We start from the raw sequence: 57174 nt of genomic DNA, 5'->3' as shown, positions 1-57174 counted from the left end.
GGTGATCGCCTACCGCGACGAGGCCGTCACGAAATACGGATTACGCCTGCTCGTGGGCCGGGTCCAGGACGATATCGACGCCGGGCGGGTCACCGAGGACACCGGCCCTCGCGGCAGCCGCAACCGGCTGCAGACCACCACTCTGCTGCGCAGTGTGCGCGAAGGCCGGTTCGACGCCGTATTCGGCGGCGCCCGCCGCGACGAGGAGAAGGCCCGCGCCAAGGAACGCGTCTTCAGTTTCCGGGACGAATACGGCCAATGGGATCCGCGCCGGCAGCGCCCGGAACTGTGGAATCTTTACAACGGCAAACACCGTCCGGGCGAACATATGCGGGTTTTCCCGCTGTCCAACTGGACCGAGCTGGATATCTGGAGCTATATCGCGGCCGAAGGTATCGAGTTGCCGCCCCTGTACTACGCCCATCGCCGGCCGGTGGTCCAGCGCGACGGGATGTTGCTGGCGCACACCCGGTTCCTGACCCTGCTCGACGGTGAGGAACCGCGAGAGGCGCTGGTCCGGTTCCGCACCGTGGGCGATGCCACCTGCACCGGCTGTGTGGAATCCACCGCGGCCACACCGGCCGAGGTGGTGGACGAGGTCGCCGCCGCCCGGGTCACCGAACGCGGCGCCACCCGCGCCGACGACCGGATCTCCGAGGCCGGTATGGAAGATCGCAAACGAGAGGGTTACTTCTGATGGGCTCCCTGCTGCGCCTGGCCACGGCAGGCAGTGTCGACGACGGGAAATCGACCCTCATCGGCCGGCTGCTGTTCGATTCCAAAACCCTGTTCACCGATCAGCTCGACGCGGTGGAACGCACCAGCCGCGATCGCGGCGAGGACTATCCGAATCTGGCACTACTCACCGACGGGTTGCGCGCGGAACGGGAACAGGGCATCACCATCGATGTCGCGCACCGCTATTTCGCCACCCCGCGCCGCAAGTTCATCATCGCCGACACTCCGGGACATGTGCAGTACACCCGCAACATGGTGACCGGCGCCTCGACCGCCGATCTGGCGCTGATCCTGGTGGATGCCCGGCACGGCGTGGTGGAACAGACCCGCCGGCACGCCTTCCTGGCCTCGCTGCTCGGCGTACCACATCTGGTGCTGTGCGTGAACAAGATGGATCTGGTGGGCTGGTCGGCCGAGCGCTTCACCGAGATCCGGGAGGAATTCGCGGGGTTCGCATCCCGGCTCAATATCGCCGACCTCACCTTCATCCCGATGTCGGCCCTGCACGGCGACAATATCGTGCACCGCAGCGCCACCATGGACTGGTACGAAGGCACCCCGCTGCTGCATCATCTCGAAGAGGTGCATATCGCCTCCGACCGCAACCTCATCGACGCCCGGCTGCCGGTGCAGTACGTGATCCGCAGCCACACACCGGATTTCCGCGGATACGCGGGCACCATCGCCAGCGGCGTGTGGTCACCCGGCGACGAGATCACCGTCCTGCCCTCGGGACTGTCCACCACGGTGACCGGGATCTGGGGACCGGGCGGCGCCCCGCTCACCGAAGCCTTCCCCCCGCAGGCGGTGACGGTCGCGCTGGCCGATCAGCTCGATATCGGCCGCGGGGATATGCTGTGCCGCCCGGCCAACCGGCCGCAGACCAGCCGCGATCTGGACACGATGGTCTGCTGGTTCAGCGAAGACGCCGAACTGCGCCCCGGTGCCTCGTACACACTGCGGCACACCACCCGCAGCGTCGCGGCGGAGATCCGCTCCCTGGACTACCGGCTCGACGTGAACACCCTGCATCGCGACGAGAACGCGAACGCATTGGCGCTCAACCAGATCGGCCGCGTGCAGCTACGGACTCGCCAATCGCTGCAGTTCGACCCGTATCGCCGTAACCGCACCACCGGTAGCTTCCTGCTGATCGACGACACCACCGGCGATACCGTCGGCGCCGGAATGATCACCGGGCCCAGCCTGCCCGCCTCCCGGGTGGTGTGGCATTCGAGCGCGGTCGGTCGCGCGGAACGCCCCACCCGCGGCCGCACGGTCTGGCTCACCGGACTGTCCGGTTCGGGGAAATCATCGGTGGCGGTGGAACTCGAACGCCGCTTGGTGGCGGCGGGGCGGCCGGCGTTCCTGCTCGACGGCGACAATCTGCGGCACGGTCTCAATTCCGATCTGGGTTTCGCGGCCGCGGACCGGACCGAGAACATCCGCCGCGTGGGTGAGGTCGCGCGGCTGTTCGCCGAATCGGGAACGGTCGCCATCGTCTCGCTCATCAGTCCCTACCGCGCCGACCGTGACCGGGCACGGGCGGTGCACGACGCCGCCGGTATCCCGTTCCTGGAGGTCTTCGTGGATACCCCGCTGGATATCTGCGAGGCCCGCGACCCCAAAGGCCTGTATGCGAAGGCCAGGACCGGGGAAATCCGCGGGTTCACCGGTATCGACGATCCCTATGAACCGCCCGCGACCCCGGCACTGGTGCTGCGGCCGGAGGACGGCGACCCCGCCGCGATGGCCGACGCGATCCTGGCATTGCTGTCCAGGGACGACGACGCCTGATAAGGGCAGCATCCCGGGGTGGGTGCGGGTGATACTGGATTCGGGCGAGCGGTGCGGCCCCGGTTCGGGACCACGGCACCCAGCCACATTTGATACTCTGGCCGCAACTTGTACCGAAAGGGTGGTTATGCGGTCTACTCTGCTGTCCCGGCGTGACCTGGAGTTCCTGCTCTACGAATGGCTCGATATCGAGAGCCTCACCCGGCGGCCCCGGTATGCCGAGCATTCGCGGGAGACCTTCGACGCCGTCCTCGACCTGAGTGAGCAGCTGGCCACCAAATATTTCGCCACCCACAACAAACTGAACGACACCCGCGAACCCACCTTCGACGGTGCCGAGGTCACCCTCATCCCCGAGGTCGGGGAGGCGCTGGCCGCGTTCGCCGAGGCCGGGATGGTCGGGGCGAGCATGGACGCCGAACTGGGCGGTGCGCAGCTTCCCGCCGCGGTCGCCCAGGCGGGTTTCGCCTGGTTCCACGCCGCCAACCCGGGCACCAGTGCCTATCCCCTGCTGACCATCGGCAATGCCAACCTGCTCGCCGCGCACGCCGACCCCGGCCTGGTGCGGCGGTTCGTACCGCCGATGCTCGAGGGACGTTTCTTCGGCACGATGTGCCTGTCGGAACCACAGGCCGGGTCCTCGCTCGCGGATATCGTCACGCGCGCCGAACCCGGTCACGACGGCACCTTCGGCGTGAGCGAGTCAGGCCCGGAGGCGGTAGCGGAGGATGACCACGCAGGGCCCTCGCTCAGGCCCGATCACTACAGACTGTTCGGCACCAAGATGTGGATCTCGGGCGGCGATCACGAACTCGGCGACAATATCGTGCATCTGGTGCTGGCGAAGATCCCCGGCGGCCCGGCGGGCACCAAGGGGATTTCGCTGTTCGTGGTACCGCGGTTCCTGGTGCACGAGGACGGTTCGCTCGGGGAACGCAACGATGTGGCACTGGCCGGACTGAACCACAAGATGGGTTTCCGCGGCACGGTCAACACGGTCCTCAACTTCGGCGAGGGCCGCTGGACGCCGCAGGGGGCCGCGGGGGCGATCGGCTATCTGGTCGGCGAACCGCACCAGGGCCTGAAATACATGTTCCATATGATGAACGAGGCGCGCAGCGGAGTGGGGCTGGTCGCCGCCGCCCTCGGCTACACCGGCTACCTCGAATCCCTCGACTACGCCCGCACCCGCCCCCAGGGCCGTACCAAAGGCGCCGCCGATCCGGCCGCCCCGCAGCGCCCGATCATCGAGCACGCCGATGTGAAACGGATGCTGCTGGCGCAGAAGAGTTACGCCGAGGGCGGGCTGGCCCTGGTGCTGTACTGCGCCCGCCTGATCGACGAACAGCACACCGCCGAATCCGGCGAGGAACGCCGCGCCCGCACATTGCTGCTGGACATCCTCACTCCGATCGCCAAGAGCTGGCCCTCGCAGTGGTGCCTGACCGCCAACGATCTCGCCATCCAGGTTCTCGGCGGCTACGGCTACACCCGCGAATACAATGTCGAACAGCACTATCGCGATAACCGCCTCAACCCCATCCACGAGGGCACGCACGGTATCCAGGGCCTGGATCTGCTGGGCCGCAAGGTCACCCAGCAGGGCGGGGCGAGCCTGCACGAACTCGACGGCCGCATCCGGGCCACCCTCGCGGCCGCCCGGGAACTCGGCGGTGAGCCCGCCGAACTGGCCGACCGGCTGGATAGATCCTGGTCCCGCCTGATCGCGGTCACCGGCAGCTTGCTCGCCACCGGGGATATCGAGGTCGCACTCGCCAACAGTTCCGTCTACCTGGAGGCCTTCGGGCACCACGTGGTTGCGTGGATCTGGCTGGACAAGATGCTCGCCGCCCACGGCCGCACCGGCGATTTCTACGACGGTAAACGGCATGCGGCCCGCTATTTCTTCCGCCACGAACTCCCCCGCACCGGACCGCAGCTGGATCTGCTGGCCGAGCTGGACACCACCACCGTCGATATGGCCGAGAACTGGTTCTGACAAAACCGGGCGACAGAGCCGTCCGGGTACCGATAGGTTCGGCGGGGTGACCTGGATCGCACCCGCTATCGACCGGATCGAGACCGTACCCACCGGCCCGGAACGACCGATGCTGCAGTCCTGGCTGGACTTCCACCGGCAGACCCTCCTCGGCAAATGCGCCGGCCTCGGTACCGCGCAGCTGAAACAGTGCGCGGTACCGCCTTCGGCGCTGTCGTTGCACGGTTTGGTGCGCCATATGTCCGAGGTGGAACGCGGCTGGTTGCGGATCACCGCGGCCGGACAGCGGCTCGCGTACCTCTACTGCGCCGAAACGGACCCGAACGGCGACTTCGACAATATCGGCACGGCCGACCCCGCCGCCGATTTCGCCGTGTACCGGCGGGAGACCGAGCTGGCGGACGCGGCGGTGGCCGAACTCGCGCTCGACCACCGCTGCCGTCATCCCGCCGGTACCGAGTACAGCCTCCGTTGGGTGTACCTGCACCTCATCGAGGAGTACGCCCGGCACAACGGTCACGCGGACCTGCTGCGCGAGCAGATCGACGGCCGTACCGGAGACTGACCGCGGGCGACCGGGCTACGCGCGCCGCCCGACGACCGGATCCCGTACCCGGCTCACCCGGGCTCGGCGATCCCGGCCGCCCGGACCACCGCCGCTACCTCGGCTGCGGACGCCGAATCGGCTCGGGCACACGACCATCCGATCCTGCCTGCCCGCCGATACTCGAGGTAGGCGATCGCATGTCCGGCGACGGGATGCCCGGACAGGCTCAGCACCTCGATCGGACGGCCCGCCTGGCCCAGTGCCGACACCACCGCGGAAACCTGGTCGTTCTCCTCATGAGTACTCCGGTGTGGCCGGCCGTCGACCACGAGCCCCACGGTGATCACCGGGGAATCCTCGGGACCGGCCACGCGCAGGTCTTTCAGCTGGGCCTCCGGCGGTTCCGGCGTATCCAGATAGAGCGCGTCGAACAACGCACGCAGTTCGGCCGCGCTCACCTCCGCCCCCGAACCGTCGGTATGCCGCTGTACCTGCCGCGCGAAATCGATCTGCAAACGCCGGGGCAGGTCCAAACCGTGTTCGGCGTCGAGCAGATAGGCGATTCCACCCTTTCCGGACTGGGAATTCACCCGGACCACGGCGTCGTAACCGCGCCCGATATCGGCCGGATCGATCGGCAGGTACGGCACCCGCCATTCGATCTCGCGTTCGGGGCGGGCCGTGCGCGCGGCCCGCTCCCGATGCTCGGCGAATCCCTTCTTGATGGCGTCCTGGTGGGTACCGGAGAAGGCCGTATGCACCAGATCCCCCACATAGGGATGCCGCGGGTGGACCGGCAGACGAGTGCAGTATTCGACGGTGCGCCGGATCTCGTCGATATCGGAGAAATCGATCATCGGATCCACACCTTGGGCATGCAGATTCAAGGCCAGCGTGGCGATATCGACATTGCCGGTGCGTTCGCCGTTGCCGAATACACAGCCCTCCACCCGTTGCGCACCGGCCAGTACCGCGAGTTCGGCGCAGGCCACCCCGGTGCCGCGGTCGTTGTGCGGATGCACCGACAGCACGACGCTGTCGCGGCGGGCGAGGTTGCGGTGCATGTATTCGATCTGGTCGGCGTACACATTGGGGGTTGCGATCTCCACCGTGGCCGGCAGGTTCAGGGTGACCGGGCGCTGCGGGCTCGCCTGCCACAGGTCGGTGACGCTGTCACAGATGTCCAGGACGTAGCCGGGTTCGGTCTGGTTGAACACCTCCGGGGAGAACTGGAAGCGTACCCGGGGCAGATCACCGGCGAGTCGAGCACATCGCGGGCCCCGGCCAGGATCAGGTCGTGGACTTCGCGGGAGTCCTTGCCCAGCACGGTATCCCGCCATACCGGCGCGGTCGCGGTGTACAGGTGGATCACCACCTCGTTGGCCAGTCCGCGGACCGATTCCACCGTGCGGGCGATCAGGTCCCGCCGCGCGGGAGTGAAGACCACCACGGTGACGTCCGGCGGTGCGATACCGGTATCGGCCAGTACCCGCACGAAATCGAAATCGGCCTGTGAGGCCGACGGATACCCGACCTCGATCTCCTTGTACCCCATGGCGACGAGGAGCGTGAAGAACCGGCGTTTGCGGTCGGGGTCCATCGGTTCGGCCAGGGCCTGGTTACCGTCGCGCAGATCCACCGGAACCCACAGCGGGGCCTGCCGGATCCGGGCGCTCGGCCAGCGCCGCTCCTGTTCGGGAACCTGTACCCGATCGTGGATATCGCGGTACCGGTACGACGACATCTGCGAGCGCCGCTGCCGGAACCAGTCCGGCGCGGTCTCCGGGATCGCGCCGGCGGGAGTGTCGATGGTGGGGTATGTCTGGGTGGTCATGGGGATTCGCCCCGAACCTTCCTGTTCGTTCGGCCGCACGGAAACGGTGATCGGCCGACGACAAGACCCCACGGCGGGGTGGCCGATCGTTCAGGCCCCGCCGTGGCGGCCGAGGAGAAGCTGCTGCGACATATGGCAGACTGTACACAACTCCTCAGACAAGTAGCGAGGTTCGGATGGTTACCCAGGTGCGACGCCACCCCTTGGCCGAGCAGGCGGCCGATCTGCTGCTCGCGCGTATCCGCGCCGGCGAATGGCCACTCGGGCATAAACTGCCCGGCGAGACGACACTCGCCGCGCAGCTCGGCGTGGGCCGTTCGACGCTGCGCGAGGCCGTACGCGTCCTCGCCGGCAAGGGCGTCCTCGCCAGCCGGCAGGGTGCGGGCGTCTTCGTGGTGTCGCTCGATATCCCCGAGGACTGGGATATCGTGCTGCGCCGGGCCACCATCGCCGCGGTCCTCGAAGCCCGGATCGCCATCGAGGCCGAGGCCGCCGCGCTGGCCGCCGGACGGCGCACGCCGGCCGATCTGCGGGCCATCCGGCGGGCGCTGTCGGTACGAGCCACCGAGGGCCGCACGATCGCCGACCTGGTCGATGCCGATACGGCGTTCCACCGCGCCGTGATCGTCGCCGCCCACAACGACATCCTGACCCAGCTCTTCGACACCTTCCTCCCCCGTTCCAGAGCCGCGATGATCGATATGCTGCAGCTGCGCCCGATGCCCGCCCCGGACGAGGATCACGCCGCCCACGAACGGCTCGCCGAAGCGATCGCCGCCCGCGATCCCGCGGCCGCGGCCACGTACAGCCGCGCTCACCTACAGACCATCAAGGAGACTTTCGCGTGAGCACCACTGTTCTGGAGCTGACCGACGTCACCTTCCGGCGCGACGGCAATCCGATCATCGACGGTATTTCGCTGAGCGTCCGCGCGGGTGAACACTGGGCACTTCTCGGCCCGAACGGAGCGGGTAAGAGCACACTGCTGGGCTTCTGCGGTGCGCTCACCCATCCCACCACCGGCACGGTTCGTATCCTCGGGGAACAACTGGGGCGGGTGGAACTGCAGAAACTGCGGCGCTCCATCGGGCATGTGAATCCGCGTCATCCGCTGCGGTCGCCGCTGACAGTGCGCGAGGTGGTACTCACCGGGCTCACCGGCACGGTCGACACCCCGATGCGCTGGGCACCACACCCGGCGGAAATCGGTGCTGCGGCGGATGCGCTCGAGGCGGTCGGGATGGCCGCCAAGGCCGGACGGACCTGGCCCACGCTCTCCCAAGGGGAACGTGGCCGGACCCTGATCGCCCGCGCACTGATCACCGCCCCGCGGCTGCTACTGCTCGACGAGCCGACGACCGGCCTCGATGTCGCTGCACGGGAACAGCTGCTGCACACCATCGACACCCTCGACCGGACATTGCCCGATCTCGCGTCCGTCCTGGTGACCCACCATCTGGAGGAACTGCCGACCAGTACCTCCCATGCACTGCTGATCGCCGAGGGACGTACGGTCGCCGCGGGCGCGGCCGACGAAACCATCACCACGGCAAACATTTCCGAGGCATTCGATCATCCCGTCCTGGTCGGCCGTCAGGGCGGCCGCTGGTCCGCCCGATCCCCGCTGACCCAGCCGGTGGCCTGAGCCCTACACTCGAAGCCCGGGTGCCCGCCGGAATTCCCCCTTTAGATACACGAGACATTGTGTGTATCGTAACGGGCGTGACCACAGCCAGCCGCACTTCCCGACCCCCCGGCCGCCCCGCCTCTGCCACCCGCGAAGAAGTCGTCGCCCTGGCCCGGCAGGCCTTCCTGGCGGGAGAACGGGTCGACGTCCAGGCGATCGCGGCCCAGCTCAAATTGAGCCGCGCCTCGATCTACCGCTGGTTCGGCTCCCGCGACGGTGTCCTGGGCGCGGTCCTGTCCGGGGAATTCGAATCGCTCATCGAACGTGCGGACGCCCGGCGTAAAGATACGGGCGCCCGGCGCATCCTGGCAGTGCTCGACCGGGTCAACCGCTGGATGGCCGGTAACGAGCCGTTCCGGCGCTATTTCGAGAACGAACCCCTGGCCGGGCTGCGCATCCTGACCTCCAGCGACGGCCCGGTCCAGCCGCGCGTACTGACCGCGGTGGAACAGCTCATCACCCGCGCCGAGGAACAGGACGGCTACGCACCGCAGCTGGAACGCCCCCTACTCGCCTACTCCCTGGTGCGTCTGGGTGAGGCATTCCTCTACCACGACAACGTGACCGGTCTCCGCGGCGATGTCGACCGGCTGCACCAGGTGCAGGCCGCGCTGCTGGGTATCGATCTGCCGCGGGAATAGGCCACTGACGCCATGAGTACCGACAGCACCCACCCGCGAACCGAAGCCGCGGGTGTCGTGCTAGCCGCCGGTGCCGGCCGCCGGTTCGGCCGGCCGAAGGCCGAGGTGCTGTTCGAGGGGGAACGGCTGGTGGACCGCGCCGTCAGGCTGCTGCGCGACGGCGGTTGCGTGCGGGTGGTCGTGGTGTCGGGTGCGGTGGCACTGCGGGTCGAGAATGCCACGGTGGTGCACAACCGCGACTGGGCCGGCGGTATGGGGTCGTCACTGGTGACGGGTTTGCGCGCGGTCCACGAGAGCGCGGCGGTGGTGGTGCCGGTCGATATGCCGTGGCTGGGGCCCGATGCCGTACGCAGGCTGCTGGGCAGCGGGGCACGCCTGGCCGTGGCGACCTACGGTGACCGCTCCGGGCACCCGGTGCTCCTGGGGTCGGAACACTTCCCCGCGGTGGCGGCGACCGCGGTCGGCGATATCGGCGCACGTACCTTCCTGGCCGCCAATCGCACACTGGTTCAGTATGTTCCGTGCGACGACACCGGCTCACCCGACGATGCCGACACCCCGCAGGACCTGATCCGCTGATCCCCGGACCGTTCCGCCGCAGCCTCCGCATGGATCGGCCGGGTGGTGCCCGACAGCGACCGCGCCGAACCGCCGTACCGGTGCGCGACGATCTCCGCACCGATCGCGACCGCCGTCTCCTCCGGGGTGCGGCCCCCTAATTCGAGTCCGATCGGGGAATGCAACCGGGCGAGTTCGGCCGCGGTGACACCGGCCTCGCGCAGCCGGGTCCGGCGCTCGGTATCGGCCCGGCGCGACCCCATCGCGCCCACATAGGCGACCGGCAGCCGGAGTGCTTCGACCAGCACCGGGATATCGAATTTCGGGTCGTGGGTGAGCACGCAGACCACGGTCCGCGGATCCACGTCAGCGGTGCGCAGATAGCGGTCCGGCCATTCGGTGACCACGGCGTCGGCGTCCGGATACCCGGCGCGGTCGGCGAAAACCGGCCGGGCGTCGCAGATCGTGACGTGATATCCCAGCAGCCGCCCCACCCGGATGAGCGCGCCGGCGAACACATTCGCACCGAAGACGATCATCCGCGGTGATGCGGCGAAGGATTCGACGAACAGCTCCCGGGCCGAGGCCCCGGATCCGATCGTCCGAATTCCGCAGGCACCCTGGAGCACCATGGTGCGGGCGAGGGCCACCGTCGAATCCGCCGGATGGCCCGCTGAGCCGATCGCCGAATCTGCTGTGACGGCCACCGTCTCACCGGTCGCGAGATCGCGGACCAGCCCCGCGGCACCGGATGCGGTCAATACCGCGTCCAGGACCGGCCGCTCGGCCGCGGTGACCCGCTGGACGAACACCTCGAGTTCACCGCCGCAGGTGAGGCCGACAGCGAACGCGTCGGAATCGCTGTACCCGAAGGTCTGCCGGGCAGGCACTCCCGAGGCGAGTACCGCGGTGCACAGGTCGTAGACGGCACCCTCGACGCATCCGCCGGACAGACTTCCCCGGACCGCGCCGGCGGCGTCCACCGCCATACTCGCCCCGAGCGGCAGTGGTGCGCTCCCGCGGATATCCACCACTGTCGCCACGGCGTACTCGACCCCCTCGGCATGCCACCCGGCAAGCTGCGCGGCCAACTCGTGCATACGCCACCTCCTCGCCGCAGCGGTAGCCGGAAACCTCGGACCACATGCGAGAATATCACTTTCCTAAATCGACATTGCAATTCTTACATCCGGCATATCCTGTATTGACACTGCGGAGAGGCCGATGCTAAACAAGTGCTCAGCACCGGTGTGCCCAACCCGGAACGCCGGGCCGCCGACCGGGCCGAACCGGGGACCGCACAGCGGCACCCGGCACCCGCACGCCGGTACCTGCGATATCCCGCGAACGGAGGAACGCACCGGATGGGTCGAACCAGGCTGTTCCGCAGCGCCACACCCCCTACCCCGACGCGACGGAGCCGATCATGAGCACAACCGAGAAAACGACGGCGGTCGGCGCACGCGTTCCGCGGATCGAGGATCTGCGCCTGCTCACCGGCGCCGGCACCTTCGTCGACGACATCACCCGCCCCGGCATGGTCCACGCCTGTTTCGTACGCAGCCCGCTGCCCAGGGCCCGGATCACGGCGATCGACACCACCGAGGCCGCCGCGCTGGACGGTGTCGTGGCCGTCTACACGGCCGCCGAACTCAACCCGCTGGTCACCGAGATCTCCTACGCCCTGGACACTCCGGGCTTCCCCGAGGTGCCCCGGCCGCCGCTGGCCGAGGGCGAGGTGCGTTTCGTCGGCGACCCGGTGGTCCTGGTGGTGGCCACCGACCGCTATATCGCCGAGGACGCCGCCGAACTCGTGATCGTCGACTACGACCCACTCGATCCCGTGGTCGACTACGAAACCGCCGGTTCCGCCACCGAACTCGTCCACGCCGAACATCCGGGCAACTCCGCGGGCGGCCTTGCCGGGCGGGCCCCCGCCGATCTCGCCCCGGTCTTCGACGCGGCTCCGTATGTGGTGCGCCAGACCGTGCACCAGCAGGCCTACGCACCGGTCCCGCTGGAAACACGCGGCATCGTCGCGGAATGGACCGCGCCCACCGGTGAGATGACCCTCTGGACCTCCACCCAGTCGCCGCACGAAGTACGCGGCTTCTGTTCCCGGCTGCTCGGTGTCGACGAGCACCGGGTCCGGGTGATCGTGCGCGATACCGGTGGCGGATTCGGCCAGAAAGTGGCCCCACAGCGGGAGGACACCTGCGTAATGCTGGCCGCCCGCACCCTGCGGCATGCCGTGAAATGGATCGAGGACCGGCAGGAGAACCTGATGTCCGCCGGGGCCGCCCGCCACGAACACGGCGAGGTCGCCATGGCCTTCGACGACGACGGCCGCATCCTGGCCGCCACCATCGAACATGTGCAGAACGTGGGCGCCTACCCGATCCCCTCGCCGCTCACCTCCTCGATCGCCGTCGGGATGCTGTTCCCCGGCCCGTACCGGGTACCGGAAGCCGGGTTCAGCACAGCCTCGTACTACTCGAACACCGTGGGCCGGGTTGCCTACCGCGGCCCGTGGCAGTTCGAATCGGTCTCCCGCGAACTGCTGCTGGATACCGCTGCCCGCCGGCTCGGCCTCGACCCCGTGGAGCTGCGGCGGCGGAATATGCTCAGCCACAAGGAGATGCCGGTCGCCAACCCGAACGGTATGCCCTACTCCGACGCCTCGCCGCTGGAAACCTTCGAACAAGCGCTGCAGATCCTCGATTACGACGCCTTCCGCACCGAACAGGCCCGGGCCCGCGCCGAAGGCCGCTACCTGGGCGTCGGAACGTGTACCTATGTGGAACCGACCACCGGCAGCACCCCGTTCCTGAGCACCGAGGGTGCGACCATCCGGATATCGGCCACCGGCAAGGTGAACGTCTACCTTTCGGGCGGTTCGGCGGGTAACAGCCTGGAGACCACCGCGATCCAGCTCACCGCCGACGCGCTCGGCGTGGATATCGCCGATGTGCAGACCGTCCAGGGCGATACCGCCGTGGCCCCGCAGGGTGGCGGCACCAACGGCAGCCGGTCCGGTTCGATGGCCGCCGGCGCCATCGCGCAGACGGCGGCGGTACTGCGCGAACGAATTATCGCCATCGCGGCACATCAGCTCGGCGCCGCGGTCGAGGACGTGGAGTTCGTGCACGGCCGCGCGGGGGTCGCGGGAACCGAGAAATCGCTGTCGCTGGCCGAGATCGCACAGATCGCCTACTTCCAGACCGAACTCCTCCCCGCAGGTATCACGCCCGGGCTCGAGGCCACCGGACGGCACCGCGCCGATCAGATGATGATCTGGGCCAACGCCACTCACGTCTGCACCTGCGAGGTCGATATCGACACCGGGGCGGTGAAACTGCTGCGGTTCGTCGTCAGCGAGGATGTCGGGCCGATGATCAACCCGAATGTGGTGGAAGGTCAGATCTACGGCGGCACCGTGCAGGGTATCGGCGGCGCGCTCTACGAACACCTGGCCTACGACGACGACGGGAACCCTGTCGCCACCACCTTCCTGGACTATCTGCTGCCCACCGCAACCGAGGTCCCCGTGATCGAACTCGGCCACGTCGAAACCCCGAGCTCCGGGCCGGGCGGGTTCAAAGGTGTCGGCGAGGGCGGTGCGATCGGCTCGACCCCCGCGGTGCTCAATGCCGTCGCCGACGCGCTGGCGCCGTTCGGGGTGCAGATCGACCGGCTCCCCCTCTCCCCGGCCCGGATCGTGGCCATGATCGACGAAGCCCGCGCGAACGGGAACACGGAGGTGACAGCATGAAACCCGCGGCCTTCGACTATCACGCCCCCACCACCGCGGCCGAGACAGTGGCCCTGCTGGCGGATCTCGGCGACGAAGCCAAGATCATCGCCGGCGGGCAGAGCCTGGTACCGATGCTGGCGCTGCGGCTCGCCGTTTTCGACCATCTGGTCGACCTGCGCCGCCTGGACGAGCTCCGCGGTATCGAAACCCACGACGATTCGGTATGGATCGGCGCCGGCACCACACACGCCGCGGTGGGCCGGTCCGCGGAGGTCCGCCGCGATCTACCACTACTGCACCGGGCGACCCCGCTGATCGGCCACTTCCAGATCCGCAATCGCGGCACCCTCGGCGGTGCGATCGCCCACGCCGATGCCGCCGGCGAATATCCGGTGGTGGCGCTGACACTCGACGCGCGGATGCACACCCTGTCGCCGCGCGGTACCCGCGATATCGCGGCGGCGGACTACTTCACCGGAATGTGGAGCACCGCCATGGAACCCGACGAACTGCTCACCGGGATCACCTTCCCGGTGTGGCGGGGACGCACCGGCTTCGCGATCGAGGAATTCGCCCGGCGGGCCGGTGATTTCGCCATGGCCGGGGCGACGATCGCGGTCCGGCTGGACGCGGACTCCCGGATCGAGCAGGTAGCGGTGGGACTGTTCGGCCTGGCCCCAACCCCGTTGCGGGCCACCGCCACCGAATCCGAGGTACTCGGGCGCCCGGCGGCCGAGATCGATCCGGCGGAGGTCGGGCGGTCGGCCACCGCAGCACTGAACGCTGTACCCGCCGATATCCACGGATCCGCCGACTACCGGCGCCGGATCGGGGCGGTCATGGTCGCGCGGGCCTGGACCCGCGCGGTAGAGGAGGCGAGCAATGACTGATATCGAGATCTCGGTGGTGGTCAACGGGACCCGGCGCCGGGACCGGATCCCGCCCCGGCGCACCTTGGCCGACTACCTGCGCGAAACCTGCGGACTCACCGGCACCCACCTCGGCTGCGAGCACGGTGTCTGCGGCGCCTGTTCGGTCCTGCTCGACGGGGCGGCGGTCCGCGCCTGCCTGGTTTTCGCGGTCCAGGCCGACGGCGCCGAAGTGACCACGGTCGAAGGCCTCGCCGAACCGGACGGCCGGCTCTCCCCGGTGCAGCAGGCCTTCCGCGACCACCACGGTCTGCAATGCGGTTTCTGCACCCCCGGATTCGTCGTCTCCGCCACCGCCTTCCTCGCGGAGAACCCCGATCCCGGCGACGACGAGATCCGCGAGGCACTGTCCGGGAACATCTGCCGATGCACCGGCTATCAGGGCATCATCCGGGCCGTCCGGGACGCCGCCACCACAATCGCCGCCGAAACCCCCGCGACCCCGCAGGCCTGAACCGGCCCACCGAAGCCAAGGACCGCGTATGAAACTCGAGAACACTTTCCGGATCCCCGTTCCCGCCGCCGACGCCTGGCCCGTTCTGCTCGACCTCGAGCGGCTCGCGCCCTGCGTTCCGGGTGCCACCCTCACCTCCCGGGACGGCGACGATTTCCACGGCAAGATCAAGGTGAAGCTCGGGCCGGTGGGACTCACCTACAACGGCGTCATCAAAATCCTGTCCCAGGACGCGGACGCCAAAATCGCGGTCCTGGAGGGTGGGGGCCGCGAAACCCGCGGCAACGGCACCGCGAAAGCGGTGATCACCTGCCGGCTGGTCGAATCGGACGGGATCACCGATGTCTTCGTCGACACCGACCTGGCGATCACCGGTAAACCCGCCCAGTTCGGCCGGGGCGCCCTGGCCGATGTGGCGGGCACGCTGATCGGCACCTTCGCCGACAATCTCGCCGCGGAGATCACCTCGTCGGCGGGCGAGGTCGCCGACGAGGCATTCGGTACGGCGGGCAGTGCGGCTGCTGCCGACGCCACCGAGCCTGCCCCCGCCGCGACCTCCGAGGCCGACTCCACCGAGGCCGCTGGATCCGCACCGGCCGCGTCGCCGGTGCCGCCTCGATCGCCCGCGCCGACACCTATCACCGCGCGTCCCGCTGCCGAACCCATAGACCTGATGGCGGCCGCCGGATTCTCCGCCAACCGCCAACTTCTGCTCGCGTTGGGTGCGGCAGCGCTGGTGATCCTGTTCCTGCTGTCCCGGAATCGCCGGGAGTGCTGCGAGTAGACTCCCCGCGCAGTCGACACCGGACACCTGCACCCGGCCCGCACCAAAATTCCGCACCGGCCCGGCGATACGGACTCTCCGTGGGCCGGCGAGGCGACCGAGAGCGGGGCGGGGCCTTCTGGTACTGATGCCGATCCCTTCGCGTTCGCCCGCATCGCTGCCGATCTCGGGACCAGAGGTGGCGCTGGATCCGCCGCTGCAGTGGACCCCGTCCGGCATCGGACACCCCCTGCCCGGACGGGCACCCTTCGCGGTCCGGACAGGAATACTTCGCGGTCCGGCACCGGGCTGGACGCCACCGCGGACCCACACGGGAATCGCCCTTCGCTCGCCGGTTTCCCGCACCCGCCCAGACAAGCGGCCGGCGCCCTCGAGCTCGGCGCGGCGGTCCATACACCGACAGGCGGCGGCACGCCGGACATCCGGCGCACCCGGCCGCTGTCGCCCCGGAGTGCCGCCTATTTACCGGTTCGCGGCCGGGGGGAGCCGATGCGTCGATGTACGTTTGTCCATGGACAAACGTACACATATGGAGGGACCGGTCATGGCACTGGTAATGCTCGGGCTGGCGATCGTCGCCGAAATCGTGGGGACCAGCCTGCTCAAGGCCACCGAAGGATTCACCAGGCTCTGGCCGACCGTGGCGTCGCTGGCCGCGTACACCGTCGCGTTCGTTCTCCTGGCCCAGGCCATTGCCCGCGGAATGCAGGTCGGTTTCGCCTATGCGGTGTGGTCGGGCCTCGGCACGACCTTGATCGTCATCGTCGGCGCATTGTTCCTGGGCGAATCGCTCGGCCCCGCCAAAATCGCCGGGGTCGCGCTGGTGGTCGCGGGCGTGGTCACCCTCAACCTGGCGGGCGCGCATTGACACCCCGGGATCCGCACCGGCGCCGGCGCATCCTCGACGCCACCCGCGCACTGATCCCCCGCCATGGAATCGCGGGAATCACCCATCGCCTGGTGGCGGCCGAAGCCGGAGTTCCGGTCGGCTCGACAACCTACTACTTCGCCGACCTGGCCGATCTCACCGAGGCGGCGCTGGCCGACACCGCGGAGGCCACTCGTACAGCCCTGGCGGAATGGGCCGAGGAGCTGGCGGATAGCGCCGACCTGCCCGCGACACTGTCCGCGCTGACCGTCGGCTACCTCGACCACCCGGAACAGACGCTCACCGTCAACGAGCTCTACCTCGCCGCGACCCGCCACCCCGAACTCCGTGCACTGGCCCGGGTCTGGTTCGACGGACTGGTCGAGATCCTGACCCCGCATATCGGCACCACAGCGGCCCGGGCGATCGCGATGTATCTCGACGGGGTGCTGCTGCACGCCCTGTCCAGCGATTCCACAATCGACACCACCGCGCTCACGACACCCCTGGCCGCACTCGCCGCCCTCGGCGACGAGCCGGCCGCCGCTTACGGCTGACGGCTGACGGCTGACCGGCATACAGCGCACCCGCGACACCCGGAGAGCAACACCGACCCGATCCACATCAGGTGGATACACCGACCGCTCGTTCCCGGCGAGCGGCACAACCGGTCCCGAACTGCCCCGGCCGATCAGAGCACGCTGAAACGAACCCGTGCCGGGCAGCCGCTCCTGCACGGGTTTTCCGCAGAGCGCGGCGTCCTGAGACTTCGTCTCGGCACTCCCGAGCGCCCGCGGAGTCCCTTCCTATGCGCCCGAACAGCGCGGTTGTTCGCCAGGAGCCCCGCGAAGGTCCGGACGAGCGGACCGTAGCTCCCGGCCCTGCTGGATCGATCTCATGCTTCCTACGAAGGCCCCGGCAGCGGTCCGCAGCGAACAGACCAGTGAGCGAGTGGGCCGGGCGGCGATTCGGCACCGCCGATAACGGCACCCGGGAAGGCAGGGAGGTGACCCGGCCGCGCGGAACACGGCCGGGCCACCTCACACGGTCAGCCTTCCAGGATCGCCTGCATCTCCCCGATCTCGGCCTGCTGGGCGTCGATGATCTGCTGGGCCATGGTCTTGGCCTGCGGATCGCTGCCCTCGGCCAGCTCGGTCTGCGCCATCTGGACCGCACCTTCGTGGTGGTCGATCATCATTTCCAGCCACATCCGGTCGAATTCGGCGCCTTGCGCCGCCTCGAGTTCGGCCATCTGCTCATCGGTCATCATGCCCGGCATACCGTCGTGATGGCCGCCGGAATGGCCGGTGCCCTCGGGTACCGGGGCTCCCCACGCCTCCAGCCAGCCCGTCATCGCGGTGATCTCGGGGTCCTGCGCCTGCTGGATGCGGGCGGCCAGGTCGATCACTCGAGGGTCGGTCGAACGCGTGGGAACCAGCGCCGCCATCTCCACGGCTTGCCGATGGTGCGGGATCATCTCCTGCGCGAAACGGATATCGGCCTCGTTGTGCTCGCCTTCCGCCGGCGCGGTGCCGGACGGGCTCGCGGCCGCCGATGTCGTCATCGCACCGGTTGTCGCCGGTGTGCCCGATTCACCGCCGTCGTCACCGCAGGCGGTGAGCACCGCGGCCGAGGCCAGGAGGGCGATTGCGGAGGCGGTGAGCTTTCTGTTCATGAGTCGGTTCTCCCTGAGTGTCGGTTGTCGTGACTGACGCAACAGCGCCGCGACCCGGATCACCGGGTCCGGCGGGCGTCCGTCACAGCCGCAACACACCCAGGGAAGCCAAACGTCGAGCCAGCGGTGGCGGGGGTCGCGCCCAGACGAGCGGAACGGCCGGCACCACCGCGACGGGGGAATACCCGATCACGCCCCGGGCGACGACGAACAATGCCAGGACGATTCCGGCCAATGCGGTCAGGACGGCCAGGCACAGATGCAGCAGATCGTGCCCCGCGCCGTGATCGCCGGGACTGTCGTGCGCGGGCTCCGGCGCGAGCACCGACGGCGCCGTACAGCAGGGCGCCGGGCCGGACTGTGTACCGGCCGGCGCCGGTGGACCGGCTTCCGGTTCGACAGACCGAAGCAGCTCGTGCTGCGTCGGAGCGGCGGCGGGCTCGCCGGCGGCGGGGAGATGATGCATGCCCAGCAGGGCCACTGCCAGGAAGGCCGGCAGCAACCACCGGACGAGTGTTCCCGCGATGCCGGAGTGCACGACCCCGAATCTAGCAACCCGCTCCGCACCCGGCCGGCACAGGCGGGACGGTCCGGGTGCCGATATCGCCGCATACCCGCTGCCGCCGCCTCGGAGGGATGCGTCAGCCGCCCATGATGGCGTTCATGATCGTGCCCGCACTGGTGGCGACCGCGCCGCCCATCATGGCGCCGGCGATCTGTTTCGGGGCCGTGAGCGCGCCGCCGTTCCATTTCTCCCAGGCGAACTTACCGCCGCCGAACATGATCGCGGTGACGCCGGAGAGCAGGACGAACCAGGTCAGATACCTGGTCATCTGGGTGATCTTGTCCGACAGTGGCGGCGCTTCGGGTGTGGGATTGCCGACTTGGGCCAGTGTCGTATAGCTGTCGTGCAGCGCGGGAAGGCCGTCGTGCAGTGCGGTGAGGATCATGCTCATTCTGGTCGTGCCCCTCTCGGATGCCGGTGTATCCGGTGGCGGACGAATGCCGTTTCCGTAAAGCCGAACCCGATCGGTTATTGAAGCGCAATCGCGGCCTCCGTGGGGAGAGACTCGCCGATTTCTTCTGGTCAGCGCCGTAAATCGCGGCGTGTCGCCGACACGACACGCGGGGAGCGCTCCTCGACAGCACCCGATCGGCATCCGATTCGGCCCGGTGGCCGCACCTGGTCACCGAAGCGTTGCGATTTCACGACAGCGGGGTCACAGGCGCCACGGACACCCCGAACAGCTCCATCAGTTCGGCGAAGGTCCGCGCGGAGGCAACCTGCCGGTCGGGCAGTTCTATCCCGTACTTCTTCTCGACCAGCACGATGATCGACAACACCGTGAGTGAATCCAGGCCCAGTTCGGCCGGGGTCGCCTGGGGTGCGATGGTGTCGAGTTCCAGATCGCAGTGGGTACGCAGGAATTCCGCGATGTAGTCGCGGATGGGCATATCGGGCACAGCGGCCGGCCTTTCCCGGCGCCCGGAACCGGTCGAGAAGTGGGCGGGTCGTCCGGTGGCCGACCGCGTGCAGGATCTCGCACCGAGACGACCATCGGATGATCGCTACGCGAACGGAATTCGTCCGCCGGCTGTCGGGATCCGAAGACCGGGAACCGTATACCGCGTCACCAGGTGAGTACCGGTTTGATCACCGACCCCGCATGCTGGGCGGCCAGCGCCGCCTCGATCTCGGTATGGGGGAAGCAGGTCACCAGCCGGTCCACCGGTAGCTCTCCCTTGCCGTACAGGTCGAGCAGATGCGGGATGAAGGTGGCCGGGTCCGCATCGCCTTCGAGACAGCCGCGGATCGTTTTGCCCTGCAGCACCATATCGCGCACATCGATCGGCGGCACTCCGGCACCGAGACCCACCGCGACCACCGTTGCCCCGGTGGTGAGGCCCGCGAACGCATCGGCCAGCACGGCGGGAATCCCCGTGGTGTCCAAGGCGTGGGTGGCCCCGCCACCGGTGACCTCCCGCACCGCATCCGCGGTACCGGCACCGGCCGGATCCAGGACGATATCGGCGCCCAGTTCTGTGGCCAGATCGCGCCGCGCCGCGGAAGTTTCCACCACGACGGTCCGCACACCGGGGACGGTACGGGCGGCCAGCAGGGCGGCCGACCCGACCGCTCCCCCACCGTAGATCGCGAGCCAGGCCCCGGCTTCCGGCCGCAGGGCGTTGAGTACCGCGCCTGCACCGGTCTGGAATCCGCAACCGAAGGCGGCCACGACGGCCGGGTCGGCCGCCGGATCGACGACGACGGTGTTGTCCGTGGTGGCCAATGCGTACCCGGCGAAACTGGATTGCCCGAAGAAACCGTCCCGCACCGGTGCACCGTCGACGGTGACGCGCGGCGATTTGTCGGCACGGCGCCCGAAATGGTTGAGCGCGGTGGAGTGCCGGCAGTAGGCGGGCCGGCCGGCTGCGCAGTTCGGGCAGGCGCCGCAATGCCGGAACGTGAGTACCACATGGTCGCCGGGCGCCACCGAGGTCACCGACGCACCGACCGCGGTCACGATTCCGGCGCCCTCGTGTCCCAGCAGCACCGGCCGATCGGGTTTGCCCAGCACCCGGTTGACCAGATCGGTATGGCAGATCCCCGAGGCCAGGATGCGTACCAGGATCTCGTCGTCACGGGGGCCGTCGAGATCGACCGGTTCCGCGGTGAACGGTGCGGCCGGATCCCGGGACAGGAGCGCCGTGGTCCGCATCGCTACACCCGTTCCAGCAGGAAGTAGAAGTGTTCGCCACCGGCCAGGACGAGTTCCGGGCGGCCGTTCATGATGCCCATCAGAGTGGTGTCGTCGAGCCATTTGAAATGGTCGAAAACGGCGCGGCCGTCGTAGACCATGGTGGCTGTGACTTCGCCGCGGAATTCGATATTCCACAGGGTGGCCTCGCCGCCGCCGAGTTCCACATTGGAGAACAGCGTGCCGTCTTCGGCCCGGCAGATCAGCGGTTTCGCATCGTCGAGCGCATGGAAGGTTTTGCCGTACCACCGACTCTTGGGCAGTGCCCGGCAGAGCGGATGGCCGGTTTGGAAGGCGTCGCCGCGCCATTCGCCGAGAATATCCTCGGCGCGCGCGGGCCGAAGCCGCGCCCAGAGATCGTCGAGTTCGGCGACCGAGACGCCCTCGGCCTGCTCCCGCAACTGCTGCCACCGTGGTGTGTCCGCGTTCATAGCTGTCCCATCGACCGGTTCGGCGAACCATCTGGTTCGGCAACGACCTTAGTTCCGAACCATCCGGTTCGGCAAGCTACCATTCGTCGTATGCGTGCGGCAGGCCAGGCGACCCGGGAGCGGATCCTCGCGGCGGGCAAAGCGGAGTTCGCCGAATACGGCACTGCCGGTGCCCGGATCAACCGGATCGCCGCGGCCGCGCAGGCCAGCAAGGATCGCCTCTACGCCTACTTCCCCGGTAAGTCGGAACTGTACGCCGCGGTCACCGAACAGTGGACCGCGCAGACCACCGCCGAAACCGCCCTGCGCGCCGACGATCTCCCCGGCTACGTGGGCCGGCTGTTCGACCATTTCCGCGCGCACCCGGAGAACGCACGATTACAGGCGTGGGCGGATCTGGAACCCGCCGACGAGCGGATCGCACAGGTACTGCGCCGCACGGTGGACCCCAAACTGGCCGAGATCAGGCGCGGGCAGCGCGCGGGCTCGGTCACCACCGATATCGCGGCGCCGACCCTGTTGCGCATGCTCACCGAACTGGCCCGTAGCACCGCGGTACACAGCGGCCAGGGGCCGGCCCGCCGGGTCGCCGAGCAGCGCGCCGCAGTCGTCCTGGCCGCGCGCCGGCTGGTCGAACCCGCGGAGTGACGGTCCCGCGACGTCAGGCCGGGCCGGCCGGGGCGTCACCGTAGACCACCAGCCAGATCGAGCGGCCCAGTGCCCGTGCCAGTTCCGCATCGGAAATGCCGGTGCGTACCGCGAACGCCGTGCTGATGGACCGTTCCACCATGGCCGCCAGCACCAGCGCCGTCGCGGCCGGATCCAATTCGGGCGCGACCCGGCCCGCGGCGCGGTCGGCCTCGAGGCGGTGGCGTACCAGGTCGACGAATCCGGCGACCCGGCCACGCCAGTAGGCGCCGACATCGCGGTCGTAGGCGGCGAGTTCGCTCAGGGCCAGCAGCAGGTAACGGTGCCGGCGAAAGCCCGCGATCATGGCGCTCATCGCGTCCCGTACGCCCGCTTCCCGATCGGTGTGTTCGGCGCTCCACCAGCGTTCGGCGGCGGCGAACAGATCGCTGGTCGCCAATTCCGCCATCCGGATGAGCAATCGGCTCTTGTCCGGGAAGTAGCGGTAGAAGGTGGAGCGTGCCACTTCGGCGGTCGCGGCGATCTTCTGCACCGCGATCTCGGTGTACGGCGTGCCGTCGGCGAGCAGATCCTCGACCGCGCGCAGGACCCGCTGCTCGTATTCGGCCCGGCGATCGTCGTCCGGTTTCCGCGCGGGCCGCCGGGCGCGGGTCAGCGAGGGCATCCGGGGACCGCCGTATCGCTCGACCACTGGTGTGGGTATCCGCTCGCAAGGTCCATGGGCCCATTGTGCCCGCCGGTCGGCGGGTGCCGTGGTCCCCGGAGGGGCTCGGATCACCGTCGCCGGCTCCCGGGCACGTTTGCGGAAAACTGTGCGGGACAGTCCGGCCCGGATGGTTGACAACTTCGCCACCACACCGCACCATCAATCGGACATAGTGTCCGAGACTCGATGACCGAGGCGGTTCGTATGACTGACTCCCCCGCCACGGTCGAACAAGCCGATGTCGTGGTCGTGGGTGCTCGCTGCGCAGGTTCCGCCACCGCGGCCACGCTGGCCCGGGCCGGACGCCGGGTCGTCGTCCTGGACAGCGCCCGTTTTCCGTCGGATACCCTGTCCACCCATCTGTTGTGGCCGGCGGGGGTCGCCGAACTGTCCCGGCTGGGTGCGCTCGACGCCGTCGCCGAACTCGGCGCTCCCGCACTCACCCACGCTTTCGCGGCGGGCTCGGGGCATACGATCGCGACACCGTTTCCCGAGGTGGACGGTATCGACTACACGCTGTGTGTCCGGCGCACCGGCCTCGACCATGCCCTCGTCCGCACGGCTGCCGATGCGGGTGCCGAGGTCCGGCAGCGCTGCCGGGTGACCGAGCTGGTCTGGGACGGTGGGCGGTGCACGGGCGTCCGCTACACCGGGCCCGACGATCGCACCGTCGAACTCCGTGCGGCTCTGGTGGTCGGGGCGGACGGCCGACGTAGTACGGTCGCGCGGCTGGCGGGTGCAGAAGCGCCGTACGAGGCCGAATCCAGCGGTCGCGACTGCTATTTCGCGTACTGGCGCGACAACTCCACCGAATGGCGCTCGACCGCCGCGCAATGGCGGGTGGGAGCCGATCTCGGCACGGCCTTCCCTTGCGACGACGGCCTGCTGCTCTGTCTGGTCCAGCCACCCGCCGCAATCGACCGGCTGCGACCCGGCGATGCCGAACGGCGTTACGCCGCGGCCCTGGACCGGCTCCCGCCGCTGCGCGAACGCCTCCGGGGCTGCGAACGGGTCGGGCGGGTGCGCTCGGCCACCGGGATCGTTTCCTATTTCCGGCGGTCGAGCGGGCCCGGCTGGGCACTACCCGGCGACTCCGGGCATTTCAAGGATCCGGTGACCGCCCAGGGGATTCGCGACGCCCTGCACTACGGCCGCCTCCTGGCCGAGGCGGTGGCCCCGGTGCTCGACGATCCCGTGCGGCTGGACCACACGGTCGCCGCGTGGGAACAGCGCCGCGTCCGCGAATGCCGCGAGATATACCACTGGACCAACCGGCTCGCCCGCGGTACGGCCATGAGCCCGCTCGAGGTCGAGCTGTATCGCGCCGCGACCACCGACCCGGATCTGGCGGCCGTCACCACCGGAATCTTCTCCCGTACCAGACGCCCCGCCGAGCTCTACACACCGGCCCGGATGGCCCGGCTCACGGCCGGCGCCCTGTGGCGGCACCGCCGCGACCCCGGACCCGTAGTCCGCGATATCGCGCACGAGATCGCCGCCACCGCCCGCGAATTCCGTACGTCGTGCACCACTCTGCGCGGCGCCCCACTCGTCACCGGAACCTCGACCGTTTGACCAGGAGAATGTCATGCCGGATCAGCTGCCGAAGAAGTCAGCATCGATCGACCGCCGCACCGCGCTACGCGGAGCACTCGCGGGCGCCGCGATACTCGCCGCCGGACCGGCGACGGCCACCGCGGCCCCGGCCCGGCACCGAACTCCCGGTCTACGCGCCGGCGGGAAAGAGGTCGCGATCTTCGGCGGCGGTATGGCCGGTTTGTCGGCTGCCCACGAACTCGCCGAACGCGGTTTCCGGGTGACCGTCTACGAACCGTCCTATCTGGGCGGAAAGGCCCGCAGTATGGGCGTTCCCGGCACCGGTACCGGCGGACGCGCCGATCTGCCCGGTGAGCACGGGTTCCGGTTCTTCCCGGGCTGCTACCAGAACATTCCCGACACCATGCGCCGGATCCCGTTCCCCGGCAATCCGAACGGTGTCCTGGACAACCTGATCCGCGTCGAGGGCACCGTGGCCGGCTTCCGCGACCGGCCACCGATCGTCGCGCCCGTGGAGATCGCCGGACTCGACCAGCTCACGCCGCAGAACCTGCAGAACAGCATGGTCAGCGCATTCGGCTTCATCCCGGAATTGCCACCGCACGAACTGGCCTTCTTCGGCAAGCAGATGCTCATGTGGTTCACCTCGAGTACCGAACGGCGGTTCGGGCAATGGGAGTACCTGACCTGGGAACAGATCATGCGGGCCGACGGCAAATCCGCGGCCTACCGGGCGTATCTCGTCAACGCGCTCACGCGCATCACGGTGGCCGCCAAACCGCATCTGAGTTCGGCACGGACCATCGGCACCATCGGCGAGGCATTGGTACTCGCCGGGACCGGACTGATCCCGCAGTTCTCCGGCGGTGTGGACCGAATCCTGAACCGTCCCACGAACGCGGCGTGGATCGATCCGTGGGTGTCCTATCTGCGGTCGCGCGGCGTGCACTTCGTCATGGGGCAACGGGCGAGCCGGCTGTCCTGTGCCGGCGGCCGGATCGACTCGGTCACCGTCAGCGACGCACAAGGTACGGCGACCTCCGTGGTCGCGGATCACTACCTGTGCGCCATGCCGGTGGAGAAAACAGTGCCGCTGCTGAACGACCGGATCCTGGAGGCCGATCCGCACCTGGCCGGGATGCGGGAACTGCTCACCGATTGGATGGTCGGGATCCAGTTCTATCTGCGCCGCCCCACCGAGATCCCGGAGGGCCATATCGCCGCCCTGGGTTCGCCGTGGGCGCTTACCGCGCTGCGTCAGGCACCGATGTGGGTCGGCGATTTCGCCGGCCAGTACGGCGACGGTTCGGTGCAGGAATGCTTCTCGGTGGATATCTCCGATTGGGATACCCCGGGGATCCTGTACCAGCGGCCTGCCAAACAGTGCACCGCCGCGGAGATCGCGGCCGAAGTGTGGGCCCAGTTGAAAGTATGGCTGAACACCGGGACCGGCTGGTTACGCGACGAGGATATCCATTCCTGGCATCTGGATCCGGGGATCAGCTGGTCGGGCGGCACCACACATAACGAGACACCCTTGCTGGTCAATACCGTCGGCTCCTACGATCACCGGCCGTACGCGCATTGCGCCGTTCCGAACCTGTTCTTCGGCGGCGACCATGTGCGCAGTCATATCGACCTGGCAACCATGGAGAGCGCCAACGAATCCGGCCGTAACGCCGCCAATGCCATCATCGACGCCGCCGGTGATCCCGCACCGCATGCCCCCGTGTTTCCGTTGGTCGAGCTGCCGGCGTTCGAGGCGGCCAAGAAGCTCGATGCCGACCGGTTCCGAGCGGGACTTCCCCACATACTGGACATCTGAGGGCACGCCCGGCGATTCCACTGCGTGACACCGGAACCCGGCCGTGCACTGCCGGTGTGGCAACACACGACCGGACCCGGGGACGTCTATCCTGTTGCCGCCGAACCGATATGAGCCCGGAAACCGGAGGGGGGCCGGTGCTTCGCGGAGCCGTTTCTGTCGGACCCCCGCAGTAAAATCATGCAGGTAGGACACAGTCGGAGGGTGAGTCGTGATCGGCCGACCGATCAGGACGGATAGTCTCCGGCGCATCGGAACCGGGGGTTCTGTGGTGAGTGAATTCGGACAACAACAACGACTGCTGCCGCCGCGTCAGCACGGCACCTCGTGGCGTGAATCGGAGTATCGGACCATCGTGTCGGAACTACGAGCCGGTAAGGACCTGACCGGGATAGCCGGCGATCTCGGCCGCACACCGTCCGCCGTGCGGGCCGCGCTACGCAATTTCATCCCCCCGCAGGAACGGGTCCGCGCCGCCGAACGCGCGGGCTGGATCCGGGATCGGCTGGCCGCCGAACCGGAATGGGACTGGTGGGCGACAGTGGTCGACAACCACCGCCACGGCCCGTCCGCGCTGTGGCTCACCGAACACGAGCATCTCACCCGGCAGGCGTGGCGCGAGCGTACGCCGATGCCGGTACTCGCGCAGCGGCTCGGCACCGCGGAGATCGAGGTTGCCGGATTCCTGCGGGCGTTGGGCCTGGCCGAGAGCCTGGCCGAGGTGGCCGACCGGCTCGGTGCCACCCCGGGGCAGGCGCTGGCCAAACGGGTGAACGCGGCCCGGGACCAGGATCTGTCCGGTGGCTGGGTCCTGGTCGTCGACGGTGCGGCGGGCACCGTACAACATCGCAGCGCGCCGATTCGGCGGCATGTTTCGGTGCACGAAAGCCGGGCCGCCGCCGAGGACGGTCGCGACCGGGTGCTGTACCGGCACCGCCGGACCTCCGGTGACAGTTCCGCGCCGGTGTGGTGGACCATCGCCCATCGCGGCGTCGGCGATACCGCCGGCCGGACCTACTGCGGGGTGTACAACCCGCAGGCGGCCCCCAGCGGTGTCCGCGCGGATGCCCTGGAGGTCGGCGATCGGCTCCGTATCGCCGGGTCGGACGGGAACCCGGTGGACGCGATCGTCGAATCGCTGACCCGCCGCGGTGAGGTGGTACTCGCCGATCTCGGTCCGGTCGGCGAATCCCGGGTCCACCAGGTGATCGAATTCGAAGCCGGCGAACGGGTGGAGGTTCTCGGCCGCCCGGCGTAGCGGCCGGGCCGCTACCGGCCGGAACCGGAGCGGCCCGGCATCAGGGCGCCGGCAGCCACGATGGCCACCGTCATCACCAGCACCGCCACGAAAACCAGATGCACCCCGTCGGCCAAGGCCTCGGGTGCGGGGACGGCCGCATCCCCGATCCGTGAGTTGACCAGCGCCCCGAAGACGGCCACCCCCACTGCGCTGCCGATGGATCTGGCGAACATGTTCGCCGAGGTCACCACGCCGCGTTCGTTCCAGGAGGTGGCGGTCTGGGCGGCGATCAGGGTCGGGCTGGCCACCAGCCCCATCCCGAGGCCGATCAGGAAACAGGTGGCTGCGATCTGCCCGATCGACGATCCGGCGTCGATGAACAGTGTCGCGGAAGCGCCGATCGTGGCGAGTACACCGCCGAGGACGGCGGTGAGCCGGAAACCGATCCGTAGGTACACCCGGCCGGATTGGGATGCCGAGATGGGCCATCCGAGGGTGAGCGCGCCCACGGTCAGGCCGCCGACGAGCGCACTCGCGCCGAGCACGCCCTGGGTGAAGGTCGGGACGTAGGAGGTGAGGCCGAGCAGCAGCGCCCCGACCAGTAGTGAGATCGCCGAGCTTGCCACCACCACGCGCCGGGTGAACAGCCACAGCGGCAGGATGGGGTTCGCCGCCCGGCGTTCCACGAGAACGAACGCCACCAGCGCGGCCGCGCCGCCGGCGAAGATCCCGATACCGGCCGGTGAATCCCACGCCCACGAGCGGCCGCCTTCGAGCAGGCCGAGGATTACCGCCCCCGCGCCGGAGGTCAGCAGGATGGCGCCGGGATAGTCGAGACGAGTCCGCTGCCGCGGTACGGTCTCGGTGAAATGGCGGGACAGCATCCAGGCCGCCCAGGCCGACAGCGGCAGATTGATCAGGAATATCCACCGCCAGCCGAGGTAGTCGGCGAACACCCCGCCCAGCAGCGGTCCGGCCACCGAGGACAGGGCCCAGACGCCGGCGATATATCCCTGTGCCTTCGCGCGTTCGGCCAGGGTGTAGATATCCCCGGCGATGGTCATGGTCATCGGCTGGATGGCGCCCGCGCCGATGCCCTGAATACCCCGGAACACGATGAGCCACATCATGTTCCCGGCGAGGCCACAGAGCAGCGAGCCGAGGGCGAATACCGCGATACCGAACAGGATCACCGGTTTGCGCCCCACCACGTCCGCGACCTTGCCGTAGATGGGCACGGTGACCGCCTGGGCCAGCAGGTAGATGGAGAACAGCCAGGGGAACTGGGCGAAACCGCCGAGGCTTGCGGTGATGGAGAGGACCGCGGTCGCGATAATCGTCGAATCGAGTGCGATCAGGCCGGTGGCCAGCATCAGTGAGCCCAGTATCGCGCCACGGTCGGAACGAAGCCCTACGCCGGCCTTTGCGGTATCCGCCACCACCGGCGCACTCCTCTCCTCGGACAACAAACCGGCCAACACGGCCTTGCGGTCACGTTATTCCCGGTCCGGCCGGTCGAACGTCCGGATTTCCACATAGTGGAAGGCCGGTTGCCCACCGCACGGGCCGCAACCGGCTTGTGCCGATACGCAACAGCCACCTGGCAGCCCCTGTGAGACACACAGGGGCCCTGTGCCACAACGTAACCCGCAGCTAGCATCCGCGGAATGACGAACTCGGCAGCTGCCCTGGGCAGTCTCTTTCGCCACCGGATGCTGTGGTGCGTTCTCGCCGCCGTCCTCGGCGCCGGCTCGTGCGGGACGGCGGAGGTCACGGATCCCGCCGCGGTCTGGGACCCGTGCGACCTGCCTGCCGGCCTCCTCGCCGAGGCCGGGTTCCCGGCCGGATCGCAGCGGCGGGATGTCGCCGCGGAGCCGGGCTGGGCGGGTTGCGGGTGGAGCAGCGGCGAGGACGTGGTCCGGGTGCTGTTCACCACCGCCGGGGCGCCGGAGAGCGTGGGCGGCGCCGAGGCCACCCGCACGGAGGTCACCGTGGCGGGCCGGACCGGGCAGCGAATACAGCCGCGCACCGCCGATACCGCGGCAACCTGCACCGTTACCCTGCCGACCGAGGGTGGCGGACTGATCCGGGTCCGGCTGGACAGTGCCGGTCCCGGAACCGGCGCGGAAGCCTGCGGCCGGGCGGAGCGGGTGACAAGTGTCCTTGCGCCCGCCCTACCGGCCTGATCAGCGGGTTTCGACCATAGCGTGCACCACTGTGAGCAGTCACAATGCGATCGGCGTGCCCCTTTACGGTCGTCCAGTCCAGTTCGCAAAGCGGTACCCGGTTCGACATGCGCTCGTTACTGTGTAGCCGCAGTCTCAGCATCCGGGGGTAGAAGGAGTCAGCATGACCGTCGACACGACCAGAACCAAGCTGACGCTATCCGGACAGCCCATGTCCGCCCCGCTGCAGGATGTCCGCAAACTGTCCCGCCGGATGGTGGGTCATTTCGTGGAGAACGTGGTGCCGTGCGGAACCTTGCCGGGCGACGCGATCTACGGTGATGTCACCACCATCACCCGTACCTGCCTGGAACTGGCCGTCAGCATGCTCGACGGCCAGGACATCCCGGAGAAAACTCGAAGACTGGAGAACGCCGCCGCCGGCTGGGCGCGGGAGGGCGTGCCGATCGACACCATCCACCACGCCGTCCACGAAGGGTTCCGGCTCGGCCTGGACCTGGTGGTGTCGCAGGCGAAGGTGACCGACTATTCCGCGCTGGTCGACGGCGCCAAACTCGTCGTCGAAATGCTCGACAAGATGACGGTCTGTATTTCGATGGCCTACGTGCGGGAGCTGCGCTCGGTGGTCAACGAACACCATACGGCGGTGCACACGCTCACCTCGGCGCTGCTGGGCGGGCACAGTACCTCGACCATGGCCCGCGAATGCGGTATCGAGATCGCCCCCGCGTATATCGTGCTGGCCGTGGCGATTCCGGCCCACCCCGACGAATCCGTTCCCGCGCTCGACGGGAAAGTGGTGGCCCGCCGCAAACTGCGCCGGGTGCAGGCGGAACTGGCAACCCGCTGCACCGACGCGGCGTTGTCGCTGCTGAGCGTGGACGGCGGCACCGTACTGCTGCCGGCCGAAACCCTCGGCGCCGAGCAACTCGACGAATTGATCCCACAGCTGTCGCGGGCGGCGCAGGCGCCGGTCAGTGCCGCCATGGTGGAGACGCCCACCGCGGATATTCCCGCGGCCGCCGACCAGGCCCATGAGCTGCTGGATATGGTGCAGCGGCTCGAATGCGTTCCCGGGCTCTACCGGTTCGACGATATGGCCCTGGAATACCAGCTCACCCGCCCCGGTCCGGGCCGGGAATATCTGGGTTCGCTGCTCGAGCCGCTCGACGATCATCCGGAGTTGCTGGAGACGCTGCAGCGCCATATCTCCAACAATCTCAATCGCCAGCGCACGGCCCGGCTCATGCATATTCACACCAACACCATCGATTACCGGCTCAAGCGTGTGGCGCAGCTGACCGGTTTCGACCCGACCCAGCCGTCGGGCCTGTGGTATCTGCGCTCCGCGCTCGTCGCGCGCAGCTATCGGGCGAGGTGAGCGCATCAGGCCGGGGCCTCACCGCTGCGCACCTGCGCCACATAGGCCCGCGATACCGCGGCGGTCAGCGTATCGAGCACATCCACCACGAACAATCCGTCGACACCGCCGGCGGCCGGGTCCGGACGGCACGGTAGTCGCGAATCACGCAGTCCCAGTCCACTTTTGACCCCTTCGTGCAAAGCATGCTGGATCACCTCGAGCGGAACCTCCTCGCGGGCCCAGCGCGCGGCCGCCACCTCGAGCCGGGCCAGCACCTGCCGGCCCGAGGGATCGGAATCGTCGAGCAGCGCCAGCGCCAGGCCCAGACCCACCCGGAACGCCGTCCCGAAATCCGCCCCCGGCCGCGGCACGTTCGCGCCGCCCGCGCTACGCACGGACCAGATCCGCAGCAACTCGGTGAGTTCCGGCACGTCGAAGACTTCGGCGGAGTCCTCCGGTTCGGGGTCGTACTGTCCACTCGTGCACATCCGCGCTCCCTCCGCCGGCGACCGACTACCGATATGGACAAACGTATAGTTATTCATGGTTCCGGGTACGACCCAACGCCCCGACTTCGGTCCACCTCGGAATTCGGTCGGCCAAAGATAGTGAAACGTCCCATCAACAGATATTCGGGGATCGTGGTATCGCCCACCCCCGCCGGGCCGCAGTGGCCGCACTCCCGGCGCCGCGCGCCGCGGCGCCCTCCCCGGTTATGGTGCGGCGGTGGATACCGGTGATCTGATAGACCGCAGCAGTTCCATCGCGGAGCGGCTCACGACGACCCAGGCGGCCCCGCCGTCCTGGTTGGTACTGGCGACCGCGGTGGCGGCCCTGATTCTCGTCGGCTACGGGCCGCTGTGGCGGCTGACCCGCAATGTCGTCACCATTGCGCATGAGGGCGGGCACGCATTGGTCGCACTGCTGAGCGGCCGGCGGCTCAATGCGATCACCCTGCATTCCGATACCTCCGGGCTCACCGTCTCCAGCGGAAAACCCTACGGGTTCGGCATGATCCTGACCGCGCTCGCCGGTTATCCGGCGCCACCGCTGGTCGGGCTGGGTTTTGCCGCCCTGCTCGGTGCCGGGCGGATCACCTTGATGCTGTGGATCGCGATCGCCGCCCTGGCCGTGATGCTGGTGATGATCCGCAACGTGTACGGCGTCGTATCCGTCCTGACCACGGGAGCATTGGTTTTCGCGGTGTCCTGGTTCGGTTCCGATGCGCTGCAAGCCGGTTTCGCCTACCTGGCGACCTGGCTACTGCTGCTCGCCGGCAGCCGTCCGGTACTCGAATTGCAGCGCACCCGCTCCCGGATGCGCGACGGCACCACCGATGCCGACCAGCTGGCCCGGCTGACCCGGCTGCCGGGCCTGCTGTGGGTGGCGGTATTCCTCGCCATCGCCCTCGGCGCGCTGGTCGCCGGCGCGGGGCTGCTGCTCTCGGCCACGGCCGGGATCTGCCTGCCGATTCCCGGCGGCGCCGAGTGCCCGGCCGGCTGACCGCGATTGCCCGGCCGGCTGATCGCGATCCGGGTTATCCGGCGGTCTCGGTCTCGGCGAGTTCCTTCTTCCAGACCCGGAAGCCCTCCTCGGTGCGTCCGCGCCGCCAATATCCGGAGATCGATGCGAACTCGGCGGAGACCCCGCGCTCCCGGCGGATATAGGGGCGCAGATTGTGCATCACGGCCTGCGCCTCACCGTGGATGAACACCTGCGCCTGCCCTGGCAGCCACGGTGCGCCACGAACCGCGGCGATCAGCGGGGAATTGTCCCCGGCCCGGTCGTCGCCGACCTCGTGTGCCGCGCCGCCCCGATGCACCCAGGTGATATCGACCAGCGCCTTGGACGGTAGCGCGATCTCATCGGACGCGTCGGCGACCTCGACGAAAACCTTCGCGGGGGCGTCCTCGGGCAGGGCTTCCACCGCGGCCGAGATCGCGGGCAACGCGGCCTCGTCACCGGCCAGCAGATGCCAATCGGCATCCGCACGCGGCGCGTAGGCCCCGGACGGACCGAAGAAGGTGATCTGCTCGCCGGGCCGGACGGTCGCCGCCCACGGTCCGGCGATCCCCTCGTCCCCGTGCACCACGAAATCGATGGCGATCTCACGTGCCGCGGTATCCACCGAGCGGACGGTGTAGGTGCGCATCACCTCGCCGTCGGGCCGGTCGAACAGCAGCTTCACATAGGCGTCGGTGAATTCGTTCGCGGTGAAATCGTCGAATCCGGGATCGCCCAGATATACGCGGACCAGATGTGCGCTGAGCTGCTCGGTCCGGGCCACGGTCATGGTTGTGCGTTTCCTGGCCATCCGGCCTCCTCACTAATTAGGTATACCTAAGCAACGTACCAGCCTCGTCGGAGCCACTGTGTAGCATCCGTCTCGTCCGGACCGAAATATGAGGCAAGGAAGCCCTTTTGGGTTAATCTCTCACCAACATCCGGACAGAGGCATCACCATGACCGCGGCTACCGTCATTCGACCGCTGGCTCCCAGTGAGCAGATCTTCGCGTTCAGCGAGGTTTTCGTCGGATACTGCGCGCGCGTATCCGGCCGAGTGGACACCTCGGCCCTGGCCGCCGCGTACGAAGCGCTGGTCACCGCCCACCCCATGCTCGGTGCGCAGCTGGTACCCAGTGAACCGTTCGGGCATACGCTGGTCACCTCCGGCCCGCCCGAGATCGTGCTCACCGTGGCGGACGGCGATCCGGAACTCCTGCTCACCGGGGCCGAGCCCGACCAGCGGCGCGCCCTCGGCTCGGTCCACGTGGTGCGGTCACCGACCGGCGCGAGCGTCACCCTGCTCGTCCACCACAGTATCGCCGACGCGACACACGCGCTGTACCTCTACGAACGACTGTGGCAGTGCTATTCGACCGCCGCCACCGGCCGGGCCCCGGCCCTGCCGCCGGTCCGGCAACCGCAGCCGGTCGAAGATCTGCTCGCGTCCCGCGGGATCATCCGCCGCCCCGTCCCCGGCCGGGCGGGGCCACCCCGTAGCGAACCGCCGCTCCCGCCATCGGACGCGCTGGCCGCGAACGACCACGAATATCCGCCGCTGGTCACCACCCGGTGCCGGCTGAGCCGGGAGCACACCGGCGCACTGGTGTCCTACGGGCGCCGCACCGGGGTGACCGTGCACAGTCTGGTGGCCGCGGCGCTGCTGCTCACCGAAGCCGAGGCCCGCCGGCTGCCGGTAACCGGCCTGCAGTGTTCGTATTCGGTGGATCTGCGGCGCCGGGTCCGGCCGGCGATCGGGCCGGCCGAGGGCACCAATGTGCTGGGTTTCGCGGGGTACCGCCCCGCGCCCGGCGGGGCGCAGACGCTCACCTCGCTCGCGCACGGGGTCTTGGGCGCGTTGCGGGAGGGTCTCGCCACCGGTTACGTCCAGCAGACTCCGCTACAACTACCCGACACCCTGGCGGCACCGCCGGCGAATCCGCTCGACACGGTGATGACCACGAACTGGGGCCGATTACCCGGGCTGTCCGGGCCCGCGGTCCGAATCGACGATTTCCGCACCACCATGATCGCCAAACCCGATCCCACCGGCCGCCGGCCCCCGCAGCCCGGCGGCGGAACCAGTATCGTCACCACCTACGACGACCGGCTCAGTATCGAGATCCACCATCCCCCGGAATTCGCCCCGGCCCAGCGTCCACGCATCGACCGCCTGCGTACGCTGCTCACCCGGCTCTGACCCGGGTATCCGCCCCTCCGCGACGCGCTCAGACCCCCTGCAGCGACGCCAGCTCCAGCACGGTGATATCCGACGGTGCCGCGACCCGGACCGGTGGCCCCCACGCACCCGCACCGCGGGTGACGTACAGCGCCGTCGCACCGTACAGTTCCAACCCCGCCACGGTCGGGTTGGCCAATCGCGCGATCAGGTTACCCGGCCACAACTGCCCGCCGTGGGTATGGCCGGACAGTTGCAGATCCACGCCGTAACGCACCGAATCGTGCACCACCACCGGCTGGTGGGCGAGCAGGACGCAGGCGCGTTCGCTGTCCCGCCCGTCCAGCGCCGCCGCGAAATCGGGGCCGCGGCCGAGGGTGCTGCCCGCGGGATCGTCGACGCCGGCGAGGTCGAAATCGGGCAGGCTCACCCGCTCGTTGAGCAGGACCCGCATCCCGAGTTCCCGGACCCGGTCCAGCCAGGCGTCGGCATCGGAGTAGTACTCGTGGTTGCCCGGGACGAAGTAGGTGCCGAACCGGGCGCTGAAGCCGGCCAGCGGTTCGGTTTCGGCGCGCAGATCGGCGACGCTGCCGTCGGCGAGGTCGCCCACCAGAGCGATGAGGTCGGGGCGGGCGTCGTTCACCGTACGGACAACCCGTTCGCAGAAGCCACGGGCGAGCGCCGGACCGAGATGCAGATCGCTGACCAGCGCGATCCGCAGGCCGTGCGCCTGGGCCGGAAGTTTCGCCAGCGGTACGGTGACCCGCCGCACCATCGGCCCGTCGAGCACTCCGTAGGTGCCGGTCCCCACTACGGCACCCGCCGTCAGAACCGTCGCGCCCGCCGCCATCCGGGAGATCAGCATCCGCCGCGACAGCGGCTCCCGGGCCGGTGCCGGCGGAACCGGGGGGACCACCGGCGGCGGCCCCGGCGCGGCCACCGGCCCCGGCGGGGGCGGCTCCCCGCCGTCACCGACCGCGGCACCCACGGGCTCCGGCGCCTGCGCCGGAAGTACCGGGGCGGCCGCCGGCTGCGGCGCCGCGGTTCCGGCGTCGCGGGTCTCCAGACCACGCAACAGCAGCGGGCGGATGATCTCGCCCGCCAGCACACCGATCAGCAGGTAGACGAACAGGGCAGCCCATACGAAACCCGGCCACGCCGCAAGCCGCCAGAAATCCCAGGTCGCGCCGGCGAACACCGCACCGAACGCAGTACCCATCAGCACCACGCCGAGGCCGAGTACCCCGGCGCCGATCGGCCGCCATATCGAACCTGCTCGCGTGGTGTCGCGGACCAGCCGTCGCCACAGGTACCAGTGCAACCCGGCGAGCACCACCGCCGCGGCCAGCCCTGCGAGCACGGAAACTACTACCACGGAGGATGCCTCTCCCTGACCGATTGCCTATGCGGATGCTGAATCTACCCGTGCCCGCTCGGCGGTCCGTGGCCCCCGTTCCCCTTGCCCGCCACCGCGGTCGCGGCGCGTACCCGGCCCGCGTCACGGCAACCATGGATTGCCCCATGTCAGCGCAATTATATTCGGCACCGGCATCTTCTGGGCATCCGTGCGCGCCGCGGCGCGGACGTTATCGCCCCCGCCGCGGCCGGCTCACGCCGACCCGCTGATCCCCAGCCCGCCCATCCCCGGCGGCGGCAGCTCGCCGTTGTGCCCGCCTGTCAGTAGCCATTTCAAGATCTTCCCGGTTTCTCCGCGTGGCAGGGCCGGCAGGAAGGTGACGTCGCGGGGCACCGAGAACCGGCTGAGGCGGTGCCGGATATAGGTGCGCACCATATCCGGATCCAGCCCGGACCCTTCGTGTTTCACCACGAAGGCGGCCAGTCGCTGACCGAATTCCGGGTCCGGGACACCCACCACCGCGACCTCGCTCACTTGCGGCAGATGCGCAAGGGCCTCTTCCACCGGACGGGGGAAAACGTTCTCGCCGCCGGAGATGATCATCTCGTCGTCGCGGCCGGCGATGAACAATCGCCCGTTGACATCGAAATATCCGAGATCACCGGTATCGAGCATGCCGTACGCCTCGTCCGGCGGCGCGGCGTTGACATAGCCGTCGAACAGCATGTGATTTCCCACGAAGATATGCCCGGTGGCGCCGATCGGCACCGGTTTGTGGTCCGGGCCCAGCACCGCGACCCGGGTGCCGAGCGGCGGGCGGCCGGCCGTGGTGGGTGCGAAACGCAGATCCGCCGGGGTCGCGATGGTCGCCCAGGACACCTCCGTCGATCCGTAGACGTTGTAGAGGATATCGCCGTAGGCGTCCATGAAGCGCAGGACCGTAGCTCCGGCCAGCGGTGCCCCGCAACTGATCACATGCCGCAGGCTCGACGTGTCGTACCGGGCGCGCACCGCGGGCGGGAGGTCGAGGATGCGGTTGACCATGGTCGGCACCACGATCATGGTGGTGATCCCGTATTCGGCGACCAGGTGCAGGCAGTCCTCGGCATCGAAACGTTCCGGCAGGATCACCGTGGAACGCAGGGCGGTACTGAGCTGCAGACCGGCCAGCCCCCAGGTATGGAACAGCGGTGCCGGGATGAGCATTGCCGATTCCATTTCGAGCGGAATCCGGGACAGCAGCGCGGCGATGGTGGCGAACCCTTTGGGGTGCGGGCGCCGCGCCCCCTTCGGAACCCCGCTCGTTCCCGAGGTGAGAACGATCAGGCGGCCGGGATGGGCCGGTATGCGGAAATCCTGCTCCCCCCTGTCGATCAGATCGTCGACGGTGTAGCGATCCGGGAACGGGGGCAGCAGATCGGTGGTGAACCGGGGCAGATCCGTGTGCAGATACTGCACCAGCTCCTCCAGGTCCGCATCGACGAACAGGGCCGAGAGCCGGTGCCGCTGGACGATCTGCTCGATGGTGCGCGCGGCCAGACCCGCATTGAGCAGAGCCACGTCCACGCCGAGTTTCCCGGCGGCGACCATGGTTTCGACCATGCCGGCATGATTACGCGACAGCAGGCCGATGGCATCGCCGGCGCCGAGACCGGCCGCCGCCATGGCCCCGGCGAGCGCGGTGGTGCGTTCGTCCATCTCGGCGAAGGTCCGGGCGCCCCGGTCATCGATCACAGCGAGCCGGTGCGGCGAGTAGGCGGCTCCGGCGGCGTAGCCACCGGCCAGGTTGAATCCCCATTTATTCAGTGACAGCAGTTGTTTCACCGCCACTTGCGCGTTGGTGCGCACCACACCGCTGGCGGTGACCTGCCGCAGCACCCCGAAGCTGCGGCGTACCGGCGATGCCTCCCCGTTGGCCACGATCGAGGTGCGGGCGCCGCGCACGATATCGGCGATCCGGCGCAACCCCTTGCCCGCCCAATCCTGGACGGCGGAATTCGACATACCGGCCACCTGCCGATGCACCCGGCCGGGGGTGAAGAAGGTGACCGCGATCCGGCTGCGCTCCCCCTCCCCGGTCAATCGCAGCGCGGCGAAGCTGCCGATCTCCGGCGCGTGCAGTTCACAACTTTCGTACCAGCGGCCGGTGACCACCCGCACCCGCAGCACCCGGATACCGGCATCGGGTGTGCCGATCCGGAATTCGAAGACCGGCTGGGCGCCCGGAAGGTCGAGCCTGGAGCAGGCGCCGATCCCGGTGAACACGCGCGGATAGGTCTGCGGGTCCAGCAGCAGATCCCATACCGCGGCGCGCGCCGCGGGCAGATCCGCGACCACATCGATGACGTCGGTAACCAACTCGTACAACTTCTCGTCGGCCCGCAACGGACAACTGGGTCGGCGGGGAAACCCATCTGTAACGTCGCTCACAATAGCCCGGCGCCCCAGTTATTACCAGCGAGTAGCACCTGCTGCGGGGAGGCTCTGTGACAGGTCACGAAGCGAATTGCCGGATATTCACCCCGGGTCCCGAAAGCCCGCCGACCTCGTGGTTGGAGGTTGCCCAAAGCTTTCCGCGACGATGGTGTGAGTGCTCCCAGCCCCGGCTCACTCCGGCCACACACCCCCTGTGCGCGAATTACATTCGGCGCCGTAACAGTCAATGGCGACCCCGGAGGAAACCATGCCCGAGACCCGGCGCCGGGTGGTCCGCAACCACACCGACGAGATCCTCAACTACTTCGGTAAATGCAAATCGTGCGGCTATCCCGCGCGCGCGGAATCCTCGCGCCGTATCTACGACACCGGCGAAATCGAAACCGTGGTCATCGCCAGTTGCGGTCTTCCCTGCGGCTGGTCCGGCCAGGTCCTGCCCACGACGATGACCGGTCCGGCCGCACGTCTGGCCTGACAGTGGCGGTCACCGCCGCAGGGCGGCCGGGGCCGCCACCCGGCCGTACGGCACGATAGGCCCATGGAACTGCGTATCTTCACCGAACCGCAGCAGGGCGCGGACTACACGGCACTCCTGCGGGTGGCCAGGACCGCGGAAGAACTCGGCTTCGGGGGTTTCTTCCGTTCCGATCACTATCTGCACATGGGATCGGTGGACGGCCTGCCCGGCCCGACCGATGCGTGGATCACCCTGGCCGGCCTGGCCCGGGAGACCAGCCGGATCCGGCTCGGCACACTGGTCACCGCCGCCACCTTCCGGCTGCCGGGTCCGCTGGCGATCCAGGTGGCGCAGGTGGATCAGATGTCGGGCGGTCGCGTGGAGCTGGGCCTGGGCACCGGCTGGTTCGCCGAGGAGCACGAAGCCTACGGTATTCCCTTCCCGGACAACAAATTCGACCGGTTCGAAGAACAACTGGCGGTGATCACCGGCCTCTGGGAGACCGCGCTCGGCGAAACCTTCGATTTCACCGGGAAGTACTACGAACTCCGCCGCTCACCGGCGCTGCCCAAACCCGTCCAGCAGCCCGTGCCGGTGATCGTCGGCGGCCAGGGTCCGAAACGGACGCCCCGGCTGGCGGCACAGTACGCGAACGAGTTCAATATTCCGTTCCTCTCCGCCGACGACAGCGCCGCCCAGTTCGAACGGGTCCGCGCGGCGGTCGCGGCGCAGGGCCGGGCCGCGGACAGCATGGTGTACTCCAACGCGCTCGTCGCCTGTGTGGGGACCAACGAGGCCGAGATCGCGCGCCGGGCCGCCGTGATCGGGCGTGAGGTCGACGAATTGCGTACCAACGGCCTGACAGGGTCGCCCGCCGAGGTCGTCGACAAGATCGGCCGCTACCGCGAGATCGGCACCGAGCGGATCTATCTGCAGATCCTGGACCTCACCGATCTCGAACACCTGGCGCTCATCGCCAACGAGGTCGCCACCCAGTTGTGAGGTCGCCGGCGGGGACCGTCCGGCCCCGCCGGCCCTGTCAGTAGGCGCCCGCGACCCCGCCGAGCAGATGTTCGAGAGTTTCGTAGGCCGGAACATCGACCACATCGACGAGATCCGGGCTGACCGGCACATCGTGCTCGGTCACCACCTCGTCGAAGCGGGCCGCATCACCGGTGCGGAACCCGTGTTCGGCGGCCAGCGCCTGCAGATCGGGGTCGTTGTGCAGCAGCGCCCCGATCTCCTCCCCTTCCGGGGTGAGCGGAACCAGGGTGTGCCGGGACAGCACCGTCGGCGACGGGCACAGCAGGACCATATCGTCGCGCAGCCGCCCCGCGACGGCCGCCGCGACATACTGCGCCTCGTAGATCCAGGTCATCGGGGTCGCCCCCATACCCGCGGTGAGATACTCCTCGAACGGTCCTGTACTCGAGCCCTCGGTGTACCCCTGGGCCAGGAACAGCCGCTGCAAGGTGGGCAGAACATGCTGTTCGGCGGCCGCGCCGCGTACCACAGCGTGATCGTTGACGACGTAGCCGGCCACCGCCACATACATGGCCGCCGAATTCGAGGTCCGGATATCGGTCGTGCTGACCAGGATATTCTTCGCCACCGGATAGGTCCGGTTCCCCTCCAGCTCATCCCACTGCGCACCGCGCTGGACCATATCGATATAGGCGGCGAAGTCGAGCGCGGGGACGGGGCCGTCGTATTTCACCGCCCCGGCAGCGTCGAGCAGTTCCACGATGGGTGCGAAGGTGGCGATCGCCATCGGCGAATAGAACGGCGTGAACTGGGTCCGCACACCCACCTCGCGCTTCAGCTTCTCGGCTGCGGGCAGGCTCGACGGAAAGGCGAAGGCCTGCCCCGCGAGATCGATCGAGGTGGCGATCTCTCGCGATCCGGCCGCTTTCACCCGGACCTCGAACCCGTGGCCGGCAAAGACCTCCGCGACCCGCGGATCGCCGAAGAACGCCGTCTTCTCCGAACCGACGATCCCGTTCACGGCCGTCAGCGGTGCGCCCGCGACCGGCGCCGCCGCATGCGTCGCCTCGGAACCCGACCTCGTCACCGACCAGGCGGCCGCACCCGCCGCCACCACACCGGCCCCGGCCAGCACGAACAGACCGCGGCGGCCGGTGGCCGGGGCACGGCCGCGCTCCACCGAAACGGTCCCGCCGGAGCCCGTCGTGAGCTTTTCGGTCGGCGCCGTGGCGTTATCCGCCCCGATCGCCGTGGCGCTCTCCGGTTCGGGCGCGGGCTCCAGCTCACGGCGTACCGCGCGTTCCACCAGAATGGGCACGAAATCGCGGACGGCGCTACCGGAGAACCGGTCGTGGGTCGTCCGCACCGCGACACCCACCTCCGCCGCCGAGCGGTCCGGTGAATAGGCGGCGGCCAGCCGGTTTTCCAGCTCGCGAATCGCCTTCAGCTCGCGCGCGGCCTTGTCGTCGGGGGCCTCACCCTTGGGTGCGGTATCGAGTGCCACGTCCATCTCCTCGGCGCCGGACAGCGAAATCGAAACGACCCGCCGGGCCGATCCACAGCCGATAACCCTACCGCCACAAAGTATTCGAACACTCCCGTGAGCGGGCACGGCAGCCGATTCTCCGACCAGAATTCACCGTGTATTTCCCGGCCGCTGGGCGGCGGTTTCCGAGAGGACCGCCATGGCGGCATTGTGCCCGCCGATACCGCTCACGCCGCCACCGCGAACGGTTCCGGCACCGCAGCGCAGGATGTTACGGTGCGCGGTCTCCACACCCCAGCGTTGCGCCGGTGTCTCGGCGGGGTCACTGCGGTAGGGAAACGACAGATCGCCGTGGAAGATATGCCCGCCGGGCAGGCGCAGCGTCCGCTGCAGATCGACCGGTGTGGCCGCGTCCAGGCACGGCGCACCGTGGGCGTCACGGGTCAGACAGTCCTGCACCGGTTCGGCCAGTACCGCGTTCAGCTGGGTCAAAGTGGCGGTGACGGCGGCCTCTTTCGCCGCCTGTGGATCGTCGGCGAAAAGCCTTGCGGGGGTGTGCACACCGAACAGCGTGAGCGTATGCCGGGTGTCCGGTGCGCCGGGACCGGCGATACTCGGATCGGTGAGGGTATGGCAGTAGATCTCCGAGGGCGGTGCCGCGGGCAGGCGCCCCGCGGCCGCCTCGCGGTAGGCGTGGTCCAGTTGTTCGTAGGATTCCGCGATATGGAAGGTCCCCGCGAAAGCATCCCGTGGGTCGGTGCCGGTATCGCGCAGACGCGGCAGCCGGTCCAGCACCATGTTGATCTTCAGCTGGGCGCCTTCGGGTTCCGTATCCGCCGGTTCGCCGAGTAACCGCGCCAGCTCGGTGGGGGCCGCGTTCACCAGGACATACCGGGCGTCGACGACGGCCGGGGGTGCGCCGTCGGTCGCGGCACGCACCTGCGCGGTCGTACCGTCGGTATCCACGCCCACGACCTCGGCGCCCGTCACCACCTCCGCTCCGACCGAACGCGCGCAGTCGAGGAGAGCATCGGTCAGCGCGCCCATACCGCCCACCGGCACATCCCAGTCGCCGGTACCGCCACCGATCACGTGATAGAGGAAGCACCGGTTCTGGGCCAGCGACGGATCATGGGCGTGGGTGAACGTACCGATCAGCGCATCGGTGAACACCACGCCGCGGACCAGATCGTCCGCGAAATACTCCTCGATCGTCTCCCCGAGCGGTCGCTCGAACAAGGCCGCCCAATGCCGCGCACCCACCCGCTGCCGGAGCTCGTCCCGGGTGGGCAGGGGTTCGGTGAGGGTCGGGAATACGGCGCGGGCGACCTCACCGGTCATCGCCGAGAACCGTTCCCAGGCCGCGAATTCCCGGTACGACCCGGTGACGCGGGCGAAACTTTCCCGCGTCACCGCCGCCGAGCCGTTGTCCACCAGCAGGCCGGTGTCCCCGGCGGGGGTGTAGGACGATATCCGCCTCTTGCGGGTGCGGAATCGTAAACCCAGATCCCGCACGATACGGTCCGGCAGCAGGCTGACCAGATACGAGTACCGCGATACCCGGATATCGATCCCGGCGAACAGTTGCGCGGAAACCGCCGCGCCCCCGGCAGCGGCCGCCTGTTCCAGGACGAGTACGGAATGCCCCGCCCGGCCCAGATAAGCGGCCGCGACGAGCCCGTTGTGCCCGCCGCCCACGATCACCACGTCGTACCGAGCGCTCATCACCATGGATTGTCGATACCACACTCCCGCGGGCGTGGGTATCGATGGCGTTCAGGCCGGACCGAATGCAGGCCATGACCTGCCCGGTGGCCGCCGCGAAGCCGAGACCGACCAGCACCTCGCGACCGCTGGGCGACGGGGCGACTTCGACTTCGACTTCGAGACAACGTGCACCGCCGGAGCCGCACGCGGCCGAGTACTAGCCGAGCAGACCACCCAGCAGACCACCGCTCTGGCCCGCCTCCTGTCCGCCGCCGGTGCCACCGAGGAGGCCGCCGGGCGGAAGCTCGGAGGGTTGGACGATGACGAATCCGCGGCCGGAGAAGGAGAGCGTGATCCCCTCGCCGGTGCTGCGGCCGATGAGCCGGCCCAGCCCGAAGGAATCGTTGCGTTTGACCCCGGTCTGCAGGCTCGACGACCAGGCGATCGCCGCCTGCGGATCGGCGTAGGTCGGCTGGTCGACATTCAGCACGACCGGGGTGCCGTGGCTGGTGATGGCGATCCGGCCGCGACCGGAGAACACACAGTTGAACAATCCGGCGTTGCTGGCGACCCCGGCCGCGCCCTGCACCATCCTGATGTCGTAGCCCAGGGTCGGGTCGAAGGCCAGCACGTTCGACCCGTTGATGGTGAGCCCGTCGGTCCCGTCCAGGTCGATGATGTGCACCTCGGCGGCCCCGTTGGCGACGAAGAGATCACCGCGTCCGGAGACCTTCATCAGCGGCACCCCTTCGCCGGTGAGCCGCTGCTGGATGGCGCGGCCGATACCGCCGGAGCCGAGCGCCTGGAAATGCAGATCGCCCTGGTAGGCGACCATGGAGCCGGAGCGGACCAGCGTTTCGCCGTTCACCCCGACCTTGATCATCTTGCCGCCCTGTTTCTGGATGCCCATACCAGAGACTTCGGCATGACGCGGGTCGAACAGCTCGCTGTGCATCGGCTGAGCTCCTTGCTGAGGAAAATGTGCTGGATTGTGCTGTGGCGCCGCGGGATAGGGGGCGGCGGGCGGATACGGCTGCTGCGGTGGATAGGGCTGTTGCGGCGGGTATCCGGCCGCCGGCTGATGCCCCGAGGGATAAGGCGCCGGGGTTGCCGGCGGATAGGGAGCCGCGGGCGGTACCGGCGGATGCGGCGCGACTGGCGGCGGATACCCCGGTGCCGGCGGCATATTCGGCGCGGACGGCGGCGAATACTGCTGCACCGCTACGGGGTTGGCAACCATGGTCGGATCGGTACGGGAAGCCGGTGGCTGTTCCGGCGGTGCGGGCGTCGGCGGGACGGGATCGTCGTCCACATTGACCCCGAAATCGGTGGCGATACCGGCCAGGCCGTTATCGTAGCCCTGGCCCACCGCGCGCACCTTCCAGGCGCCGGACCGGCGATAGATCTCCACGCACACCACCGCGGTTTCGGTGCTCAACCCGGAGACCGGGAAGGTGAGCGTGCCCTGCGGGCCGGTGATCGTCGCCGTCAGCGATCCCACCGCGCCGAAGGCCGGCGGTCCGCTACCGTCCAGGCTCGCGGTGACCACGACCTTGTCGATATCGGCCGGTAGCACCGGCATCTGCACATCGACCACATCCCCGGCGCCCTGGCCGTGCCGGTAGGTGACACCGGGGCCGACGGGTTGGTTGAAGAAGACGAAGTCCCCGTCCGACCGGACCTTGCCGTTTCCGGCGAGCAGTAGTGCCGAGACATCGACCGCCGCCGAACATGTCACTGTGACGGTCAAACGGTCGCCCGGCGCGGGCCGGTTCTCCCCCGGAGCGAGTGCGGTCACCTCGTATCACCTCGACTCGACGCGTACCGGCACAAACCGGTCCGCCGAGTTCCCCGGCGCGGGGCCGGGCACTCGTTCGATTTCTGTTCCACACCGACGAGTCTGACCGATACCGCACGGGGCGCGCCACCGCGGGACCGGGCCGCGAGCGCATGGTCACCGCGACCTGCGGTGACCCGGAGAACAGCCAACCTGAGAACATTCACAGCAGCAGCACAGCCAACCGACAGATCCCGGCGGCATCCTGGTAAGAGACGAGCGGAACTCGGCCCCGGGAGGAACCCATGGTGGATATCGAGATCACCGGCACCACCGTCACCGTCCAGGTCCGCGGCGCGCACCGGGTGCTGTCGCTGTGCGACCGGATCACCTTCGATCTGGCGAATATCGCGGCGGTCGCCCCCGCCGAAATCGACCTGCGCCCGCCGTGGGTCCGCGCGCCCGGCGCCTTCTTCCCCGGCGCGATCGCGGCCGGCACCTTCCGCGGTAAGGGCCGGAAGGAATTCTGGGACACACTTTTCGGGGGTAAGGCGGTGCGTATCGATCTCCGCGGCACCGATTACACCCGGCTCGTCGTCGATGTCGAGGACCCGGCCACCGTGCTGCGGTCCCTGGATTCGGCCGCTGCCGCCTGACCGGCGGCCCTCCGGTTCGCCGATCGGCCTCCTTCGCCGCGGAGGCCGATCGGCGGATCTCCGGAATTATTCGTCCGCGGTATCCGGCTCCGGTTTCGGCTCCCGCGTGACGAACCGCAGTACCGGTTCCACCACGCGGGCCGCGATCGGTCCGACGACCGCCATCAGCAGGACATAGGTCGTCGCCAGGGCTGCGAATTCGTCGGGTACGGCGCCCGCTGCCACGGCCAGGCCCGCGATGACGATGGAGAATTCGCCGCGGGCCACCAGCGCGGCACCCGCACGGGCGCGGCCCAGCCGCGACGATCCGGCATGCGCGGCGGCCCACCAGCCGGTCGCGATCTTCGTCACCGTGGTGATCACCGCCAGCAGCACCGCCCAGCCCAGGACCGGCGGGATACTGCGCGGATCGGTGGTCAACCCGAACAGGACGAAGAACATGGCCGCGAACAGGTCGCGCAGCGGTTCGAGGATCTTCGTCGCATTGTGCGCGGTGGTATCGGAGATGGCGATACCCAGCAGGAAGGCGCCGACCGCGGCCGAGACCTGCAGCGCGGAGGCCACCCCGGCCACGAGCAGCGCCGAACCGAGCAGTTTCAGCAGGAAGATCTCGCGGTCCTCGCTGGAGACGATCGCCGACACGTACTTGCCGTATCGCATCGCCACCACGAGGACGACTGTGACCGCCGCCAGCGCAATACCCAGGGATTGCAGCCCCGCGACGAAACCCAGCCCGGCCAGGACGGCCGTCAGCACCGGGAGGTAGGCGGCCATCGCCAGGTCCTCGAACACCAGGATCGACAGGATCACCGGCGTCTCCCGGTTACCGAGCCGGCCCAGATCGTTGAGGACCTTGGCGATGATCCCGGACGACGAGATATAGGTGACACCCGCCATGGCCAGGGCGCCGGTCGGCCCCAGCCCCAGCATCAGTGCCACGATCACGCCCGGTGTCGTATTCAACACGAGGTCGAGCAGACCGGCCATCCACGACCGGCGCATACCCGTGAACAGTTCGGCCGCACTGTATTCGAGGCCGAGCAGCAACAACAGCAGCACCACGCCGATTTCACTGGCGAGATGGATGAACTCGTCGGCCTCGTGGAGCTCGATGAAACCCCCTTCCCCGAATACGAGACCGCCGATCAAATACAGGGGAATCGGGGACATACCTATCCGGGCCGCGATGCGTCCGAGCACTCCGAGCCCGAAGAACATCGCCCCCAGCTGGATCATTGCCAGCGTGGTCGCATTCATCGCCGGGGTGTCAGCCCTCTTTCAGGATGTCCGCCGCGCTGTCGAGACCCTCGGAAGTCCCCACCACGATCAGCACATCGCCCCCGGTGAACACGAAATCGGGTCCCGGTGCCGGCATGGTCTGGCCCGCGCGCATCACGGCCACGATGGAGACCTTGGTACGGGTGCGCATCCGCGTTTCGCCGAGAGTCCGCCCGTCGTACGGCGAGTGCTCGGTGACCGGCAGCTGGCGGGTGTTCACCCCGTCCATATCACGGTATTCGTTGCGTAACTGCCCCACCAGCTGCGGTGCACCCAGGAGATTCGCGAGGGTGCCGGCCTCGGCCTCGGTCATCGGGATCTGCGTGGTGGCATCGGGATCGCCGATCTTGGTGAAGATCAGGTCGATCGTTCCGTCCTTGTGGTCGACCACCCCGATCCGCCGGCGCACGGTGGTGAGTGGAAAGTCCTTGCGTACGCCTATTCCAGGCAAGGGTGTCACTTCGACGTTCACGATGTCACCTTAACTCGACTGTAGGTACGGCCCGATGGACCGTACTCCCTAGCCCTACCCGAACCGATCCGGTCGCGAAACCCGCAGGCCACAACCCCGCTGGACGGTGGTTACGCATGCGGGGTATCGGCGGTCCGCCCGGCCTGTTCGGCCGCGATCACCACATGTCGCATGAGCAGCGCGGTGGTCACCGGCCCGACTCCGCCCGGTACCGGGCTCAGCCCGGCCGCCGTGCCCCGGACCGATTCCGGGTCCACATCGCCCACGATCGAGCCGTCGGCCGATTCGTTGGTCCCGACATCGATCACCACCGCGCCGGGGCGCAGATTCGCGCCGGTCACCAGCCCGATCCGGCCGGCGGCGGCGACCACGATATCGGCGGCGGAGGTCACCGCGGGGAGGTCGGTGGTGCGGGAATGGCAGATGGTGACCGTCGCGTTCTCGGCCAGCAGCAGCTGGGCCAGCGGTTTACCGACCACATTGGAGCGGCCGACGATGGCGACGTGGCGGCCTTCGAGCGCGATGCCGTGATGTTTCAGCAGTTCGACCACGGCCTCGGCGGTGGCGGGCGCGAAACCGGCCGATCCGGCGGTGAGCAGTCCGAGCGACAATGGACTCACCCCGTCCACATCTTTGGTGGCGGCGATCGCCGGGGAGACGTCGTCGAGGGTCACCCCGGCCGGGAGCGGGGTCTGCAGCATGATCGCATCGGTGGCCGGGTCGGCGCTGCGCACGGACAGTTCGGTCCGCAACGTTTCGGCCGAGGCGTCGGCGCCCAGATCGACTGTATCGCATTCGATACCGCGGTTCGCGGCCGATTTCTTCAACGAGTTGACGTACCAGGCGCTGGCCGGATCGTCATTGGCGACGATCAGCGCCAGGCGCGGTGCCCGGCCGGTCTGCTCGGTGCGGGCCTGCGCCCGCGCGGTCGTCTCCGCGTTGAGAGCGGCGGCGAGATCTTTCCCGGTCAGCGATGCGGTATCCACGAGCATCCACCCTAGTGCCGCGGCCGGACAGGGAATGCGAGGGCGTCGTGCGACACGACGCAGCGGCCGCAGGGGTACCGCCGGATCGACGGGAGGGTGCCGCTGCCGGGTTTGAGACATGTCACGAGTCGGACAGCCGCAAATCCGCGGTCGCGGCCCTGTTCGGCTCTATGGTGAGTTGCCACGTACCGCAAATCCGTCAGTTCCGACCCGATCCCTACGAGAACCAACTCCCCCGTGGAAAGGTGTCGCCGTAGTGCACAATCGCAGAGGTCTGCAATATCTGGTGGCGATCGCCGCCGCCGCAAGTATTTCTCTCACCGGTCTTTTCGGCGCGCCCGCTCAGGCAAGCCCCGAAACGGACGCCCTCTACAACTCCGCCCAGCGTCATTTCACCGACGGCAACTCGGATGCCGGTCGCGCCGATCTGCGCGAGCTCATCGGCCGCGACCCGGCCGATGCCGAGGCCCTGTCGCTGCAGGCGATCTGGTCCCATTACGCCGGTGATATCCCGGCCATGAACGACGCCATGGGGCGGCTGCGAGTCGTCGACCCGGAGATGGCTGCGGGCACCGACCGCGTCCTGCACGGGATCGGGGCGGGGATCGCCACCCTCCCCAATCCGCTGCCCGCCCTGGTCGGACCGCAGACCGGCATCGTGGTCTTCGGTTTCGGTCTGCTGCCCGACGGCACGCCCCGGCCCGAACTGGCCGACCGGTTGCAGGCCGCCTGGTTGCAGGCCATCGCCTCGCCGTTCTCGCCCATCGTGGTGAGCGGTTACAACCCCAGCAACGGGATCACCGAAGCCGAGGCGATGCGTAATTGGCTGGTGGGCCGCGGGATTCCGGCGAGCCGGATCCACGTGGAGGACCGGGCCGGCTCCACCGTGCAGAACGCGCTGTTCAGTGCGGAAATCCTGCACGGTCTCGGCGCCACGAGCGCGGTGGCGGTCACCTCGCCGAACCATATCCGGCGCGCGGTGGCCGATCTCTACGTCGCGGGAATCCCGGTGGTGGGTGCCACGACCTCGCTGAACCAGCTGGTCTCGCAGTTGCCGCCGCCGGGCAAACAGGCGCAGTACAGCATCTATCTGGATGCGACCCGCACGTTCCAGCTCAGCACCAGCCGCTGAGTCATCCGGTGGCGACGGCCGCCCGGATCCGGGCGGCCGCCTCCTCCGGGACGATATCGGCGACGAAGGCCCCCATCGCCGCCTCGGAACCGGCCAGATACTTGATCTTGTCCACACCGCGCCGGATCGAGGTCAGCTGCAGATGCAACCGGACGGTATCGCGCCCGGTGTGCACCGGCGCCTGATGCCATGCCGCGATATACGGCGTCGGATCGTCGTACAGGGCATCGATCCCGCGGAGCAGCCGCAGGTAGAGCGTGACCAGCTCGTCGCGCTCCGCGTCGTTCGCCGCCGCGAGATCGGGAATATGCCGGTGCGGCAGCAGATGCACCTCGATCGGCCAGCGCGCCGCGAACGGGACGAATGCCGTCCACATCTCCCCCGCCAGCACCACCCGGTCGCCGGCGCGTTCGGTCTCCAGGATGCGCTGGAACAGGTCGGGCCCGAGCCGGCGCACCGATTCGAGCACCCGCATGGTCCGCGGCGTCACATAGGGGTAGGCGTAGATCTGGCCGTGCGGATGCGGCAGCGTGACACCGATCGCCTTCCCGCGATTCTCGAAGACGAAAACCTGCTCGATACCCGGCAGTTCCGACAGCACGGCGGTGCGGTCGGCCCAGGCCTCGATCACGGTGCGGGCCCGGCTGGGGGTGAGATCGCCGAAGGACCCTTCGTGTTCGGGACTGAAACAGACCACCTCACAGCGTCCGACCGCCACGCGTTCCCGGCCGAACCCGAGGTCGCTGATATCGGCGAGACCACTCGGTGCCGCAACCACGCCCGTGCCGTCGCCGGGTAGTGCGGGCCCGAAGGACGGTGAACGATTCTCGAAAACGGCCACATCGTAGAGATCCGGGATCTCCGACGGATTGTCCGGTGACTGGGGGGCCAGCGGATCGCGGTCGGCCGGGGGCAGTACCACGCGGCTCTGCCGGGCGGCGGCGACCGAGATCCACTCCCCGTTCAGCACATCCTGGCGCATGGTGGCGGTAGGCGGCCGGGGTTCCAGCGGGCGGGTATCGATCCGGCGTTCGGGACCGAGCCGGGTATCGGCGTCGTCGTAGTAGATGAGCTCCCGGCCGTCGGCCAGGGTCGCAGTGCGCTTCACGATACGGTTCGGCACGCCTTCACGATAACCAGCCGAACAGGCCCCCGGCCCCTCTCCGCGACCGGCGGGTCCCCGGCCGTGGCGTGGTGACGACACTCCGGCCTGCTGTCCGGCGGCGCCGGATCCATGGGTCGCGGGGCCCGGATGCGGCAGTATGGGGCCGTGGACCAAACGGCGGTATCGGTCGATGTCGTGGCGTTGCGCTTCTGGGCCGCGGACGCCGCGGTCACGTTCGGCATCGCGGCCCGCGGCCACGAACCGTTCACGGGCCGGCTCGCGCTCCCCGGGGTGCTGCTGGGCCGGGGCGAACGCCTGGCCGATGCCGCGGCCCGAGCGGTACACGCCAAACTCGGTGTCCCGCCCGCCGCCCTCGGGCCGGTCGGGCAGCTGGTGACCTTCGACGAACCGACCCGGGATCCGCGCGGGCCCACCCTGTCCATCGTCATGTGGGCGGTGACCGAACCACACGAGGGGCCGGCGCAGTGGGTTTCGTTCGACGAGCCACCGGCCCTGGCCTTCGACCACAACAGCATCGTGGCCGCCGCACGTGGCCTGCTCGCGGGGTTGCTGTGGAAGGACCTCCCGCTCACCCGCGCCCTGCTGGGCGCACAGTTTCCGGCCACCCGCGCCGTCGACCTCGCCGCCTCGCTGATGGGCGCCCGGCCGGACGCCGCCAATCTCAACCGCACCCTGGCCGGTATTCCCGGGCTGGTGAAAACCGGGGAGCGGCGCCGCACCAGAGCCACCGGCCGCCCGGCCGCGGTCTGGGCGTTCCGCGACCCACCGATCAGCCAGGAGCAGAGCGGCTGAGGTCCTCCCATTCCCGGCGCAACCGGCCCCGGTCCCGCTCCATCTCCTGGACCATGTCGTAGGACTGGCTGCCGACGATGAGCGCGCGGGGCGGATCCGGTAGGTCCACCAGCCGCATGATCGTCCCCGCCGCGGTGGCCGGATCGGGTCCGGCGTCGGTACCCCACATCGCGGCCATCTCCGCCCGCAGCGCCTCGTACTCCGGGCGCGGATCGGTCGCGGTGGTGCCGGCGGTGAACAGCCCGGTGTCGTACCCACCCATCTGCAGGCTGGTGACCTTGATTCCGAACGCCGCCACCTCCATTGCCAGTGCCTGGCCGAACGAGTCGAGGGCCGCTTTTCCCGCGCCGTAGAACCCGACGGACGCCATTCCCCCGCCGCTTCCCATCGAACTCACCTGCAGGATCCGCCCGCCGCCCTGTGCCCGCAGCCAGGGCACCACCGCTTGCGAAACCCAGACGGCGCCGAAGAAATTCACCTCGAAATGGGCACGGATCTGCTCCTCGGTGGCTTCTTCCACCATGCCGTACAGCATCGCGCCCGCATTGTTGACCACGATATCGATGCGCCCGAATGCTGCGAAGGCCCGCTCGACCCCGGCGAATACGGCGTCGCGATCGGAGACGTCCAACGAGAACCGGACCAGTGCGCCGGGATGGGCGGCCGTCAGGTCGTCCAGCGGTTCGGTATTGCGGGCCACCGCGACGACCCGATCTCCTGCAGCCAGTGCCGCTTCCGTGAAAGCCCGGCCCAGGCCGCGCGTAGCACCGGTGATGAACCAGGTTCGTGTGGTTGTCACGAGAGCCACCCTTTCTTCAACGAGACGGACCGTCTCGGTTCGTGTCACCGAGTATGCCGCCGAGTAGCAAGGAAGTCAAACGAACCGTTGCGTCTCGTTGGATTGCTACGCTGTCTGCATGACCACCGACCGGACTCCTGACCGCTCCCGGCGCAGCGAACGGTCCCGGCAGGCCATCCTCGCCGCGACCCGCGAACTGATCGCCGAATCGGGATACGCGAAGGTGTCCATCGAGGCGATCGCGGCACGGGCCGGCGTCGGGAAGCAGACGATCTACCGGTGGTGGCCGTCGAAGGGCGCGGTCATCTTCGACTCCTTCCTGGCGCTGAGCGAATCCGCCGACGGCGCCGGCATAGAACTACCGGACACCGGTGATATCACCGCCGACCTCAAACTCGTCCTGCGCGCCACCGCCGCCGAATTCGCCGACCCCGAATTCGAGCGGCCCATCAGAGCACTCAATTCCGCGCTCATCCACGATCCGGAACTCGCGGCGCGATACCGCGAAACGCTGGCCCATCCGGTCGACGAAGCCAAGAAGACGCGGCTGCGCAGCGCTCAGGAATCAGGTCAGCTCGATCCCGCCGCCGATCTCGACCTGGTTCTGGAGATGCTCTACGCGCCGCTTTTCCAGCGGTGGCTGCTGCGCACCGGGCCGCTCACCGACGAGTACGCCGATGCCTTGGTCGAGAACACGCTGCGCGCTTTCCGTCCCTGACACAACACAGGCCGCCCCGCGGCGCGGGCGATAATCCGGTGCGCCGGACCCCTACACCCGACAGACTGTGCCCATGCCCGCTTTCGATATCGAGGCCGTCACCAGGGAGCTCCGCGCCGCGGGCTGTGTTTTCGCCGAAGACGAGGCACGGCTGCTCGTGCACAGCGCCCGATCCACCGGCGAACTGGCCGGGCTCGTGGCGCGGCGGATCGCCGGGAACCCGCTGGAGTACGTCCTGGGCTGGGCCGAATTCAAAGGTCTGCGGGTGGGTGTGCGGGCCGGTGTGTTCGTCCCACGGCGGCGTTCGGCACTCCTGGTGGACGAGGCGCTCGCCCTCGCCCGGGCCGCCCCGCCCCGGACCGTGGTGGATCTGTGCTGCGGTTCGGGTGCGCTGGGATTGGCCCTGATCAGCGAACTCGCCGGCCATCCGGACCCGCTACCGGACCTGTACGCCGCCGATGTCGACCCGGTGGCGGCCGACTGCGCCCGCCGCAACCTCGCGCGTATCGGCGGGCGGGTCTACCAGGGCGATCTGTTCGACGCGCTGCCCGCGCGGTTGCGCGGGCGGATCGATATCCTGCTGGCGAACACGCCGTATGTACCGTCGGAATCCCTCGCACAGCTGCCGCCGGAGGCCCGTGATCACGAACCGGCGGCCGCCCTCGACGGCGGTCCGGACGGGCTGGACCTCGCCCGCCGCACCGCCGCGGCCGCACCCGCCTGGCTGGCGCCCGGCGGCTGTCTGCTGATCGAGATCGGTACCGATCAGATCCCGGCCGCCACCGCACTGCTCACCGGCCACGGTTTCGCGGCGCGGATCGCCCGGTCCGCCGAGCTGGGCGCCACCGTGGCGATCGGCCTACCGGCGACCGCTATTTCCGGCCCTTGAACTCGTCCATCGAGTGATACACGCCGACGGTGTTCAGGAATAGGTCCCGCAGTTTCAGCGGCAGTACACCGGAGAGGACCTTGTTGAGGCGGGAGGTCCACGGCATGATCACCACGGGGGTGCCCTTCTTCATCTCGGCCCAGGCGGTCGCCACCACTTTGTGCTGGTCGAGGATCGGCGTGAACCAGAAACCCGTGGCGCCCTCGAACATGCCCGTATTGATGTAGGTCGGGCAGAAGGTGGTGACCTTGACGTGGTCGTGTCCCGCCTGGCCGAGTTCGATCCGCACCGAATCCGACCAGCCCAGCGCGGCCCATTTCGATGCGGCGTAGACGCTCATCCGCGGGTTGTGCACCAGACCGGCCGAGGAAGCGATGGTGAGCACGCGGGCCTCGGTGGTTCGCGCGACCATGGCCGGCAGGAATTCCAGGGTCACATACATCGGCGCCAGGGCATTGATGGCCATGGTCCGCTCGATATCGTCGCGGTCCTTCGTTTCCCAGAAGTACGTGTTGCCCCGCACGATTCCGGCGTTGTTCACGAGGACGTCGATATCGCCCACGTCCACCCGCACCGATTCGGCGGCGGCCGCCACGGCATCCCGATCGGAGATATCGACGGTATGGGTGTGAATCGCACCGGAGGCCGTGCCGAGTTCGGCCGCGGTCGCGCGCAGAGCGGTCTCGTTGACATCCCAGAGAACCACCGCGGCGGCACCTTCGCGCACGGCCTGTTCGGCGAACAGTTTGCCCAGGCCCATGGCGGCACCGGTGATCAGCACCTTCTTCCCGGCCACCGTGTCCAGTTTCATCGATTCGGATCCTTTGTCCTCGCAGCAAAATAAGGGGTAGCGGCCTACGTCCGGCCGGGCCTATTTCTGGCGCAGAGTTTTCATGACCCGGAAGAACAGTGTCATGGTTTTCGCCCACATCGCCTCCGACATCCCCGGCAGCGGCGCGATCGGCAGCATCCGCTGCACCGCGATGGTCTGGGTGTCGACGTACTTCAGCAGGCCCTCGGGACCGTGCCGGCGGCCGGTACCGGAAATCCCCACACCGCCGGACGGTGCGTCCGCACTCCCCCAGGCCGCGATGAAGCCCTCGTTCACATTGACCGAGCCGGCGTTGATGCGGGCCGCGAATTCGCGCCCCCGGGCGGCACTGCGCGACCACACACTGGCGTTGAGACCGTACGGGGTGTCGTTGGCCTGGGTGACCGCCTCGTCGTCACTGGCGACCTTGTACACCGAGACGACGGGACCGAAGGTCTCCTCCCGGTACACCGTCATCTCGGCGGTGACATCGGTGAGCACGGTGGGTTCGTAGAAGTAGGGACCGAGATCGGGCCGGTGCACACCGCCGGTCAGCACGGTGGCGCCCTTGGCCACCGCGTCGTCGACGTGGGCGCGCACGGTGTCGAGCTGGCGCGGGAAGGTCAGCGACCCCATATCGGTGCTGTAGTCCAGCGGGGACCCCAGCTTCACCCCCTTTACCGCGGTCACGAATTCGCTGATGAACCGGTCGTAGACCGATTCATGCACGTAGATCCGTTCCATCGATTCGCACAACTGCCCGGCCGAGGCGAAACTCGCCCGCACGGCGGTTTTGGCGGCGGCCACCGGATCGGCATCCGAGAGGACGAGCAGCGGATTCTTCCCACCCAGTTCGAGTGAACAACCGATCAGCCGCTCCCCCGCCTGGCGGCCGATAGTCCGGCCGGTGGCACTGGAACCGGTGTAGTCGACATAGTCGGCGCGATCGATGATCTCACCGCCGATCACCGAGCCGCGGCCGAGCACGATCTGCCACAGTCCCTCGGGCAGGCCGGCCCGGACGGCCGCGTCGGCCGCCCACAGCGCGGTGAGCGCGGTCTGGTTGTCCGGGCGGCCCACCACCGCGTTGCCGGCGACCAGGGCCGGGAGCGCATCCGAAACCGCCAGCGCCAGCGGATAGTTCCACGGCGAGATCACCGCGACCACACCCTTGGGCCGCTGCCGCACCTGCACATCGGTGAGCACCGGCAGCACTCCACGCGGATTGCGGCGGGCCAGCAGTTTGGCGGCGGTGGCGGCGTAGTACCGGGAATTCACCGCGACATCACCGACCTCGTCGAAGGCGTGCACCCGGGACTTACCGGTTTCGGTCTGCACGATATCGAGGACGGTGTCCTGTTCGGCCAGCACCAGATCGTGGAAGCGGCGCAGTACCGCGGCACGCTCCCGGACCGGCACCTGCGCCCACTGCCGCTGGGCCGCGCGGGCCCGCTCGAAGGCGGTCTCGATATCGTCGACCGACGATTGCGGCAGTTCGGCGATCGGCTCGCCGGTGACCGGCGCGTGCACCGTGACGGCGGGCGCACCACCGGCCGCGGCCCGGGTGAGCAGCCGTTCGACCAGGTCCGGGGTGAGTGCGCCGGTGGCGGCGGGACGCTGGGCGGTCGTCATCGTCGGCATTCTCCTGGGGCGAGGTGCCGCGATCTGCGATCCGCGGCACGGCGATTAATTGAACAGTGGTGTTAATGTAATGCTCGTGCGGTGTGGAGTGTCAAGAGGCACGGTGCGGACAACAGCCGGTGCCGATACCGGCTGTGGGATCTCACAGCGGCCCGGGCAGGCACCGCGTGAGTAGCCCCGAACAGAACCACGACGGCAAGGCGGGTGTCGCCGAAGCGCCGCAACGGCCGGAGCCCGGCCCGCAGCCCCGGCGGGGCCGGCCACCGCAGACCCGGGCACAAGCCGAAGAGGTGCGCGCCCGAATCGTCGTCGCCACCGGCGAGGTCTTCACCCGCGCCGGTTCCCGCGGTCTGAGCGTGGCCCGGATCATCGGCCAGGCCGGGCTCTCACGGCCCACGTTCTACCGTTATTTCGCCAACGCCACCGAACCGCTGCATGTACTGCTGGAGGTATCGAACGCGGAACTGGTCGGCGGGATCGCGGCCGCGCTCGAGGCGACCGGTGAGGGCGTGGAACTCGGTATCCGGCTGATCGACGCCTACCTGGACTGGGCCCGCGGGCACGGCGCGATGCTGCGACCGCTGTTCGCCGAACTCCACGATCCGGCCTCACCGGTCTCGGTGTACCGCAATGCCGCACTGGACGGGATCCGCGAGAACGTACGCGCCAAGTTCACGGAACTGGGTCGCACGGTGCCGGGCCTGCTGGATCTCGATGCCGCCCTGCACGTCTGCGAGTACGTGGTGTACCGGATCTCGGCCGCCTCCGAACCCGGCGCCGAACCCGATCCGGCCACGGTCGCCGAGGCCCGGCTCACGATGATCCGGGTCGTGCTGGCGACACTCGGCAATACGGCCGATTTCCGGTACGCCATGGGGCTGCCCGGACTGTTCCCGGCCGCGCCGGAAGACGGCGCGGCGGATCAGCAGAGTTGATCGGCCTGGTCGAGGCTGAGCCCGCTGGCGCGCAGTACATGCCGGTCGATCGCGGCCCGGATGGCCTCCTCG

General features: G+C 68.7%; 54 protein-coding genes and 1 pseudogene (2 of these 55 cut by a window edge). 30 read left to right on the top strand and 25 right to left on the bottom strand.

The annotated features are described in order from the left end of the window. From cysD to ACFWPH_RS17070, 4 genes are all read left to right on the top strand, one after another. Positions 1–697 carry the 3' portion of a sulfate adenylyltransferase subunit CysD gene (gene cysD / locus ACFWPH_RS17085; RefSeq protein ID WP_378752008.1) on the top strand. Its footprint begins 236 nt before the window's first position, so 697 of the gene's 933 nt are visible here — the last part of the coding sequence; its start codon lies beyond the left edge, outside the window; the stop codon is at positions 695–697. Further along, positions 697–2535, top strand: coding sequence for an adenylyl-sulfate kinase (gene cysC, locus ACFWPH_RS17080; RefSeq protein ID WP_378752006.1), 1839 nt, complete (start codon positions 697–699; stop codon positions 2533–2535). Before cysD ends, cysC begins: the two co-directional genes overlap by 1 nt. A gap of 127 nt (positions 2536–2662) precedes the next feature. After that, entirely contained in the window at positions 2663–4534 is a 1872-nt protein-coding gene (locus tag ACFWPH_RS17075) for an acyl-CoA dehydrogenase (protein WP_378752004.1), read from the top strand. 46 nt (positions 4535–4580) lie between these two features. Continuing rightward, the gene (locus tag ACFWPH_RS17070; protein WP_378752002.1) at positions 4581–5099 is read left to right on the top strand and encodes a DinB family protein; all 519 of its coding nucleotides are present in this window, start codon (positions 4581–4583) and stop codon (positions 5097–5099) included. 53 nt (positions 5100–5152) lie between these two features. Here the strand turns inward: ACFWPH_RS17070 and ACFWPH_RS17065 are convergent. Further along, positions 5153–6825: pseudogene (locus ACFWPH_RS17065) on the bottom strand (2-isopropylmalate synthase). Between the two features lie 266 nt (positions 6826–7091). On the opposite strand from ACFWPH_RS17065, the gene ACFWPH_RS17060 reads away from it, so the two are divergent. The 4 genes from ACFWPH_RS17060 to ACFWPH_RS17045 all read left to right on the top strand — a co-directional run bounded on the left by ACFWPH_RS17060 (position 7092) and on the right by ACFWPH_RS17045 (position 9822). Next, the gene (locus ACFWPH_RS17060; protein ID WP_378752000.1) at positions 7092–7763 is read left to right on the top strand and encodes a FadR/GntR family transcriptional regulator; all 672 of its coding nucleotides are present in this window, start codon (positions 7092–7094) and stop codon (positions 7761–7763) included. Further along, positions 7760–8560 carry an ABC transporter ATP-binding protein gene (locus ACFWPH_RS17055; RefSeq protein WP_378751998.1) on the top strand — a complete coding sequence of 267 codons (801 nt, stop codon included), beginning with the start codon at positions 7760–7762 and terminating at the stop codon, positions 8558–8560. The genes ACFWPH_RS17060 and ACFWPH_RS17055 overlap by 4 nt, the downstream gene beginning before the upstream one ends. A gap of 77 nt (positions 8561–8637) precedes the next feature. After that, entirely contained in the window at positions 8638–9243 is a 606-nt protein-coding gene (locus ACFWPH_RS17050; RefSeq protein ID WP_378751996.1) for a QsdR family transcriptional regulator, read from the top strand. Positions 9244–9255: 12 nt separating this feature from the next. Continuing rightward, on the top strand, positions 9256–9822 hold the full coding sequence (locus ACFWPH_RS17045; RefSeq protein WP_378751994.1) for an NTP transferase domain-containing protein: 567 nt from the start codon (positions 9256–9258) through the stop codon (positions 9820–9822). Here ACFWPH_RS17045 and ACFWPH_RS17040 read toward each other — a convergent pair. Beyond that, positions 9753–10901, bottom strand: coding sequence for an XdhC family protein (locus tag ACFWPH_RS17040; protein WP_378751992.1), 1149 nt, complete (start codon positions 10899–10901; stop codon positions 9753–9755). The two genes, ACFWPH_RS17045 and ACFWPH_RS17040, sit on opposite strands and share 70 nt — an antisense overlap. 326 nt (positions 10902–11227) lie before the next feature. On the opposite strand from ACFWPH_RS17040, the gene ACFWPH_RS17035 reads away from it, so the two are divergent. The 6 genes from ACFWPH_RS17035 (at position 11228) to ACFWPH_RS17010 (ending at position 17147) form a co-directional block, all read left to right on the top strand. Continuing rightward, positions 11228–13573: a xanthine dehydrogenase family protein molybdopterin-binding subunit gene (locus tag ACFWPH_RS17035; RefSeq protein WP_378751990.1), complete on the top strand. Its 2346-nt coding sequence runs from the start codon at positions 11228–11230 to the stop codon at positions 13571–13573. Beyond that, positions 13570–14445 (top strand): FAD binding domain-containing protein, encoded by an 876-nt coding sequence (locus ACFWPH_RS17030; protein ID WP_378751988.1) that lies wholly within the window; start codon positions 13570–13572, stop codon positions 14443–14445. Before ACFWPH_RS17035 ends, ACFWPH_RS17030 begins: the two co-directional genes overlap by 4 nt. Then, positions 14438–14938, top strand: a complete 501-nt coding sequence (locus tag ACFWPH_RS17025; RefSeq protein ID WP_378751986.1) for a (2Fe-2S)-binding protein — start codon at positions 14438–14440, stop codon at positions 14936–14938. The genes ACFWPH_RS17030 and ACFWPH_RS17025 overlap by 8 nt, the downstream gene beginning before the upstream one ends. 28 nt (positions 14939–14966) lie before the next feature. Next, complete coding sequence (locus ACFWPH_RS17020; protein WP_378751984.1) at positions 14967–15722, top strand: SRPBCC family protein; 756 nt, start codon at positions 14967–14969, stop codon at positions 15720–15722. Positions 15723–16266: 544 nt separating this feature from the next. Next, complete coding sequence (locus ACFWPH_RS17015) at positions 16267–16590, top strand: multidrug efflux SMR transporter (RefSeq protein WP_195054032.1); 324 nt, start codon at positions 16267–16269, stop codon at positions 16588–16590. Then, the gene (locus tag ACFWPH_RS17010) at positions 16587–17147 is read left to right on the top strand and encodes a TetR/AcrR family transcriptional regulator (protein ID WP_378751982.1); all 561 of its coding nucleotides are present in this window, start codon (positions 16587–16589) and stop codon (positions 17145–17147) included. Before ACFWPH_RS17015 ends, ACFWPH_RS17010 begins: the two co-directional genes overlap by 4 nt. Positions 17148–17638: 491 nt before the next feature. On the opposite strand, the gene ACFWPH_RS17005 is transcribed toward ACFWPH_RS17010, so the two are convergent. The 6 genes from ACFWPH_RS17005 to ACFWPH_RS16980 all read right to left on the bottom strand — a co-directional run bounded on the left by ACFWPH_RS17005 (position 17639) and on the right by ACFWPH_RS16980 (position 21455). Then, on the bottom strand, positions 17639–18265 hold the full coding sequence (locus ACFWPH_RS17005; protein WP_378751980.1) for a DUF305 domain-containing protein: 627 nt from the start codon (positions 18263–18265) through the stop codon (positions 17639–17641). An 82-nt stretch (positions 18266–18347) separates the two neighbouring features. Then, positions 18348–18803, bottom strand: coding sequence for a hypothetical protein (locus tag ACFWPH_RS17000; RefSeq protein WP_378751978.1), 456 nt, complete (start codon positions 18801–18803; stop codon positions 18348–18350). Positions 18804–18906: 103 nt separating this feature from the next. Further along, positions 18907–19221, bottom strand: coding sequence for a hypothetical protein (locus tag ACFWPH_RS16995; RefSeq protein WP_062979654.1), 315 nt, complete (start codon positions 19219–19221; stop codon positions 18907–18909). Positions 19222–19471: 250 nt separating this feature from the next. After that, on the bottom strand, positions 19472–19720 hold the full coding sequence (locus ACFWPH_RS16990; protein WP_378752652.1) for an acyl carrier protein: 249 nt from the start codon (positions 19718–19720) through the stop codon (positions 19472–19474). A 176-nt stretch (positions 19721–19896) separates the two neighbouring features. Then, positions 19897–20985, bottom strand: coding sequence for an NAD(P)-dependent alcohol dehydrogenase (locus ACFWPH_RS16985; protein WP_378751976.1), 1089 nt, complete (start codon positions 20983–20985; stop codon positions 19897–19899). A 2-nt stretch (positions 20986–20987) separates the two neighbouring features. Beyond that, entirely contained in the window at positions 20988–21455 is a 468-nt protein-coding gene (locus tag ACFWPH_RS16980; RefSeq protein ID WP_378751974.1) for a DUF4334 domain-containing protein, read from the bottom strand. Positions 21456–21545: 90 nt separating this feature from the next. Between ACFWPH_RS16980 and ACFWPH_RS16975 the strand changes: the two genes are divergently transcribed. Continuing rightward, positions 21546–22103 (top strand): TetR family transcriptional regulator, encoded by a 558-nt coding sequence (locus ACFWPH_RS16975; protein WP_378751972.1) that lies wholly within the window; start codon positions 21546–21548, stop codon positions 22101–22103. A 13-nt stretch (positions 22104–22116) separates the two neighbouring features. Here ACFWPH_RS16975 and ACFWPH_RS16970 read toward each other — a convergent pair whose 3' ends face one another. After that, positions 22117–22767, bottom strand: coding sequence for a TetR/AcrR family transcriptional regulator (locus ACFWPH_RS16970; RefSeq protein ID WP_378751970.1), 651 nt, complete (start codon positions 22765–22767; stop codon positions 22117–22119). Positions 22768–23013: 246 nt separating this feature from the next. Between ACFWPH_RS16970 and ACFWPH_RS16965 the strand changes: the two genes are divergently transcribed. The 3 genes from ACFWPH_RS16965 to ACFWPH_RS16955 all read left to right on the top strand — a co-directional run bounded on the left by ACFWPH_RS16965 (position 23014) and on the right by ACFWPH_RS16955 (position 27449). After that, positions 23014–24384 carry an NAD(P)/FAD-dependent oxidoreductase gene (locus ACFWPH_RS16965; RefSeq protein WP_378751968.1) on the top strand — a complete coding sequence of 457 codons (1371 nt, stop codon included), beginning with the start codon at positions 23014–23016 and terminating at the stop codon, positions 24382–24384. A gap of 13 nt (positions 24385–24397) precedes the next feature. Continuing rightward, on the top strand, positions 24398–26191 hold the full coding sequence (locus tag ACFWPH_RS16960) for an FAD-dependent oxidoreductase (protein WP_378751966.1): 1794 nt from the start codon (positions 24398–24400) through the stop codon (positions 26189–26191). 271 nt (positions 26192–26462) lie between these two features. Then, on the top strand, positions 26463–27449 hold the full coding sequence (locus tag ACFWPH_RS16955) for a hypothetical protein (protein ID WP_378751964.1): 987 nt from the start codon (positions 26463–26465) through the stop codon (positions 27447–27449). A gap of 11 nt (positions 27450–27460) precedes the next feature. On the opposite strand, the gene ACFWPH_RS16950 is transcribed toward ACFWPH_RS16955, so the two are convergent. After that, complete coding sequence (locus ACFWPH_RS16950; protein WP_378751962.1) at positions 27461–28873, bottom strand: MDR family MFS transporter; 1413 nt, start codon at positions 28871–28873, stop codon at positions 27461–27463. A 225-nt stretch (positions 28874–29098) separates the two neighbouring features. Between ACFWPH_RS16950 and ACFWPH_RS16945 the strand changes: the two genes are divergently transcribed. Both ACFWPH_RS16945 and ACFWPH_RS16940 read left to right on the top strand, forming a co-directional pair. Beyond that, positions 29099–29617, top strand: coding sequence for a hypothetical protein (locus ACFWPH_RS16945; protein ID WP_378751960.1), 519 nt, complete (start codon positions 29099–29101; stop codon positions 29615–29617). A gap of 163 nt (positions 29618–29780) precedes the next feature. After that, positions 29781–30998, top strand: a complete 1218-nt coding sequence (locus ACFWPH_RS16940) for a PucR family transcriptional regulator (protein WP_378751958.1) — start codon at positions 29781–29783, stop codon at positions 30996–30998. 5 nt (positions 30999–31003) lie between these two features. On the opposite strand, the gene ACFWPH_RS16935 is transcribed toward ACFWPH_RS16940, so the two are convergent. Beyond that, positions 31004–31468 carry a hypothetical protein gene (locus ACFWPH_RS16935; protein ID WP_378751954.1) on the bottom strand — a complete coding sequence of 155 codons (465 nt, stop codon included), beginning with the start codon at positions 31466–31468 and terminating at the stop codon, positions 31004–31006. Between the two features lie 238 nt (positions 31469–31706). Here ACFWPH_RS16935 and ACFWPH_RS16930 point away from each other — a divergent pair, with 238 nt between their 5' ends. Continuing rightward, the gene (locus tag ACFWPH_RS16930; protein WP_378751952.1) at positions 31707–32483 is read left to right on the top strand and encodes a M50 family metallopeptidase; all 777 of its coding nucleotides are present in this window, start codon (positions 31707–31709) and stop codon (positions 32481–32483) included. Positions 32484–32517: 34 nt separating this feature from the next. On the opposite strand, the gene ACFWPH_RS16925 is transcribed toward ACFWPH_RS16930, so the two are convergent. Continuing rightward, a complete protein-coding gene (locus ACFWPH_RS16925) occupies positions 32518–33294 on the bottom strand; it encodes a siderophore-interacting protein (protein WP_280460328.1) in 777 nt (258 codons plus the stop codon). 148 nt (positions 33295–33442) lie between these two features. Here ACFWPH_RS16925 and ACFWPH_RS16920 point away from each other — a divergent pair, with 148 nt between their 5' ends. Next, positions 33443–34684, top strand: coding sequence for a hypothetical protein (locus ACFWPH_RS16920; protein ID WP_378751949.1), 1242 nt, complete (start codon positions 33443–33445; stop codon positions 34682–34684). Positions 34685–34712: 28 nt separating this feature from the next. On the opposite strand, the gene ACFWPH_RS16915 is transcribed toward ACFWPH_RS16920, so the two are convergent. Continuing rightward, positions 34713–36038: a metallophosphoesterase gene (locus tag ACFWPH_RS16915; RefSeq protein WP_378751947.1), complete on the bottom strand. Its 1326-nt coding sequence runs from the start codon at positions 36036–36038 to the stop codon at positions 34713–34715. A gap of 234 nt (positions 36039–36272) precedes the next feature. Next, a complete protein-coding gene (locus ACFWPH_RS16910) occupies positions 36273–38378 on the bottom strand; it encodes an AMP-binding protein (RefSeq protein ID WP_378751945.1) in 2106 nt (701 codons plus the stop codon). Between the two features lie 325 nt (positions 38379–38703). On the opposite strand from ACFWPH_RS16910, the gene ACFWPH_RS16905 reads away from it, so the two are divergent. Next, on the top strand, positions 38704–38931 hold the full coding sequence (locus ACFWPH_RS16905) for a hypothetical protein (RefSeq protein ID WP_378751944.1): 228 nt from the start codon (positions 38704–38706) through the stop codon (positions 38929–38931). 63 nt (positions 38932–38994) lie between these two features. After that, on the top strand, positions 38995–39915 hold the full coding sequence (locus ACFWPH_RS16900; RefSeq protein ID WP_378751942.1) for an LLM class F420-dependent oxidoreductase: 921 nt from the start codon (positions 38995–38997) through the stop codon (positions 39913–39915). 37 nt (positions 39916–39952) lie between these two features. Here the strand turns inward: ACFWPH_RS16900 and ACFWPH_RS16895 are convergent, their stop codons facing one another. The 3 genes from ACFWPH_RS16895 to ACFWPH_RS16885 form a co-directional block, all read right to left on the bottom strand. Beyond that, a complete protein-coding gene (locus ACFWPH_RS16895; RefSeq protein ID WP_378751940.1) occupies positions 39953–41401 on the bottom strand; it encodes a three-helix bundle dimerization domain-containing protein in 1449 nt (482 codons plus the stop codon). A gap of 132 nt (positions 41402–41533) precedes the next feature. After that, on the bottom strand, positions 41534–43114 hold the full coding sequence (locus tag ACFWPH_RS16890) for a phytoene desaturase family protein (protein WP_378751938.1): 1581 nt from the start codon (positions 43112–43114) through the stop codon (positions 41534–41536). Between the two features lie 193 nt (positions 43115–43307). Continuing rightward, a complete protein-coding gene (locus tag ACFWPH_RS16885; RefSeq protein ID WP_378751936.1) occupies positions 43308–44888 on the bottom strand; it encodes an AIM24 family protein in 1581 nt (526 codons plus the stop codon). 284 nt (positions 44889–45172) lie between these two features. On the opposite strand from ACFWPH_RS16885, the gene ACFWPH_RS16880 reads away from it, so the two are divergent. Next, positions 45173–45523, top strand: coding sequence for a hypothetical protein (locus ACFWPH_RS16880; protein ID WP_378751934.1), 351 nt, complete (start codon positions 45173–45175; stop codon positions 45521–45523). A gap of 66 nt (positions 45524–45589) precedes the next feature. Here the strand turns inward: ACFWPH_RS16880 and ACFWPH_RS16875 are convergent, their stop codons facing one another. From ACFWPH_RS16875 to ACFWPH_RS16865, 3 genes are all read right to left on the bottom strand, one after another. Further along, positions 45590–46780, bottom strand: coding sequence for a cation:proton antiporter (locus tag ACFWPH_RS16875; protein WP_378751932.1), 1191 nt, complete (start codon positions 46778–46780; stop codon positions 45590–45592). A gap of 10 nt (positions 46781–46790) precedes the next feature. Then, positions 46791–47273 carry a cation:proton antiporter regulatory subunit gene (locus tag ACFWPH_RS16870; protein ID WP_378751930.1) on the bottom strand — a complete coding sequence of 161 codons (483 nt, stop codon included), beginning with the start codon at positions 47271–47273 and terminating at the stop codon, positions 46791–46793. A gap of 110 nt (positions 47274–47383) precedes the next feature. Further along, the gene (locus ACFWPH_RS16865; protein ID WP_378751928.1) at positions 47384–48259 is read right to left on the bottom strand and encodes a bifunctional 5,10-methylenetetrahydrofolate dehydrogenase/5,10-methenyltetrahydrofolate cyclohydrolase; all 876 of its coding nucleotides are present in this window, start codon (positions 48257–48259) and stop codon (positions 47384–47386) included. Positions 48260–48515: 256 nt separating this feature from the next. Here ACFWPH_RS16865 and ACFWPH_RS16860 point away from each other — a divergent pair, with 256 nt between their 5' ends. After that, a complete protein-coding gene (locus ACFWPH_RS16860; protein WP_378751926.1) occupies positions 48516–49391 on the top strand; it encodes an ElyC/SanA/YdcF family protein in 876 nt (291 codons plus the stop codon). A gap of 1 nt (position 49392) precedes the next feature. Here ACFWPH_RS16860 and galT read toward each other — a convergent pair whose 3' ends face one another. After that, a complete protein-coding gene (gene galT, locus ACFWPH_RS16855; protein WP_378751924.1) occupies positions 49393–50514 on the bottom strand; it encodes a galactose-1-phosphate uridylyltransferase in 1122 nt (373 codons plus the stop codon). Between the two features lie 147 nt (positions 50515–50661). Here galT and ACFWPH_RS16850 point away from each other — a divergent pair, with 147 nt between their 5' ends. Then, positions 50662–51309 carry an NUDIX domain-containing protein gene (locus tag ACFWPH_RS16850; RefSeq protein WP_378751922.1) on the top strand — a complete coding sequence of 216 codons (648 nt, stop codon included), beginning with the start codon at positions 50662–50664 and terminating at the stop codon, positions 51307–51309. Here the strand turns inward: ACFWPH_RS16850 and ACFWPH_RS16845 are convergent. Further along, positions 51287–52108: an SDR family NAD(P)-dependent oxidoreductase gene (locus ACFWPH_RS16845; protein WP_378751920.1), complete on the bottom strand. Its 822-nt coding sequence runs from the start codon at positions 52106–52108 to the stop codon at positions 51287–51289. The two genes, ACFWPH_RS16850 and ACFWPH_RS16845, sit on opposite strands and share 23 nt — an antisense overlap. A gap of 118 nt (positions 52109–52226) precedes the next feature. Between ACFWPH_RS16845 and ACFWPH_RS16840 the strand changes: the two genes are divergently transcribed. Further along, entirely contained in the window at positions 52227–52826 is a 600-nt protein-coding gene (locus ACFWPH_RS16840; RefSeq protein WP_378751918.1) for a TetR/AcrR family transcriptional regulator, read from the top strand. A gap of 73 nt (positions 52827–52899) precedes the next feature. After that, entirely contained in the window at positions 52900–53715 is an 816-nt protein-coding gene (locus ACFWPH_RS16835; protein WP_378751916.1) for a putative protein N(5)-glutamine methyltransferase, read from the top strand. Here the strand turns inward: ACFWPH_RS16835 and ACFWPH_RS16830 are convergent. Both ACFWPH_RS16830 and ACFWPH_RS16825 read right to left on the bottom strand, forming a co-directional pair. Continuing rightward, complete coding sequence (locus ACFWPH_RS16830; protein ID WP_378751914.1) at positions 53699–54526, bottom strand: SDR family NAD(P)-dependent oxidoreductase; 828 nt, start codon at positions 54524–54526, stop codon at positions 53699–53701. The genes ACFWPH_RS16835 and ACFWPH_RS16830 overlap by 17 nt on opposite strands. A gap of 60 nt (positions 54527–54586) precedes the next feature. Next, the gene (locus ACFWPH_RS16825; protein ID WP_378751912.1) at positions 54587–56158 is read right to left on the bottom strand and encodes a succinic semialdehyde dehydrogenase; all 1572 of its coding nucleotides are present in this window, start codon (positions 56156–56158) and stop codon (positions 54587–54589) included. Positions 56159–56334: 176 nt separating this feature from the next. On the opposite strand from ACFWPH_RS16825, the gene ACFWPH_RS16820 reads away from it, so the two are divergent. Beyond that, positions 56335–57102, top strand: coding sequence for a TetR/AcrR family transcriptional regulator (locus tag ACFWPH_RS16820; protein ID WP_378751910.1), 768 nt, complete (start codon positions 56335–56337; stop codon positions 57100–57102). Here the strand turns inward: ACFWPH_RS16820 and recD are convergent. After that, positions 57090–57174, bottom strand: partial view of an exodeoxyribonuclease V subunit alpha gene (gene recD, locus ACFWPH_RS16815; RefSeq protein ID WP_378751908.1) — the 3' end only. It continues 1835 nt past the right edge of the window; 85 of the gene's 1920 nt are visible here — the last part of the coding sequence; the start codon falls outside the window, past its right edge — the gene reads right to left on this strand; the stop codon is at positions 57090–57092. The genes ACFWPH_RS16820 and recD overlap by 13 nt on opposite strands.

Origin of the sequence: Nocardia sp. NPDC058499 (assembly GCF_042719915.1) — a bacterium.
Taxonomy (GTDB): Bacteria; Actinomycetota; Actinomycetes; order Mycobacteriales; family Mycobacteriaceae; genus Nocardia.
Note: the sequence above shows the minus strand (reverse complement) of the source record. Positions and strands in the feature narration are given on the sequence as shown.

Bases quoted from the DNA above. Each gene is read 5' to 3' on its own strand.
- ACFWPH_RS17075 (WP_378752004.1), top strand. From the start codon at position 2,663: ATGCGGTCTACTCTGCTGTCCCGGCGTGACCTGGAGTTCCTGCTCTAC.
- ACFWPH_RS17020 (WP_378751984.1), top strand. From the start codon at position 14,967: ATGAAACTCGAGAACACTTTCCGGATCCCCGTTCCCGCCGCCGACGCC.
- ACFWPH_RS17045 (WP_378751994.1), top strand. From the start codon at position 9,256: ATGAGTACCGACAGCACCCACCCGCGAACCGAAGCCGCGGGTGTCGTG.
- ACFWPH_RS17060 (WP_378752000.1), top strand. From the start codon at position 7,092: ATGGTTACCCAGGTGCGACGCCACCCCTTGGCCGAGCAGGCGGCCGAT.
- ACFWPH_RS16960 (WP_378751966.1), top strand. From the start codon at position 24,398: ATGCCGGATCAGCTGCCGAAGAAGTCAGCATCGATCGACCGCCGCACC.
- ACFWPH_RS16980 (WP_378751974.1), bottom strand. From the start codon at position 21,455: ATGAACGCGGACACACCACGGTGGCAGCAGTTGCGGGAGCAGGCCGAG.
- ACFWPH_RS16990 (WP_378752652.1), bottom strand. From the start codon at position 19,720: ATGCCCATCCGCGACTACATCGCGGAATTCCTGCGTACCCACTGCGAT.
- ACFWPH_RS16830 (WP_378751914.1), bottom strand. From the start codon at position 54,526: ATGAAACTGGACACGGTGGCCGGGAAGAAGGTGCTGATCACCGGTGCC.
- ACFWPH_RS16970 (WP_378751970.1), bottom strand. From the start codon at position 22,767: ATGCCCTCGCTGACCCGCGCCCGGCGGCCCGCGCGGAAACCGGACGAC.
- ACFWPH_RS16825 (WP_378751912.1), bottom strand. From the start codon at position 56,158: ATGACGACCGCCCAGCGTCCCGCCGCCACCGGCGCACTCACCCCGGAC.
- ACFWPH_RS16920 (WP_378751949.1), top strand. From the start codon at position 33,443: ATGACCGCGGCTACCGTCATTCGACCGCTGGCTCCCAGTGAGCAGATC.
- ACFWPH_RS17040 (WP_378751992.1), bottom strand. From the start codon at position 10,901: ATGCACGAGTTGGCCGCGCAGCTTGCCGGGTGGCATGCCGAGGGGGTC.
- ACFWPH_RS16840 (WP_378751918.1), top strand. From the start codon at position 52,227: ATGACCACCGACCGGACTCCTGACCGCTCCCGGCGCAGCGAACGGTCC.
- ACFWPH_RS16880 (WP_378751934.1), top strand. From the start codon at position 45,173: ATGGTGGATATCGAGATCACCGGCACCACCGTCACCGTCCAGGTCCGC.
- ACFWPH_RS16900 (WP_378751942.1), top strand. From the start codon at position 38,995: ATGGAACTGCGTATCTTCACCGAACCGCAGCAGGGCGCGGACTACACG.
- ACFWPH_RS17035 (WP_378751990.1), top strand. From the start codon at position 11,228: ATGAGCACAACCGAGAAAACGACGGCGGTCGGCGCACGCGTTCCGCGG.
- ACFWPH_RS16940 (WP_378751958.1), top strand. From the start codon at position 29,781: ATGACCGTCGACACGACCAGAACCAAGCTGACGCTATCCGGACAGCCC.
- ACFWPH_RS16975 (WP_378751972.1), top strand. From the start codon at position 21,546: ATGCGTGCGGCAGGCCAGGCGACCCGGGAGCGGATCCTCGCGGCGGGC.
- cysC (WP_378752006.1), top strand. From the start codon at position 697: ATGGGCTCCCTGCTGCGCCTGGCCACGGCAGGCAGTGTCGACGACGGG.
- ACFWPH_RS16875 (WP_378751932.1), bottom strand. From the start codon at position 46,780: ATGAATGCGACCACGCTGGCAATGATCCAGCTGGGGGCGATGTTCTTC.
- ACFWPH_RS17015 (WP_195054032.1), top strand. From the start codon at position 16,267: ATGGCACTGGTAATGCTCGGGCTGGCGATCGTCGCCGAAATCGTGGGG.
- ACFWPH_RS17025 (WP_378751986.1), top strand. From the start codon at position 14,438: ATGACTGATATCGAGATCTCGGTGGTGGTCAACGGGACCCGGCGCCGG.
- ACFWPH_RS17030 (WP_378751988.1), top strand. From the start codon at position 13,570: ATGAAACCCGCGGCCTTCGACTATCACGCCCCCACCACCGCGGCCGAG.
- ACFWPH_RS16935 (WP_378751954.1), bottom strand. From the start codon at position 31,468: ATGTGCACGAGTGGACAGTACGACCCCGAACCGGAGGACTCCGCCGAA.
- ACFWPH_RS16995 (WP_062979654.1), bottom strand. From the start codon at position 19,221: ATGAGCATGATCCTCACCGCACTGCACGACGGCCTTCCCGCGCTGCAC.
- ACFWPH_RS16890 (WP_378751938.1), bottom strand. From the start codon at position 43,114: ATGGTGATGAGCGCTCGGTACGACGTGGTGATCGTGGGCGGCGGGCAC.
- ACFWPH_RS16945 (WP_378751960.1), top strand. From the start codon at position 29,099: ATGACGAACTCGGCAGCTGCCCTGGGCAGTCTCTTTCGCCACCGGATG.
- ACFWPH_RS16835 (WP_378751916.1), top strand. From the start codon at position 52,900: ATGCCCGCTTTCGATATCGAGGCCGTCACCAGGGAGCTCCGCGCCGCG.
- ACFWPH_RS16965 (WP_378751968.1), top strand. From the start codon at position 23,014: ATGACTGACTCCCCCGCCACGGTCGAACAAGCCGATGTCGTGGTCGTG.
- ACFWPH_RS16905 (WP_378751944.1), top strand. From the start codon at position 38,704: ATGCCCGAGACCCGGCGCCGGGTGGTCCGCAACCACACCGACGAGATC.
- ACFWPH_RS16925 (WP_280460328.1), bottom strand. From the start codon at position 33,294: ATGGCCAGGAAACGCACAACCATGACCGTGGCCCGGACCGAGCAGCTC.
- ACFWPH_RS16985 (WP_378751976.1), bottom strand. From the start codon at position 20,985: ATGCGGACCACGGCGCTCCTGTCCCGGGATCCGGCCGCACCGTTCACC.
- ACFWPH_RS17005 (WP_378751980.1), bottom strand. From the start codon at position 18,265: ATGAACAGAAAGCTCACCGCCTCCGCAATCGCCCTCCTGGCCTCGGCC.